At 71.1% G+C, this 57,671-nt stretch carries 47 protein-coding genes and 1 pseudogene (1 of these 48 only partly in view); 17 read left to right on the forward strand and 31 right to left on the reverse strand.

Annotated elements, in window-relative coordinates:
• From ACFWM2_RS35850 to ACFWM2_RS35865, 4 genes are all read right to left on the reverse strand, one after another.
• Window positions 1-1,204: the 5' portion of an ATP-dependent DNA helicase gene (locus ACFWM2_RS35850; RefSeq protein ID WP_383288942.1), read on the reverse strand. It extends 773 nt beyond the left edge of the window; the window shows 1,204 of its 1,977 coding nt (coding positions 1-1,204); the start codon lies at window positions 1,202-1,204; the stop codon falls past the left edge of the window.
• A 324-nt stretch (window positions 1,205-1,528) separates the two neighbouring features.
• Window positions 1,529-2,332 (reverse strand): GNAT family N-acetyltransferase, encoded by an 804-nt coding sequence (locus tag ACFWM2_RS35855; RefSeq protein WP_383288945.1) that lies wholly within the window; start codon window positions 2,330-2,332, stop codon window positions 1,529-1,531.
• 39 nt (window positions 2,333-2,371) lie between these two features.
• The gene (locus ACFWM2_RS35860) at window positions 2,372-4,357 is read right to left on the reverse strand and encodes an IucA/IucC family protein (protein ID WP_383289092.1); all 1,986 of its coding nucleotides are present in this window, start codon (window positions 4,355-4,357) and stop codon (window positions 2,372-2,374) included.
• A 648-nt stretch (window positions 4,358-5,005) separates the two neighbouring features.
• Window positions 5,006-6,580, reverse strand: a complete 1,575-nt coding sequence (locus ACFWM2_RS35865) for a diaminobutyrate--2-oxoglutarate transaminase family protein (protein WP_383288948.1) — start codon at window positions 6,578-6,580, stop codon at window positions 5,006-5,008.
• A 451-nt stretch (window positions 6,581-7,031) separates the two neighbouring features.
• On the opposite strand from ACFWM2_RS35865, the gene ACFWM2_RS35870 reads away from it, so the two are divergent.
• Together ACFWM2_RS35870 and ACFWM2_RS35875 are read left to right on the forward strand one after the other, a co-directional pair.
• On the forward strand, window positions 7,032-8,261 hold the full coding sequence (locus ACFWM2_RS35870; RefSeq protein ID WP_383288951.1) for a trypsin-like serine peptidase: 1,230 nt from the start codon (window positions 7,032-7,034) through the stop codon (window positions 8,259-8,261).
• 202 nt (window positions 8,262-8,463) lie between these two features.
• On the forward strand, window positions 8,464-9,663 hold the full coding sequence (locus tag ACFWM2_RS35875; RefSeq protein ID WP_383288954.1) for a trypsin-like serine peptidase: 1,200 nt from the start codon (window positions 8,464-8,466) through the stop codon (window positions 9,661-9,663).
• Between the two features lie 92 nt (window positions 9,664-9,755).
• On the opposite strand, the gene hflX is transcribed toward ACFWM2_RS35875, so the two are convergent.
• The 6 genes from hflX to miaA all read right to left on the reverse strand — a co-directional run bounded on the left by hflX (window position 9,756) and on the right by miaA (window position 18,036).
• Window positions 9,756-11,249, reverse strand: a complete 1,494-nt coding sequence (hflX, locus tag ACFWM2_RS35880; protein ID WP_383288957.1) for a GTPase HflX — start codon at window positions 11,247-11,249, stop codon at window positions 9,756-9,758.
• 166 nt (window positions 11,250-11,415) lie between these two features.
• A complete protein-coding gene (locus ACFWM2_RS35885; protein WP_383288960.1) occupies window positions 11,416-12,900 on the reverse strand; it encodes a M1 family metallopeptidase in 1,485 nt (494 codons plus the stop codon).
• A 91-nt stretch (window positions 12,901-12,991) separates the two neighbouring features.
• A complete protein-coding gene (locus tag ACFWM2_RS35890) occupies window positions 12,992-15,154 on the reverse strand; it encodes a RelA/SpoT family protein (RefSeq protein ID WP_383288964.1) in 2,163 nt (720 codons plus the stop codon).
• Between the two features lie 281 nt (window positions 15,155-15,435).
• Window positions 15,436-16,326: a diaminopimelate epimerase gene (gene dapF, locus ACFWM2_RS35895; protein ID WP_383288967.1), complete on the reverse strand. Its 891-nt coding sequence runs from the start codon at window positions 16,324-16,326 to the stop codon at window positions 15,436-15,438.
• Between the two features lie 72 nt (window positions 16,327-16,398).
• Entirely contained in the window at window positions 16,399-16,989 is a 591-nt protein-coding gene (locus ACFWM2_RS35900; protein ID WP_383289095.1) for a hypothetical protein, read from the reverse strand.
• A 108-nt stretch (window positions 16,990-17,097) separates the two neighbouring features.
• Entirely contained in the window at window positions 17,098-18,036 is a 939-nt protein-coding gene (gene miaA, locus ACFWM2_RS35905) for a tRNA (adenosine(37)-N6)-dimethylallyltransferase MiaA (RefSeq protein ID WP_383288970.1), read from the reverse strand.
• A gap of 182 nt (window positions 18,037-18,218) precedes the next feature.
• Here miaA and ACFWM2_RS35910 point away from each other — a divergent pair, with 182 nt between their 5' ends.
• Complete coding sequence (locus ACFWM2_RS35910; protein ID WP_383288973.1) at window positions 18,219-18,467, forward strand: hypothetical protein; 249 nt, start codon at window positions 18,219-18,221, stop codon at window positions 18,465-18,467.
• Window positions 18,468-18,491: 24 nt separating this feature from the next.
• Complete coding sequence (locus tag ACFWM2_RS35915; protein WP_383288976.1) at window positions 18,492-18,758, forward strand: antitoxin; 267 nt, start codon at window positions 18,492-18,494, stop codon at window positions 18,756-18,758.
• Window positions 18,759-19,117: 359 nt separating this feature from the next.
• Here ACFWM2_RS35915 and ACFWM2_RS35920 read toward each other — a convergent pair whose 3' ends face one another.
• Window positions 19,118-19,837 (reverse strand): class III extradiol dioxygenase subunit B-like domain-containing protein, encoded by a 720-nt coding sequence (locus ACFWM2_RS35920; protein WP_383288979.1) that lies wholly within the window; start codon window positions 19,835-19,837, stop codon window positions 19,118-19,120.
• Between the two features lie 179 nt (window positions 19,838-20,016).
• Window positions 20,017-21,540 (reverse strand): tRNA (N6-isopentenyl adenosine(37)-C2)-methylthiotransferase MiaB, encoded by a 1,524-nt coding sequence (gene miaB / locus ACFWM2_RS35925; RefSeq protein ID WP_383288982.1) that lies wholly within the window; start codon window positions 21,538-21,540, stop codon window positions 20,017-20,019.
• 138 nt (window positions 21,541-21,678) lie between these two features.
• Here miaB and ACFWM2_RS35930 point away from each other — a divergent pair, with 138 nt between their 5' ends.
• Entirely contained in the window at window positions 21,679-22,677 is a 999-nt protein-coding gene (locus tag ACFWM2_RS35930) for a TAXI family TRAP transporter solute-binding subunit (RefSeq protein ID WP_383288986.1), read from the forward strand.
• 28 nt (window positions 22,678-22,705) lie between these two features.
• Here the strand turns inward: ACFWM2_RS35930 and ACFWM2_RS35935 are convergent, their stop codons facing one another.
• Together ACFWM2_RS35935 and ACFWM2_RS35940 are read right to left on the reverse strand one after the other, a co-directional pair.
• Entirely contained in the window at window positions 22,706-24,118 is a 1,413-nt protein-coding gene (locus ACFWM2_RS35935; RefSeq protein ID WP_383288989.1) for a sensor histidine kinase, read from the reverse strand.
• A 9-nt stretch (window positions 24,119-24,127) separates the two neighbouring features.
• A complete protein-coding gene (locus ACFWM2_RS35940; protein WP_383288992.1) occupies window positions 24,128-24,814 on the reverse strand; it encodes a response regulator transcription factor in 687 nt (228 codons plus the stop codon).
• A 338-nt stretch (window positions 24,815-25,152) separates the two neighbouring features.
• On the opposite strand from ACFWM2_RS35940, the gene ACFWM2_RS35945 reads away from it, so the two are divergent.
• The 8 genes from ACFWM2_RS35945 (at window position 25,153) to ACFWM2_RS35980 (ending at window position 31,814) form a co-directional block, all read left to right on the forward strand.
• Window positions 25,153-25,929, forward strand: coding sequence for an amino acid ABC transporter ATP-binding protein (locus ACFWM2_RS35945; protein ID WP_383288995.1), 777 nt, complete (start codon window positions 25,153-25,155; stop codon window positions 25,927-25,929).
• 73 nt (window positions 25,930-26,002) lie between these two features.
• Window positions 26,003-26,836, forward strand: coding sequence for a glutamate ABC transporter substrate-binding protein (locus ACFWM2_RS35950; RefSeq protein ID WP_383288998.1), 834 nt, complete (start codon window positions 26,003-26,005; stop codon window positions 26,834-26,836).
• A 75-nt stretch (window positions 26,837-26,911) separates the two neighbouring features.
• On the forward strand, window positions 26,912-27,577 hold the full coding sequence (locus tag ACFWM2_RS35955; protein ID WP_383289001.1) for an amino acid ABC transporter permease: 666 nt from the start codon (window positions 26,912-26,914) through the stop codon (window positions 27,575-27,577).
• Entirely contained in the window at window positions 27,574-28,467 is an 894-nt protein-coding gene (locus tag ACFWM2_RS35960) for an amino acid ABC transporter permease (protein WP_383289004.1), read from the forward strand. The genes ACFWM2_RS35955 and ACFWM2_RS35960 overlap by 4 nt, the downstream gene beginning before the upstream one ends.
• Before the next feature lie 175 nt (window positions 28,468-28,642).
• Window positions 28,643-30,349: an FAD-dependent monooxygenase gene (locus ACFWM2_RS35965; protein WP_383289006.1), complete on the forward strand. Its 1,707-nt coding sequence runs from the start codon at window positions 28,643-28,645 to the stop codon at window positions 30,347-30,349.
• A 130-nt stretch (window positions 30,350-30,479) separates the two neighbouring features.
• A complete protein-coding gene (locus tag ACFWM2_RS35970) occupies window positions 30,480-30,812 on the forward strand; it encodes a putative leader peptide (protein WP_383289009.1) in 333 nt (110 codons plus the stop codon).
• A 76-nt stretch (window positions 30,813-30,888) separates the two neighbouring features.
• Entirely contained in the window at window positions 30,889-31,416 is a 528-nt protein-coding gene (locus ACFWM2_RS35975) for a cysteine dioxygenase (RefSeq protein WP_383289011.1), read from the forward strand.
• Window positions 31,413-31,814, forward strand: a complete 402-nt coding sequence (locus ACFWM2_RS35980) for a rhodanese-like domain-containing protein (protein ID WP_383289014.1) — start codon at window positions 31,413-31,415, stop codon at window positions 31,812-31,814. The genes ACFWM2_RS35975 and ACFWM2_RS35980 overlap by 4 nt, the downstream gene beginning before the upstream one ends.
• Window positions 31,815-31,898: 84 nt before the next feature.
• Here the strand turns inward: ACFWM2_RS35980 and ACFWM2_RS35985 are convergent, their stop codons facing one another.
• The 8 genes from ACFWM2_RS35985 to ACFWM2_RS36020 all read right to left on the reverse strand — a co-directional run bounded on the left by ACFWM2_RS35985 (window position 31,899) and on the right by ACFWM2_RS36020 (window position 40,901).
• Entirely contained in the window at window positions 31,899-34,433 is a 2,535-nt protein-coding gene (locus ACFWM2_RS35985) for an ABC transporter permease (RefSeq protein WP_383289017.1), read from the reverse strand.
• Entirely contained in the window at window positions 34,430-35,227 is a 798-nt protein-coding gene (locus tag ACFWM2_RS35990) for an ArsR/SmtB family transcription factor (RefSeq protein ID WP_383289019.1), read from the reverse strand. Before ACFWM2_RS35990 ends, ACFWM2_RS35985 begins: the two co-directional genes overlap by 4 nt.
• Before the next feature lie 358 nt (window positions 35,228-35,585).
• Complete coding sequence (gene recX, locus ACFWM2_RS35995; protein ID WP_383289022.1) at window positions 35,586-36,479, reverse strand: recombination regulator RecX; 894 nt, start codon at window positions 36,477-36,479, stop codon at window positions 35,586-35,588.
• A 3-nt stretch (window positions 36,480-36,482) separates the two neighbouring features.
• The gene (recA, locus tag ACFWM2_RS36000) at window positions 36,483-37,607 is read right to left on the reverse strand and encodes a recombinase RecA (protein WP_383289024.1); all 1,125 of its coding nucleotides are present in this window, start codon (window positions 37,605-37,607) and stop codon (window positions 36,483-36,485) included.
• A gap of 314 nt (window positions 37,608-37,921) precedes the next feature.
• A complete protein-coding gene (locus ACFWM2_RS36005) occupies window positions 37,922-38,362 on the reverse strand; it encodes a VOC family protein (RefSeq protein ID WP_383289027.1) in 441 nt (146 codons plus the stop codon).
• A gap of 204 nt (window positions 38,363-38,566) precedes the next feature.
• Window positions 38,567-39,130 (reverse strand): GNAT family N-acetyltransferase, encoded by a 564-nt coding sequence (locus ACFWM2_RS36010; protein WP_383289029.1) that lies wholly within the window; start codon window positions 39,128-39,130, stop codon window positions 38,567-38,569.
• A gap of 52 nt (window positions 39,131-39,182) precedes the next feature.
• On the reverse strand, window positions 39,183-40,427 hold the full coding sequence (locus ACFWM2_RS36015) for an AI-2E family transporter (protein WP_383289032.1): 1,245 nt from the start codon (window positions 40,425-40,427) through the stop codon (window positions 39,183-39,185).
• A 279-nt stretch (window positions 40,428-40,706) separates the two neighbouring features.
• Window positions 40,707-40,901, reverse strand: coding sequence for a DUF3046 domain-containing protein (locus ACFWM2_RS36020; RefSeq protein WP_383289034.1), 195 nt, complete (start codon window positions 40,899-40,901; stop codon window positions 40,707-40,709).
• Window positions 40,902-40,981: 80 nt separating this feature from the next.
• Between ACFWM2_RS36020 and ACFWM2_RS36025 the strand changes: the two genes are divergently transcribed.
• Window positions 40,982-41,935 carry a hypothetical protein gene (locus tag ACFWM2_RS36025; RefSeq protein WP_383289037.1) on the forward strand — a complete coding sequence of 318 codons (954 nt, stop codon included), beginning with the start codon at window positions 40,982-40,984 and terminating at the stop codon, window positions 41,933-41,935.
• Window positions 41,936-42,013: 78 nt separating this feature from the next.
• Here ACFWM2_RS36025 and ACFWM2_RS36030 read toward each other — a convergent pair whose 3' ends face one another.
• From ACFWM2_RS36030 to ACFWM2_RS36040, 3 genes and pseudogenes are all read right to left on the reverse strand, one after another.
• Complete coding sequence (locus ACFWM2_RS36030) at window positions 42,014-42,322, reverse strand: AzlD domain-containing protein (protein WP_383289040.1); 309 nt, start codon at window positions 42,320-42,322, stop codon at window positions 42,014-42,016.
• Window positions 42,319-43,143 carry an AzlC family ABC transporter permease gene (locus ACFWM2_RS36035; protein WP_383289043.1) on the reverse strand — a complete coding sequence of 275 codons (825 nt, stop codon included), beginning with the start codon at window positions 43,141-43,143 and terminating at the stop codon, window positions 42,319-42,321. Before ACFWM2_RS36035 ends, ACFWM2_RS36030 begins: the two co-directional genes overlap by 4 nt.
• Before the next feature lie 170 nt (window positions 43,144-43,313).
• Window positions 43,314-44,072: pseudogene (locus ACFWM2_RS36040) on the reverse strand (AraC family transcriptional regulator); the annotation flags it as partial.
• Between the two features lie 126 nt (window positions 44,073-44,198).
• Between ACFWM2_RS36040 and ACFWM2_RS36045 the strand changes: the two are divergent.
• From ACFWM2_RS36045 to ACFWM2_RS36055, 3 genes are all read left to right on the forward strand, one after another.
• Window positions 44,199-49,295, forward strand: a complete 5,097-nt coding sequence (locus ACFWM2_RS36045) for an ATP-dependent helicase (RefSeq protein ID WP_383289046.1) — start codon at window positions 44,199-44,201, stop codon at window positions 49,293-49,295.
• Between the two features lie 292 nt (window positions 49,296-49,587).
• On the forward strand, window positions 49,588-50,436 hold the full coding sequence (locus ACFWM2_RS36050; RefSeq protein ID WP_383289049.1) for an Fpg/Nei family DNA glycosylase: 849 nt from the start codon (window positions 49,588-49,590) through the stop codon (window positions 50,434-50,436).
• Window positions 50,437-50,536: 100 nt separating this feature from the next.
• A complete protein-coding gene (locus tag ACFWM2_RS36055; protein WP_383289052.1) occupies window positions 50,537-51,298 on the forward strand; it encodes an SDR family NAD(P)-dependent oxidoreductase in 762 nt (253 codons plus the stop codon).
• A gap of 1,304 nt (window positions 51,299-52,602) precedes the next feature.
• Here ACFWM2_RS36055 and ACFWM2_RS36060 read toward each other — a convergent pair.
• The 6 genes from ACFWM2_RS36060 to ACFWM2_RS36085 all read right to left on the reverse strand — a co-directional run bounded on the left by ACFWM2_RS36060 (window position 52,603) and on the right by ACFWM2_RS36085 (window position 57,627).
• Window positions 52,603-53,073: a Dps family protein gene (locus ACFWM2_RS36060; protein WP_383289055.1), complete on the reverse strand. Its 471-nt coding sequence runs from the start codon at window positions 53,071-53,073 to the stop codon at window positions 52,603-52,605.
• Window positions 53,074-53,456: 383 nt separating this feature from the next.
• The gene (locus tag ACFWM2_RS36065; protein WP_383289058.1) at window positions 53,457-53,834 is read right to left on the reverse strand and encodes a helix-turn-helix domain-containing protein; all 378 of its coding nucleotides are present in this window, start codon (window positions 53,832-53,834) and stop codon (window positions 53,457-53,459) included.
• 109 nt (window positions 53,835-53,943) lie between these two features.
• Window positions 53,944-54,489, reverse strand: coding sequence for a CinA family protein (locus ACFWM2_RS36070; protein WP_383289061.1), 546 nt, complete (start codon window positions 54,487-54,489; stop codon window positions 53,944-53,946).
• Entirely contained in the window at window positions 54,486-55,202 is a 717-nt protein-coding gene (gene pgsA / locus ACFWM2_RS36075) for a CDP-diacylglycerol--glycerol-3-phosphate 3-phosphatidyltransferase (protein WP_383289062.1), read from the reverse strand. Before pgsA ends, ACFWM2_RS36070 begins: the two co-directional genes overlap by 4 nt.
• Window positions 55,199-56,680: a 30S ribosomal protein S12 methylthiotransferase RimO gene (rimO, locus tag ACFWM2_RS36080; RefSeq protein ID WP_383289065.1), complete on the reverse strand. Its 1,482-nt coding sequence runs from the start codon at window positions 56,678-56,680 to the stop codon at window positions 55,199-55,201. Before rimO ends, pgsA begins: the two co-directional genes overlap by 4 nt.
• A 92-nt stretch (window positions 56,681-56,772) precedes the next feature.
• A complete protein-coding gene (locus tag ACFWM2_RS36085; protein WP_383289068.1) occupies window positions 56,773-57,627 on the reverse strand; it encodes a helix-turn-helix domain-containing protein in 855 nt (284 codons plus the stop codon).
• Window positions 57,628-57,671 lie beyond the last annotated feature (44 nt).

The raw sequence follows: 57,671 nt of genomic DNA on the forward strand, positions 1-57,671 counted from the left end.
TCGCGGAGGTCAGTACCACGGAGCGGTCCGCGAAGAGCTTCTCCCTCAGCAGGCCCGACACCGACATGGGGGCGACCCGCAGGGAAGCGCCGAAGCGGTCGTGGCGCTCGTACCAGACGACGTCCCACTCGGAGCCGTTCGCGATGCGCTCCGCCACGTCGTGCACGGACTCCACCGAGGCCAGGGCCTGTTTGCGGACGGCGTCCTCGTCCTGGACGGACTTGTCGCGGGTGGAGCCGATGGCGGAGATGACCGTACGAGCGGCATCTCGCAGCGCCATCAGCGCGTACCCGAGATCCTCCGGGACCTCCTCCAGGCGGCCGGGCAGCGCCAGCTCCATGACCCGCTCGAAGCCCTCGGCGGCGGTCTGCAGCTGGTCGGCGGCCTTCTCGTTGGCCAACCTGGCGGCGCGGCGGACCGCACGGTTGACCTGGCCCGGGGTGAGCTCACCGGTCGCCACACCGGTGACGCGGGACACCAGCTCATGCGCCTCGTCCACGATCAGCACCTCGTGCGGCGGCAGGACCGGCGCACCCTCGATGGCGTCGATCGCGAGCAGCGCGTGGTTGGTGACGACGACCTCGGCGAGCTTGGCACGCTCGCGGGCCATCTCCGCGAAGCACTCGGCGCCGTACGCGCACTTCTGGGCGCCCAGGCACTCCCTGGACGACACGGAGATCTGGGCCCAGGCGCGGTCGGACACACCGGGCGTCAGGTTGTCGCGGTCGCCGGTCTCCGTCTCGTCCGACCAGTCCCGCAGCCGCACCAGGTCCTGGCCCAGCTTGCTGGTGGGCGCGGCAGCCTCGAACTGGTCGAAGAGGCCCTCCTCCTCGTCCTGCGGCATGCCCTCGTGCAGGCGGTGCAGACACAGATAGTTCGACCGGCCCTTGAGCATGGCGAACTCGGGGCGGCGGCGCAGCAGCGGATGCAGCGCGTCGACCGTCCGCGGCAGGTCCCGCTCGACGAGCTGCCGCTGCAGCGCCAGGGTGGCCGTCGCCACGATGACGCGCTCCCCGTGCGCGAGCGCGGGCACCAGATATCCGAGCGATTTACCGGTGCCTGTGCCGGCCTGGACCAGCAGATGGGAGCTGTCGTCGATCGCGTCCGCAACGGCTTCGGCCATGGTCACCTGGCCGGGGCGCTCCGTACCGCCGACGGCAGTGACGGCAGCATGCAGGAGTTCGGGGAGTGAGGGCTTCGTCATAGCCCGACCACCCTACGGGGCGGGACTGACAACCGTGCGATCACGACGGGTGCGACGGCAGCGACTGGCGTGATCAAGGCAGGCGCGTGGTGCCTTGTCGCGGTGGAAACGACGTCGCGGATCGCCATGGCCGGCACAGGCGCGGGTCGCCTGTCGGACTCCCGGCGGTCTTTCCCCAGCTCAGAAGGGTCGTGGTGTCGCCAGGGCGACGGCCGTCGTCGAGGTCGCGGGCCGCCGGCAACCGGGGCGGCTGACGGGATCTGCAAGAAGTGCTCCTCGCATGGGAACCGGATCGCGGCGAGCGGTGTACCAAAAGTGATGGCGCTACAACACATCGCGCAGGGCCCGGTCTCTGACCATGAGGGCGGCTCGCTTGGCGGGCAGGCCGACCTCGGCGGAGAACCGGAAGCCGGCGCTCAGGAATGCGGAGACGGAAGGGGTGTTGCGCAGGTCGGGTTCCGCGACGCAGCGCGCGCACGAGGGGCGCTTGTCGAACACGAGGTCGGCGACGCTTCTGAGCAGGGCGGAGCCGAAGCCTCGCCCGCGGTTGGCGACATCGCCGATGAGGAGGTGGATTCCGGTGTCGTGAGGGCGGGCGGGATAGTGGCGGGCCAGTGGGTCGAGGTCCGCGCGGTAGATCTCCCAGTAGCTCATCGGGGTGCCGTCCAGCACGCCGAGGCAGGGCACGCTGCGCCCGTCCCCGCCGAGCTGGGCGCTGAGGTGATCTTCGGTCGCGGACTTGGGACCCGCCAGTTCCCAGAACGCGGCGACGGCGGGGTCGTTCATCCAGCGGGCGATGAGCGGGAGATCGCGCTGGAGGCGTACGGGGACGAGGTGAAAGCCGCCGACGGGGGTGGTCGTGGGCCCCCAGTCACCGACGCGGTCGAGCAGGTCGTCGGCCGCCGGGGTGCCGGAAACCGTCGCGCGCGTGTTCCCTTCCTCGGCGGTGCCCTCGACGTGGGCCCTGGCCTCGTCGGCGAAGAGCGCGATGAATTCGTCGGGCAGGCGAAGTTCGAGGGTTTCCTCGCTGTCCGCGTCCGCGTCCGGGCCGGGACCCGGGTCGGCGCCGTCGTCGGTGACGGGGGCAGGGGCGGTTCCGGCGTCGGTGCTCGCATCGGTGGGAGGCACGGCGACGCTCCTCTCAGGAGACGGGGTGGGTCATGTTCCTCAGGGATGAAGGGGGTTGGCGATGGTGACGTAGACGGACTGGGTGTCGACGGGACCGATGAGTTCGTCGAGGCCGTGCAGTCGGGTCAGCAGGTTGGCCTTGCAGCGCAGGTGCGGCGAGTCCAGCAGGTGGGCGGCCAGGGAGGTGCGCAGCCGGTCCGGACCGGTGGCCACGCCGGTGAGGAAGAGGCGGAAGGCGGCGAGCAACAGCCGCTCGTCGGCGAGGCGTTGGGAGCCGAACGCACCGATGAGGCCGAGCACGTTGTTGATGGCGAGGTAGTAGGCGAAGCGTTCGTCGGTGACCTCGTCGGAGACGAAGGTGTCGCTGTGCTCTCCGATGCCGGGCAGCCGGACGTCGAGTTCCGCGCGGCGCGACGCGCGGAAGTAGTAGCCCTGGTTGTCGCGGTAGCGGCCGCCCGCGGGCCACCCCTCGGGGTCCAGCAGGAGCAGCGTGTTCTGCTGGTGTGCCTCCAGGGCGATCCCGGCCTCACTGTCCAGCCAGAGCACGGGGCGCACGACCTGCTGCAGATAGCGCAGGAACCACTCGGTGGCCACGGCTCCGCGCGCACGGCCGGTGCGGCCGGCGAGCCGGGTGATGACCTCGGCAAGCCGGGACCTCATGCGGAGCGGGTCTCGTCCGACGACTGCGGGCCGGGGCCGGGGCGAGACGAAGCCGGCGATGCAGGAGACGTCGTCCGTCGGGCCGAACGGGTTGTGGCGGATCATCACGTCGAGACCTGGCACAGGGTTGCCGTCGGTGCCGGTGACGGCGAGCCACGCGGGGTCGCGCACGATGTCGAAACCGGGGTGAGCGGCACGCCACTGCCCGGACAGGCCGGTGCGCAGGAGGCGGTGGACCTCGACGCCGCGGTGGAGTTCCTTACGGAGGTTCTCGCGACGGGAGTTGGTGATGCGCAGGCCCAGTGACAGCTTCAGCATCGCGGGAGCGCCGGAGCGGTAGAGGGTGCGTACGGAGGAGGTGGGGTGCCACGCGCCGCCATGGAGGCCGAGGTCCTGGAGCAGGCCGGCGTCGAGCAGGGCCGTGATGTCGGGGCGGTGGTGGAGCTCGCGGGCCTGCCAGGGGTGCAGGGGCAGGGCTGCATGTCCTTCGGGCAGTAGCAGCCCGGTGCCGGTGCCGTCGCCGGCGAGCCGCGCGGTCAACTGCGCGGCGGCCACGGGGCGACCTCGCTCCGTCCATGCGGAGTCCGACGCGAGCAGCTCGGGCGCGACCGACATCCAGTGCACGGGGAAGGAGCCGCGCGTTTCGGGCGAGTATCGGTGCAGTTCGGCCTCGGAGAGCCCCTCGCGACTCTTCGGCGTCGGGTGCAGCGGGTGCCCGAGGAGCAGCGCCTGCTCTGCGGCGAGAAACAGGTCGGGCTCGTCATCGGGGCGCTCGCGGCGCTCGGTGACGAAGACGACGGTGCGACGTACTGAGTCGGCGACGCGTTCGGTCAGGTCACTGCCGTCGCTGTTCCCGCCGTGGGGTGCGCGGCGGGGTGCCGGCCCGGAGCCGGAGCCGCCGTCGGCTCGACCGTCGGCCGTTGGCCCTGCCGTCTCCCGGGCCAGCAAGGTCGCCACCGTGACGGCATCGGCAGGGGGCGCCCACTCGGGAGCGTCGGCGACAGAGGGCAGACCGAAGCGGTGCCATCCGGTGGCGGACCAGTACTGGACGGGGATGAGGAGGGCCGTGGCGGTGGCGGGGAGGGGGATGCGCAGGGTGCCGTCCTCGGGGGCGACGAGGTTGTTCTCACGTACCCAGCAGCGCAGGAGATTCTCCACGGCCGCCGCCTGTGCAGCCGTGTACGGATCGGGGTGCTCCAGCAGGTCCGCCGCGATGCCCGTCTGCCGCGGTCGCGACAGCGCCGTCTCCGAGGCGTGGCCCCGTTGCCGGGGGACCGACTCGGCACCGGGCTGGGGCGGGGGTTGCGGTTCGCGGACTTGCGGCTCGGGCGGCGGCTGGGCTCCTCCGGCTACCGGCGCGGGCAGGACCTGGGCGCCGAGGGCTACCGGCTCGGGTGGGACCAGGTTGCCGTGGGCTTCCCGCTCCGGCAGGGTCTGAGTTCCGCCGGCTACCGGCTCGGGGGGAGCGTGCGTGCCGCCGACTTGCCGCTCGGGCGGGACCTGCGTGCCGCGGGCTCCCGGCGCGGACAGGGCCTGGGTGCCGTGGGCTTCCCGCTCGGGCGGGGTCTGAGTTCCGCCGGCTACCGGCGCGGACAGGGCCTGGGTGCCGTGGGCTTCCCGCTCGGGCGGGACCTGCGTGCCGCGGACTTCCCACTCGGAGGCGTGCAGGCGACCGTCGGATGCGGTGTTGGCGTTCACGAGAGTTCCTTGCGAGGTCTGAGACGGTTCACGCTTCTTCTGGTCCTGGCCAGTCACGCTTCTTCTGGTCCTGGCGAGTCCGGCTTCTTCCGGTACCGGCGGTTCACGCTTCTCCTGGTCCGGCAAAGTCAGGGCGGGTCAGGCTTCTTCCGGTACCGGCGAGGTGTGTGTGGGGGGGCCGGGCCGGTTCCGGGCGGTTGCGGGTGAGGGCGACCGCTGCGCGACCCGCAAGACGGGCCAGGTACGGGGCCCTCGGGCGGTGCCCCGAGCAGCGGGCCCCTCTCGAGGTGCCGTGCGCTCAGCACCGGGCCCGAGCTAGCACGAGCCGGGCCGGACAGGCCGGACGTCCCCGACGCACCCACCGTCGACGTCCCCACCGCCTACGCACCCACCGTCGACGTCCCTACCCTCCACGCACCCACCGTCGAAGTCCCCACCCCCGACGCGCACACCCCCGACGCGCGCCCGCCCAGGGGATCCGTGCCCACCGGGGCTCCGCCCAGCGGGTCCCCGGGCCACCGCTTCGACCGCGTCGGTCAGCCGGTCCAGCACGGCGGTCGTCTGCTCGTCGGTGATCGTCAGGGGTGGGAGGAGCCGGACGACGCTCGCGTGGCGGCCGCCGAGTTCCACGATCAGACCCCGTCGCAGGCACTCCTGCTGGATGGCGGAGGCCAGTTCGGGTGCGGCGGGACGGGGCCCGGAGTCGGTGGACTCCGGGTCGACCAGCTCGACGCCGATCATCAGCCCGCGGCCGCGCACGTCACCGACGCAGGCGAACTCCTCGGTCAGGGAGCGGAGCTGTCGCAGTATGCGGGTGCCCAGGACGGCGGCACGCTCGGCGAGGTGGTTCTCGCGGACGTACGCGAGAGTCGCCGTGCCCGCGGCCATGGCCAGCTGGTTGCCACGGAAGGCCCCCGCGTGGGTGCCGGGTTGCCACACGTCGAGGTCCTCGCGGTAGACCACGACGGCCAGTGGGAGGCTGCCGCCGATGGCCTTGGACAGGACCATGACGTCGGGTGTGATGCCGCTGTGCTCGACGGCCCAGAAGGTGCCCGTGCGGCCGACCCCGGTCTCGACCTCGTCGGCGATCAGCGGGATGGAGCGGGCCCGGGTGATCTCCCGCATCCGGCGCATCCAGGTGTCCGGGGCGGGGATCACTCCGCCCTCGCCCTGGACGGGTTCCACGATCATCCCGGCGGGGTGCGCTACGCCCGACCTGGGGTCGTCGAGGACCGATTCGGTCCAGTGGGCGGCGAGTTCGGCCCCGCGGTCGCCGCCGACGCCGAAGGGGCAGCGGTAGTCCTGGGGATACGGCAGACGCGCCGCCCGTACGGCGGACGCGCTCCCGGACGCTTCGAGCGCTCCCGCGGTCATGTCGTGACAGGCACCGGTGAAGGCGAGCACCCCGGTGCGTCCGGTCGCGGCACGCACGAGTGTGAACGCGGCCTCGACGGCCTCCGTGCCCGTCGGACCGCAGAACCGCACGCGCGCCCGGTCGGCGAACGCGGGCGGCAGCGTACGGAACAGCTCGGTCGTGAAGGCGTCCTTGACGGGCGTGGCGAGGTCCAGGACCTGCAGCGGCGCCCCTGAGTCGAGGACCTTTCTGATCGCCTCCAGGACCACCGGGTGGTTGTGTCCGAGGGCCAGGGCCCCGGCACCGGAGAGACAGTCGAGATAGCGGCGCCCGTCGGCACCCTCGATCGTCAGCCCCCGTGCCCGCACGGGCACGATCGGCAGGGCGCGCGCATAGGTGCGGGCCGTCGATTCGCGCGCCGACTGGCGGCGCAGGAGCCCCTCATGCGCCGCGCGCACATCCTCGGCTCCGCCACCCTCCCGCGTCCTGTCGGGCTCCCGCCCCGTCGGCACCACCGCAGACTCGGTCACGTCCACGACTCCAGGTCCTCCCGCTGTTCAGAGGCGAGTTGGCGGGGAAACTGAGCGCAGGCTGCAGGTCCCCCGTACGTACCAACGACGGGGCCCTCACGGGGAAGCGGGTGAGCCGAAGATCCTTGCCGTGACGGAACCGTTGCCGTTCCGTGGAAAGTCCCCCACAGCGACCGCATAGTCTTTGGTGCCGTTCGGGGATGCGGAACGATCACCGGTTCCGGCCGGTTGATCGGCAATCCCGGTCCGTACCCGAAGGGGTCCGGACCGGCCGATCCATACGAGGCTGCACACGTACGAAGCCGCCTTCGTACGGAGGCTGCACACGTACGCGCCAGCCTCCGTACGCGGTGGTTCCCGTTCCAGGTGGCACCCGGGCGAGTGCGTACAACGCTGCATCCGTACGTACTCGCTGAGGCACTGCACAGTTCACTCACGTCCAGGGGGAGTTCAGCCCATGCGATCCATACGCCCGCCCTTCGCCGCCCGCCGAGGGAGGAGAGCGCGCCGCGGCACGTCCCCCGCGCTGGCCGCCGTCGGCCTCGCCGCGGCGCTCGCGCTCACCGCCACCGCCTGCGACTCGGGCGACAGCAAGGCGAACGCCGGCGCGACGGTGTCCGCGTCGCCGAGCAGCGACGACAAGATCAAGATTCCGGACGACATCAGGGACCGGCTCAAAGAGCACGGGATCGACGTCGACAAGTGGAAGAACGGCGCCTGGAAGAACTGGGACCGGGACGACTGGCTCCGCGAGGCCGACGATTTCATCAACCCCATCATCAAGGGGCTGTGGGACCCGGACCGGATGCGTGACGCCGACGACCCGGACAAGGACAAGGGCGTCGACGACAACGACCTCTCCGGTGACCAGGGTGTCACCGACCCGACGCCCGCTCCCGTGGTCGCCCAGGCCGTGAAGGCCGCGTATCACGACAGCGCGCCCGAAGCGGGCAAGGTGTTCTTCGACTCCCCCGAGGGCACGATGGTCTGCTCGGCGACCGTGGTCGAGGACCCGGCCCACCCGGGCAAGTCCAACATGGTCTGGACGGCAGGCCACTGCGTGCACGCCGGCAAGAAGGGCGGCTGGTACCGCAACATCGCGTTCGTGCCCGCGTACAACAACGCCGGGAAGACCGCCGACCAGTTGCAGGACGCCACCAAGGCGGAGATCGCGCCGTACGGCGTCTGGTGGAGCGACTGGGCGCAGACCTCGGACCAGTGGATCGAGCAGGGCGGTGCGACGGGCGGCCAGGGCGCGCCGTACGACTTCGCGGTGCTGCATGTGACGCCGGAGAAGGGCAGCAACGGCAAGTCCCTTGAGGAGACGGTCGGTTCGGCGCTGCCGGTGAACTTCAACGCGCCGGCCGTGCCGAAGGTGGCGAGCATCACGGCGACCGGCTACCCGGCGGCGCCGCCGTTCGACGGGCAGAAGCTCTTCCAGTGCACGGACAGGCCGGGGCGGCTGTCGGTCGTGAAGTCCGACCCGACGATGTACCGCATCGGCTGCACCATGACCGGCGGTTCGTCCGGTGGCGGCTGGGTGGCGAAGGGGGCGGACGGCAAGCCCGCGCTGGTGTCCAACACCTCGATCGGCCCGGTGAGTTCGGGCTGGCTGGCCGGACCGCACCTGGGCAGTGAAGCCAAGGGCGTCTACGACTCGGTGAGCAAGAAGTTCGCCGGTCAGTGACCCGAGGGAGATAACCGGGTCCGGACGGACGGCGGTCGGGTGGTGCACGGAAATCGGTGCACGCAAACCTTCACCACCCCACCGTCGTTCGTCCTCAATCGCACGGGCATAGTGGGGTGTCGCGTCCGAGCGGGCTCCGCGGAGAGCCGCCTCACGCCTGACAAGCACATGACATAACCGTTCCAACGGGGGTTATCACAGCATGCGTTCCCTACGTACGTCTGTCGCGCGCCGGCGCGGCCGACGCGACGTTCTCGTCGCCACCGCGCTCGTCGCGGCCCTGGCAGCCACCGCCACCGCCTGCAACTCGGGCGACGACAAGGCGGAGGACAAGCCCGCCGCCACGGCATCCCAGGGAAGCGGCCAGGACGGCGTCCAGGTTCCCGGCAACATCGCCGACAAGCTCAAGGACCACGGCATAGATCCCGACCAGTGGAAGGCCGGCGGCTGGAAGAACTGGGACAAGGACAAGTGGCTCAGTGACGCCAAGGACTTCGTCAACCCGGTGATCAAGGGGCTGTGGAAGCCCGACCGGATGAAGTCCGCCAAGGACCCGGACAAGACGATCTCTGCGAAGGACGCGGCGGCCGACCAGGGCGTCACCGACCCGACGCCGGAACCGGTGCAGGCCAAGGCGGAGAAGTCGCCGTACCACGAGAACGCGGCCCCGGTCGGCAAGGTGTTCTTCGACTCCCCCGAGGGCTCGATGGTCTGCTCCGGGACCGTCGTCAAGGACGTCAACCACCCGGGCAAGTCCAACCTCGTGTGGACCGCGGGTCACTGCGTCCACGCGGGCGGCAGCGGCGGCTGGTACCGCAACATCGCCTTCGTCCCGTCCTACAACGACCTGAACAAGTCCGAGGCGCAGCTGAGCAGCGCCACCACCTCGGAGGTCGCCCCGTACGGCCAGTGGTGGGCGGACTGGGCCTCCACCTCCAACGAGTGGATCTCCGGCGGTGACGAGACGGGCGGCGCGGGTGCGCCGTACGACTACTCCGTGCTGCACGTGAAGCCGGAGCAGGGCAGCAAGTCCCTCGAGGAGACGGTCGGCAACGCGCTGGCCGTGGACTTCTCCGCGCCCTCCGCCCAGAGCATCAGCACGATGGGCGCCTGGGGCTACCCGGCCGCGCCGCCGTACAACGGTCTGAGCATGTTCAAGTGCCTCGACCGGCCGGGTCGCCTCTCGCTCAGCCCCAGCCTGCCGGCGATGTACCGCATCGGCTGCACCATGACCGGCGGTTCGTCCGGCGGCGGCTGGTTCCGCGTCGTCGACGGCAAGACGAAGCTGGTCTCGAACACGTCGATCGGCCCGTCCGACAACACCTGGCTCGCGGGACCGCAGCTGGGCCGCGGCGCCGAGGCACTGTACGAGAACATGAGCAAGAAGTACGGCGGCCGCTAGGCACCGAACGCCCGCCGTCACACGCCGAAGGCCCGCCCCCCGCGAAAGGGGGCGGGCCTTCGGCCGTTACTGCTGTCCCGTGCGGCAGGCGCTCAGGCGAGGGGGGCCGGAACGTACGGCGCGAGATCCGCCGCCAGCTCCTCGTGCACCCGCGCCTTGAGCAGTGTGCCCTCCGGGGTGTGCTCCTCGGAGAGGACCTCGCCCTCGTTGTGCGCACGGGCGACCAGCTGGCCGTGCGTGTACGGCACGAGGGCCTCGATCTCGACCTTGGGACGCGGCAGTTCGTTGTCGATGAGCGCGAGCAGCTCGGTGATGCCCTGGCCCGTACGGGCCGAGACCGCGATGGAGCGCTTCTCGATCCGCAGCAGCCGCTGGAGCACCAGCGGGTCGGCCGCGTCCGCCTTGTTGATCACCACGATCTCGGGCACGTTCGTCGCGCCCACGTCACGGACGACCTCGCGCACGGCGGCCAGCTGCTCCTCCGGGGCGGGGTGCGAACCGTCCACCACGTGCAGGATCAGGTCGGAGTCGCCGACCTCCTCCATCGTGGAACGGAACGCCTCGACCAGGTGGTGCGGCAGGTGCCGTACGAAGCCGACCGTGTCGGCCAGCGTGTACAGCCGTCCGCTCGGGGTCTCGGCCCGGCGCACGGTCGGGTCGAGGGTCGCGAACAGGGAGTTCTCGACCAGCACGCCCGCGCCCGTGAGGCGGTTGAGCAGGGACGACTTGCCGGCGTTGGTGTAACCGGCGATCGCGACCGAGGGCACCTTGTGGCGACGGCGCTCCTGGCGCTTGATGTCGCGGCCCGTCTTCATGGCCGCGATCTCCCGGCGCATCTTCGCCATCTTCTCGCGGATCCGGCGCCGGTCCGTCTCGATCTTGGTCTCACCGGGACCACGGGTGGCGAGGCCGCCGCCCGAGCCGCCGCCCATCTGACGGGACAGCGACTGACCCCAGCCGCGGAGCCGCGGCAGCATGTACTGCATCTGCGCGAGCGCCACCTGCGCCTTGCCCTCTCGGGACTTGGCGTGCTGGGCGAAGATGTCGAGGATCAGGGCCGTACGGTCGATGACCTTGACCTTGACGACGTCTTCGAGGTGGATCAGCTGGCCCGGACTCAGCTCACCGTCGCAGATCACGGTGTCGGCGCCGGTCTCCAGGACGATGTCCCGCAGCTCGTTCGCCTTGCCGGAGCCGATGTAGGTGGCCGCGTCGGGCTTGTCGCGTCGCTGCACGACGCCGTCGAGCACGAGTGCTCCCGCGGTCTCCGCGAGGGCGGCCAGCTCGGCCAGCGAATTGTCGGCGTCGGCCGCGGTCCCCGTGGTCCACACACCGACGAGCACGACGCGCTCCAGACGGAGCTGTCGGTACTCGACCTCGGTGACGTCCTCGAGCTCGGTGGAGAGGCCGGCCACGCGGCGCAGGGCCGCGCGCTCGGACCGGTCGAACTGGTCGCCGTCCCGCTCTCCGTCGATCTCGTGGCTCCAGGCGACGTCCTCTTCCATCAGGGCATCGGCCCGAAGACCTTCGGGGTGGTTCTGCGCGAGGCTCTGCGCGTCCTGGGAAGGGGAAGAAGAGGAGGTCATTGGATCCTTACGTCGATAGGGGTACCGCTTCGGCGACGGACGCCGACACCTACAAGAACGTCCGAGGCCGCCGGGAGATTCCCGGATTCCGTCGGGTCCGGCCCCTGCGGGCCGTGCCGCCGACCTGAAAGATGGTCGCACGGCACGCCCCGTCTCGTCACGCGAGTTAACGGGCTCCCTTACGCGCGCGTGGAGCATCGCTTTTCCACTCCGGGTGCCCGGGCATCGGCGGGGTCTTCTCGCCGTAGAGCCAGCCCTTGAAGAAGCCGCTCAGGTCCCGCCCCGACATGCTCGACGCGAGGTCCTCGAAGTCCGCCGTCGTCGCCGTGCCGTCCTGGTGGAGGGCCACCCAGGTCCGCTCCAGGCGCTCGAAGGCCGGGCGCCCGATCTCTTCGCGGAGCGCGTACAGGGCCAGCGCGGCACCGTCGTAGACGTTCGGCCGGAAGATGCTGATCTTCTGACCCGGCTGGGGCTTCTTGGGGGCGGCCGGTGGGCCGCCGGCGGCCCGCCAGGTGTCGGACGCGCGGTAGGCCGCCTTCATCCGTGCCTCCATGGGCTTGTGCGCGTTCTCCTCCGCGTACAGGGCCTCGTACCAGGTGGCGTGTCCCTCGTTGAGCCACAGGTCGGACCAGGCGCGAGGGCTCACGCTGTCACCGAACCACTGGTGCGACAGCTCGTGCACCATGATCGACTCGACGTACCACTTCGGGTAGGCGGGTTGGGTGAAGAGATCCTTCTCGAACAGGGAGAGGGTCTGGGTCTCCAGCTCGAAGCCGGTCTGCGCCTCAGCCATCAGCAGGCCGTACGTCTCGAAGGGGTACAGCCCGACCTTCCCCTCCATCCAGGCGATCTGGTCGGGGGTCTTCGCGAGCCACGGCTCCAGCTTCGCGCGGTCCTTGGTGGGCACCACATCGCGTACGGGCAGTCCGTGCGGTCCGGTCCGATGCAGCACGGTGGAGCGGCCGATCGACACCTGGGTCAGCTCGGTGGCCATGGGGTGCTCGGTCCGGTAGGTCCAGGTGGTCGTGCGGGCGCCCCGGTCCACGCCCACGGGCAGACCGTTCGCGACGGCCGTGTACCCCTCGGGCGCGGTGACGTGGATGGTGAAAAGCGCCTTGTCTGAGGGGTGGTCGTTGGACGGGAAGACCAGGTGGGCCGCGTCCGCCTGGTTGGCCATGGCCAGGCCGTCCTTCGTCCGCACCCAGCCGCCGTCCTGACCCTCGACGGACACGGGGTCACTGGTGTGCCGCACGGTGATGCGCACGACGCTGCCTTCGGAAAGCGGCTCCCCGGGGGTGACGACCAGATCGTCACCGGCGCTCGTGAAGGTCGCCGGCACGCCGTTGACCTCGACGGATCCGACGGTTCCGTGCGAGAAGTCGAGATTGATCCGCTCCAGCGCGGCCGTCGTCACCGCGTCGATCGTGGTGACGGCCGTGAGCGGCTTGCTGTTGCTGCCGGAATAGGTGAAGGCGAGGTCGTACGACTCGACGTCGTACCCGGGGTTGCCCAGATGCGGGAAGAGGCGGTCGCCGACACCGAGCGGCGCGGCCGGTGAGGGAGCGCTCGCGGCGAGGAGGCAGACGGAGACGGCGGAGGCGAGCAGCGCCGTCGTGACGTGGCGGGTCCTGGGACGGGGGGTGAGGGCCATGGAACACCGCTACCAGCGCGCGCGTGCCCCACGGTGACGGCGCGCGCCGGGCCCACCCGAACGGGTTCGCGCCTGGTTCCGCCTCAGCGCCTCACTGAGCGGCGGCCGCCGGATGCTGCGCGCGGCTCACGTCGTACACACCGGGTACGTTGCGCATCGCGCGCATGAGGGCGGGCAGGCGGGCGGCGTCCGGGAGTTGCAGCGTGTACGTGTGCCGTACGCGCTGCTGGCTGGGTGGCTCGACGGTCGCCGAGACGATGGCGACGCCCTCCAGGGCGATGGCCTCGGTGAGGTCGGCGAGCAGATGCGGCCGTCCGAAGGACTCGGCGACGAGCGTCACCCGGCACTCGGTGGTGTCACCCCAGCGCACGCCCACCTCCGCGCGCCCCACGCCTTTCATGCGCTCCACCGCGGCGCACTCCAGGCGGTGAACGGTCACCACTCCCCCGCGCACGGCGAAGCCGGTCACCTCGTCGGGCGGTACGGGCGTACAACAGCCGGCGAGGCGTACGGAGGCGCCGGGCTGGTCGACGACCGCGTTGGCGGCCCCCGGCCGTGCGGAGGGCGTGTCGGGGGCCGGCCGGCGGGCCGCGGCGGGCGCCTCGGGAGTCTCCGTGTCACGCGGCGAGGGGTGGGCGGCGATCCAGCGCTGGATGGCGATCCGCGCGGCCGCCGTGTGCGCGTGTTCCAGCCACTCCCTGGAGGGCTCGGAGGCCGGGTCCTGCCCCATCAGCAGCTGCACCGTGTCGCCGTCCCGCAGGACCGTACTCAGTGTCGCCAGACGGCCGTTGACGCGCGCGCCGATACAGGCGTGCGCGTCCTCCCCGTACTGCGCGTACGCGGCGTCCACGCAACTGGCGCCCTCGGGCAGGCCCAGCGAGCCGCCGTCGGCCCGGAAGACGGTGATCTCGCGGTCCTGGGCGAGGTCTTCGCGCAGGGTGGACCAGAACGTGTCGGTGTCGGGCGCGGCCTCCTGCCAGTCGAGGAGCCGGGAGAGCCAGCCCGGGCGCGTCGGGTCGGCGCGCTCGCCGTCGCCGTCCGTCTGCTCCTCCGAAGGAGGAGCGTAGGGATTGCCGAGCGCGATGACCCCGGCCTCGGCGACCTTGTGCATCTGGTGGGTGCGGATGAGGACTTCGGCGACTTCGCCGTCCGCGCGCGCGACGGCCGTGTGCAGCGACTGGTACAGGTTGAACTTGGGTACCGCGATGAAGTCCTTGAACTCCGAGACCATCGGCGTGAGACAGGTGTGCAGTTCGCCGAGCACGCCGTAACAGTCGGCGTCCTCGTTCACCAGCACCAGGAGCCGTCCGAAATCGGCGCCGCGCATCCGGCCGCGCTTGCGTGAGACCCGGTGCACGGAGACGAAGTGCCGTGGCCGGATGACGACTTCGGCCTGGATCCCTGCCTCGCGCAGGACTCCGCGTACGTCCTCGGCGATCTCCGCGAGCGGGTCGCCGCCGTGGGCCGCGTTGTCGACGATCAGTTCCCTGGTGTGCTCGTACTCCTCGGGGTGCAGGATCGCGAAGACCAGGTCCTCCAGCTCGGTCTTCAGCGCCTGGACGCCCAGCCGTTCGGCGAGCGGGATCAGGACGTCCCGCGTGACCTTGGCGATCCGCTCCTGTTTTTCGGGGCGCATGACACCCAGGGTGCGCATGTTGTGCAGCCGGTCGGCGAGTTTGATCGACATCACCCGGACGTCGTTGCCGGTGGCGACGAGCATCTTGCGGAACGTCTCGGGCTCGGCGGCGACGCCGTAGTCCACCTTCTCCAACTTCGTGACGCCGTCGACGAGGTAGCAGACCTCCGCGCCGAACTCCGCGCGCACCTGATCGAGGGTCACTTCCGTGTCCTCGACCGTGTCGTGGAGCAGGGACGCGGTCAACGTCGTGGTCTCCGCGCCGAGTTCGGCGAGGATGAGCGTCACGGCGAGCGGGTGTGTGATGTACGGCTCGCCGCTCTTGCGCATCTGGCCGCGGTGCGAGGACTCGGCCAGGACATACGCCCGGCGCAGCGGTTCCAGGTCGGCGTCGGGGTGGTGGGCGCGGTGCGCCTCGGCCACATGGCCGATCGCGTCGGGCAGCCGGTCACGGGCCGTGGGGCCGAGCAGGGCGGCGCGTCCCAGGCGGCGCAGATCGATCCGCGGACGGCCCTTCCTGCGGTGCGACGGGGATGTCCCCTGCTCCAGCGAGGCCGCGAGCTTGGGGGACGGCATCCCTGGGCCTGGCGTCGCGGGATTCGTCGCCTCCGCACTCATGGGCACCTCCGGCTGCGTAGACCGGCGGACGGGTGCCCCAGGGCGAACACGGCTCAGGGGATGGCTTCGTTCCCCCGTCCGGGCCGGTGCTTGATGCTACCGAGCCCACCACGCCCGGCTGACCGCCTCTCGCCGAGCGTGAAACGGATCACCCATTCGAGCGAAGGTTCCGGCGTTTACGGTTTCGAACCACCCGAACGGTTCGCGAGTACGACGTCGCTCGGTACGGCGGGTCGGTCCGTGCCGGACGCACGTGTTCGGGCATTCAGGCGTTCTGGCGTTCAGCCGCTGACGGAGGCGAGCCACTCCGCGTCGATCTCGCCCTCGGCCACGATCACCGCGGGCCCCGTCATCTCGATCTCGCCGTCCGCGCGCTCGGTGATCACCAGCGTGCCCCCGAGAACATCGACGGTGTACGTCACCGGGGCTCCGGTCAGGGACGGGTCGGCGCCGTCCCGGCGGGCCGCGGCGACGACCACCGCGCACGCGCCCGTGCCGCACGACCGGGTCTCGCCCGCGCCGCGCTCGTGCACACGCAGGGCGACGTGCCGCGGGCCGCGGTCGACGACGAACTCCACGTTCACCCCGTCCGGGTACGCCGAGGTCGGACTGAAGGGCGGCGGGGTGTACAGGTCCCCGGCATCCGCGAGGTCGTCCACGAAGGCGACGGCGTGCGGGTTGCCCATGTTCACGTTGCGCGCGGGCCAACTGCGCTCGCCCACGCTCACGATGACGTCTCCCTCGGGGAGCACCGCCTTGCCCATGCCGACGGTGATGTCACCCGCCGCGGAACCCTGGGACCCGGTCTTGGCGATGTGCACGCTCTTCACGCCCCCGCGCGTGGCGACCGCGATGTCCCCCTCGGTCACCAGGCCGGCACGCTGGAGGTAACGGGCGAACACCCGCACGCCGTTGCCGCACATCTCGACGGTCGAGCCGTCCCCGTTGCGATAGTCCATGAACCACTCCGCCTCGGCCGCCATCTCCTTGGCCTCCGGGTGCGCCGCGGACCGCACGACGTGCAGCAGGCCGTCGCCGCCGATGCCCGCGCGACGGTCGCACAGGGCGGCGACGGTGGCCGCGGGCAGGTCGATGACGTTCTCCGGGTCGGGGACGATCACGAAGTCGTTCTCGGTCCCGTGGCCCTTGAGGAAGGCGATCCGCGTGCTCATTCCTCGATCGTACGACGTGCCTGCGACAGCCGACCGCTCACGTCCGGCAGGCGGAACAGGGCAGGTCCGGGATCAGCGGAGGCGTGCGACCCGCCATACGGCGAGCACCGCCACCGCGGCGACCAGCACGGTGTACGCGATCACGACACGCCAGTCCGGCCGACGGGCGGAGCCGCGCTGCGGCAGACCCGGCCAGGTGTAACCGACCCGGCGGGCGGCCATCATGCCCCAGCCCGCGGAGCAGGCGCAGATCAGCAGCCCGAGCATCGCGACCACGGCGCCGCCGTCCCCGAACTCGAAGGCGAGCGGGAAGGCGAACATCAGCGAGCCGATCGCCGCCAGCGTCACGATGGGGGCGAGCTGCCAGATCCGCAGACGGCGCTGCGGACGGAGCTCGACCTCGACCTCGGCCTGGGCGGACATCTCGTCCGGGCCGGGACCGTCCGCGGTCACACCGCCCGGGGTGTCCTCGGGTCCGTCGGAACTCAGACGCGCCACGCCGGGTTCTACACCCAGCCCGTCCTCGTCCGCGTCGATGCCCAAACGCTCTCCGTCCGGGTCGACGCCGAAGCGATCGCCGTCTGGATCGGTACCCGGACGGTCTTCGTCCGGATCGGTGTCGTGCTCAGTGTCACGTGCAGTGTCGCGAGGGCCGGCCTCCATCGCCACGCGCCCTCCCAACTCGGACTTTCACTGGTCGATCGAAGCTCGATGATGGCACGACGCCAGAGGCCGGGATGACGGCCGGAGCGTCCCGATGCCATGACGTGATCAGGCTGTGACCGGTCGTTCGATCAACGCCAGTGCGAGCTCGGGGAGTTCTGTGAGATCCGCCGCAGCCCCACTGAGCCAGTGCACCCGGGGATCGCGCCTGAACCAGGAATCCTGACGGCGCGCGAAGCGCTTGGTGGCGCGTACGGTCTCCGCGCGCGCCGCGTCCTCGGTGCACTCCCCCGCGAGCGCCGCGAGCACCTGCTGGTAGCCGAGCGCGCGCGACGCCGTGCGCCCCTCGCGCAAGCCGAGCGCCTCCAGTGCGCGCACCTCGTCGACGAGCCCCGCGTCCCACATCCGGTCCACCCGGCGGCTGATGCGCTCGTCGAGCTCGGGCCGGGCCACGTCGACGCCGATCTGGACGGTGTCGTACACGGAGTCGTGGCCGGGGAGATTGGCGGTGAACGGCCGGCCGGTGATCTCGATGACCTCGAGGGCACGGACGATACGGCGGCCGTTGCTCGGCAGGATCGCGTGGCCGGCCTCGGGGTCGGCGGCGGCCAGGCGGGCGTGCAGCGCGCCGGAACCGCGCAGCGTGAGCTCGTCCTCCAGCCGGGCCCGCACCGCGGGGTCCGTACCGGGGAACTCCAGATTGTCGACCGCCCCCCGGACGTACAGGCCGGAGCCGCCGACGAGGACCGGCCAGCGCCCCTCGGCGAGCAGGGCGTCAATGCGGGCGCGCGCGAGCCTCTGGTACTCGGCGACGCTGGCGGTGACGGTCACGTCCCAGATGTCCAGGAGGTGATGGGGGACGCCCCCGCGTTCCTCTGGCGTCAGTTTGGCGGTGCCGATGTCCATCCCTCGGTAGAGCTGCATGGAGTCGGCGTTGACGACCTCGCCGCCGAGGCGCTGGGCGAGGAAAACGCCCAGATCGGACTTTCCTGCCGCGGTCGGTCCGACGACGGCGATGACCCGCGGGGCGGGGGGTGCACTGCTCACCGCACCAGTCTCGCAAACATCACGGCCTCTCCTCGAACGAGCTACGTGACGCCACACGCCCGGGGTCGTTGCCTGTTGCGAGGTTTCAGCCGCCGGTTTCGAGAACCGGTGACCCGGGCGGCGCAAACGGACGTACCGGTCAACGCGGGATTTCGCCCGCACGAGTAACGTATGGAGTGGATATGGGCGTTTTTGCACGACTTCTCCGGAGGTCGAAGGCTACGGAGGAGGCGTCAACCGCCGAGGCGGAGGCCGGCACGCTGACGGCTGAAACCGAGGCGGAAGAGGCGAAGGGTTCGTCCGGGACCGAGGGCGAGGCCACGACGGAGGAGACCTCCGAGGCCACCGCGTCCGACGGTGTCGAGATCCCCAAGCAGCAGTCCGCCGAAGAGGCCGCCGACAGTGAGGCCGGCGAGGGCGCCCGCAAGTAACTGCCCCGCGAGGGAAGGTCGACGATGGGTCTCCTGGACAATTTGAAAGCCAAGCTCGCCCCGGCCAAGGACAAGGTCTCGGACCTCGCGCAGCAGCACGGGGACAAGATTCAGCACGGTCTCGACAAGGCCGCACGGGTGGCCGACGAGAAGACCAAGGGCAAGTACAGCGACAAGATCCAGACGGGCACGGGCAAGGCCAAGGGCGCCATGGACCGACTCGCGCACAAGGACAGTGGCGGCACCGCGACACCTCCGCCGGATGCGCCGTCACCGCCTTCGGCTACCTGAACAGCAGATCGATCGGCGGACGGCCGCGGAGCGCTTTCGGCTCCCGGCCGTCCGCCGCGCTCACGGCCCCGCTGGGCCTTCCGCTCCCGGCCATCCGCCGCGCCCACGGCCTCGGAGCGCTTTCGGCCCGGACGTCCGCCGGGTTCACGCCGGGTGCGAGCCGGGTGCGACGCCCGGACGGTATGGGGCAGCCACGTGGGAGCTTCGAGCCCTCGGACAGGCGTCGACGGCGGCTCCCCGCAACGCGCACGCCTGCCGGGCGCCAGGCCCCGGCGCCCCGCAAGGGCCCTGGCTCCCCGGCAACGCGCACGCCCGCCAGGCACCAGCCCCGGCGCCCCGCGAGTACCAGCTAGGGCCCGCTAGGACCAGGCCGCCACGAGATACCCCACTCCGTAGGGCGCATCGTCGTACAGCAGGGTGCCGGCCAGGCCGGCACCCTGCGCCGCGCCCGCGAGCACCTGCCAGGGCGCCCGGCCCGCCGCCTTCAGCTCGTACGCCAGCTCGGCGTCCAGCGCCCTGAGGGCCGCCACGTCCGCCGCCCCCAGCGCACGCGCGACCGCCGCGTCGAAGTCCGCCGCTCGTTCGTCCAGATACCCCGGCGCCTTGAGCGTCCGGCACGCGCTGGCGTCGCCCATCACCAGCAGTGCCACCCGCCCGGCCTGGGCGGCGATGGTCTGTCCTACTTCAATACACCGCTCGGCCGCGAGAGGTTCCCCCACGCCGAGGCCTTCCACCGGGGCGTCGGCCCAGTCCGTGCGTTCCAGTAGCCAGGCGGCGACGGCAAGCGACGGCGGGAGCTCCCGCTCGACCGCCCCCGAGTCCGGCCCGGCAGTGCCGAGCGTCACGTCCAGGTCGACGCCGAACCCACGGAAGGAACCCGGCGTGCCCGCCGGATGCGGCCCGCGCCCGCTCCGGTCGGCCGGCCCGACGACGACCAGCCGGTCGGGGCGTGCGGCCGCGAGCACGCCCAGCGCGTCCGTGCAGGCGGCACGCGCGGCGTCCAGCTCATGGGCGGCACCGGCGGCGACCTCGGGCACGAGCAGCGGCGGACTGGGACAGACTGCGGCGGCTACAAGCATGATCGGCAGCGTAGCCCCGCCCGGCGCGCGAGCGTCACTCCCCGATCGACCCCCGCGCGGGTCGGCGTCGCGTCCGCGGGCGACGACGTGCGGACGCGGCGGCGCGGCGGCGCTCGGTGCTCACGCCCCCGGCCCGCCCGCCGCTCGGCCGGGGCCGCCCGCTACGGCGTACCGGACGTTCAGTCGCGTGCGCATCCGCCGGCAGCGACCGGCAGCGGCTCCGGGGCGCCGATAGTCGGCAGGCCCAGCATCACGCCGGCCGGCTTCGCGGCCTCCGCGGCGTTGCGCTTCTCCCAGGCGTCCCCCGCGCGCGTGCGGCGCACGTCCAGGACGGCACCCTCGGCTAGCAGGTGGTGCGGAGCGGCGTAGGTGATCTCTACGGTGACCACGTCGCCGGGGCGCACCTCCTCGTCCGGCTTGGTGAAGTGGACCAGGCGGTTGTCGGGGGCGCGGCCGGAGAGGCGGTGGGTGGCGCCGTCCTTGCGGCCCTCGCCCTCGGCGACCATCAGCTCCAGGACGCGGCCGACCTGCTTCTTGTTCTCCTCCCAGGAGATCTCCTCCTGGAGGGCGGCGAGACGCAGGTAGCGCGCCTGGACGACCTCCTTGGGGACCTGCCCCTCCATCGTGGCCGCCGGGGTCCCGGGGCGCTTGGAGTACTGGAAGGTGAAGGCCTGCGTGAAGCGGGCCTCGCGGACCGCGTGCAGGGTCTGCTCGAAGTCCTCCTCGGTCTCGCCGGGGAAGCCCACGATGATGTCGGTGGTGATCGCCGCGTGCGGAATGGCGGCCCGGACCTTCTCGATGATCCCGAGATACCGGTCCTGGCGGTACGAACGGCGCATCGCCTTCAGGACGGTGTCCGAGCCGGACTGCATCGGCATGTGCAGCTGCGGCATCACGTTCGGCGTCTCGGCCATGGCGGCGATGACGTCGTCGGTGAAGTCGCGCGGGTGCGGCGAGGTGAAGCGCACGCGCTCCAGCCCCTCGATCCGGCCGCAGGCCCGCAGCAGCTTGCTGAAGGCCTCGCGGTCGCCGATGTCGCTCCCGTAGGCGTTGACGTTCTGCCCGAGCAGCGTGATCTCGGAGACACCCTCGCCGACCAGGGCCTCGATCTCCGCCAGGATGTCGCCGGTCCTGCGGTCCTTCTCCTTGCCGCGCAGCGCCGGGACGATGCAGAAGGTGCAGGTGTTGTTGCAGCCGACGGAGATGGAGACCCAGGCCGCGTACGCGCTCTCGCGGCGGGTCGGCAGCGTCGACGGGAACGCTTCGAGCGACTCGGCGATCTCGACCTGCGCCTCTTCCTGGACGCGGGCGCGCTCCAGGAGGACGGGGAGCTTGCCGATGTTGTGCGTGCCGAAGACGACGTCCACCCAGGGCGCCCTCTTCACGATGGTGTCGCGGTCCTTCTGCGCCAGACAGCCGCCGACGGCGATCTGCATCCCCGGGCGCTTGGTCTTCATGGGAGCGAGGCGGCCGAGGTTGCCGTACAGCCGGTTGTCGGCGTTCTCCCGCACGGCGCAGGTGTTGAAGACGACGACGTCGGCGTCGCCGTCCGAGCCCTCGGGCGCGCGCACGTATCCGGCGTTCTCGAGGAGCCCGGAGAGCCTTTCGGAGTCGTGGACGTTCATCTGGCACCCGTAGGTGCGCACTTCGTAAGTCTTGGATTCCTGAACGTCCACTGCCTGGCTCCGGTCGCTGCTGCTCATGTGACAAGGGTAGGCGGTGCCCGGAGTACCTCCCGTCCCGTACCGGAGTACCGCCCGTGCCCGGGCAGCCGTCTCCCCCGGCGCCCCCGTGGGACCCGGCCTGGTCAGCACGGTGCCCGGGCTGGCAGGATCGCGCGCATGCTCCAGGCACTCACCCGTATCGGCAGGCGGCGCGCGCTGCTCGGCTCGGCGGCCACGCTGGTGGTCCTCGGGCTGCTGCTGTGGTGGCTGCTGCCGCTGGGCGAGGAGTCGCCGGGCGGGGAGATCACCTTCAGCACCGGGACGCCCACCGGGGTCTACCAGACGTACGGAGACCTCCTGCAGAAGGCCGCCGCGAAGGACATGCCCCAGCTGGACATGCGCCTGCTGATCAGCGACGGGTCGCAGGAGAACGTCCAGCGGGTGGCCACCGGGAAGGCCGACTTCACCATCGCGGCGGCCGACGCGGTGGAGACGTACATCCTGCAGAACAAGCCGGGCGCGGGCAGCCTGCGCGGCTGTGCCCGGCTCTACGACGACTACGTGCACCTCGTGGTCCCCCGCTCCTCGTCCGTGCACTCGGTGGCGGATCTGAAGGGCAAGAAGGTGGCCGTGGGGCCGGGTGGCTCCGGGGTGCGGCTCATCGCGAACCATCTGCTGCAGGCCGCCGGCCTCGATCCGCAGAAGGACATCGAGCCGCTGGCCGACGGCATCGCGACGATGCCCGGACTGCTCGAACAGCACAAGATCGACGCGTTCTTCTGGTCCGGCGGCCTGCCGACCAGCGCCGTGAAGAAGCTGTCGAAGGAGTCGGACATCCGGCTGGTCCCGATCGGCAGCGATGTCGTGAAGAAGCTGCAGGACCAGGGCGGCGCGTCCCGCTACTACCGCGCGGCGGTCATGCCGGCCACCGCCTATCCCGAGGCCCAGCATGGCTCCACCGTGCAGACGGTGGCGGTGGCGAACCTGCTCATCACCCGGGACGAGATGGGCATGGAGCTCACCAAGGAGCTGACCCGCACGGTGATCGACAGCCGCGACTCCATCGGTGCCAAGGTGCACGCGGCGCAACTGGTGGATCTCCGTACGGCCATCTACACCGACCCGCTGGAACTGCACTCGGGCGCTCAGCGCTACTACAGCTCGGTCAAGCCGTAGGCGCCCCCGCGAGGCCGCTCAGGGGCCCTCAGGAGGACGGTCCCGTCCTCGGTACCGTCACCGTCACCTCGAGCCCGTGCGGCTCGTGGCGGGCGTACGTGATCGAGCCGCCGCCCGCGGCCAGCAGCGCCCGAGAGATGGACAGGCCGAGGCCCGAGCCCTTGATGTTCTGATGTCCGGCGCTGCGCCAGAAACGGTCGCCGACGCGGGCGAGCTCGTCGTCGGTGAGGCCGGGTCCGGCGTCGGTGACGACGACGGTCGAGACCTCGCCGTTCGAGGACACGGCCACCTGGACGCGCTGCCCGTCGGGCGTGAACTTGAGCGCGTTGTCGATCACGGCGTCCAGGGCGCTGGAGAGGGTGACCGGGTCGGCCCAGGCGGTGGTGGCCGGGCAGCTGCCGGCCAGCAGGACGCCCTTGCTGTCGGCGACCGGCCCCCAGGACGCCACGCGCTCGGCCGTGAGCTCGCCGATGTCGGTCAGCCTCAGGTCCGCCTCCGCGTGCTCGGCCAGGGCCAGGTCGAGCAGGTCGTCGAGGACCTGGGCCAGGCGCTTGCCCTCGGTGCGGACCGATGCGATCTCCTCGTTGCCCTCGGGCAGTTCGAGGGCGAGCAGCTCGATGCGCAGCAGCAGCGCCGACAGCGGGTTGCGCAGCTGGTGCGAGGCGTCGGCGACGAAGGCGCGCTGCTGCTCCAGGACGTCCTCGACGTTGTCCGCCATCTCGTTGAACGACCGGGCCAGGCGTCTGAGTTCCGGCGGACCGCCGGCGGCCGCGACCCGGGACTTGAGGCGTCCGGTCGCGATGTCGTGGGTGGTGGCGTCCAGCACGCGTACGGGCCTCAGGACCCAGCCGGTCAGGCGCAGCGCGGCGCCGAGGGCGAGCAGCATCGCGGCGATCTCGCCGGCGCCGATGAGGAGCCAGCCGTGCAGGGTCTTCGACCGCATCTGTCCGGTGGGTGAGTCGGTGACGACGACCGCGACGACGTCACCGTCGCGGATGACCGGGGAGGCGACGACGAGCCGGTGGCGCTGCCACGGCCAGACCTGCTCCGGGTCGTGGCTGCGCCGCCCCAGGAACGCCTCGTTGAACGCGTCCCGGCCCTCGCCCGCCTCGGGGACGTACCAGTTCTCCGGCGCGTTGGCCATCGGCGCCTCGTCGTCGCGGTAGAAGACGCCGGCCCTGATGCCGTAGACGCGGAAGTACGCGGCGAGTTCCTTGCGGAGGGTCTCGCGGCGCTCGTCGGGGGTCGTGCCCACCCGGGAGCCGATGGGGCGGTCGGTGACGAACTGCGCGAGAGCGGCGAAGCGTGCGGTGTCGTCGATGCGGTCGACGACCACCTTCTGCTGCTGCGCGGCCGCCACACTCGCGGCCAGCGGGATGCCGAGTGCGAGCAGCACGGCGGCCATCAGGACGATGAGCAGCGGAAGCAGACGAGTGCGCACCGGAGCACGCTATGCCGCGGGGGCGACGAGCCGGTAACCGACGCCGCGCACGGTCTCGATCAGCGCCGGCATGCGCAACTTCGAGCGCAGGGAGGCGACATGTACCTCCAGGGTGCGCCCCGTCCCCTCCCAGCTGGTGCGCCACACCTCGCTGATGATCTGCTCCCGGCGGAAGACCACTCCGGGCCGCTGGGCCAGCAGGGCGAGCAGATCGAACTCCTTGCGGGTCAGTTGGACAACCGAACCGTCCACGCTGACCTGGCGCGTGGGGAGTTCGATGCGAACGGAACCCAGCCGCAGGGCGGTCTCCCCCGGCCCCGAGGCGTCGTCGGAGACGCTGCGCCGGCTGACGGCGTGGATACGGGCGAGCAGCTCCCCGGTGTCGTACGGCTTGACCACGTAGTCGTCGGCCCCGAGGTTGAGGCCGTGGATCCGGGAGCGTACGTCCGCGCGCGCGGTGACCATGATCACCGGAGTGCTCGTCCGCTTGCGGATCTTGCCGCAGACCTCGTAGCCGTCCTGGTCGGGCAGCCCCAGGTCGAGCAGGACCACACCGAAGCCGTCGCTCTCCGGGACAAGCGCCTGCAGGGCCTCCTCGCCGCTCCGGGCGTGCGTGACGTCGAAGCCGTGCCGCGCCAGGACGGCCGACAGCGCGGCGGCGACATGGTTGTCGTCCTCGACGAGCAGCAGTCTCATCCCGGCCCCCTCCGGTTCATCGGTCGTACGGTCTCGGTTCGGTCGCCGTCCGTACGGTCCCTGTCGGGTGATCGCCGTACGACGGCCCCCGGTGTGCGAAGTATGCGCACACGGGCGTGCACCATGGCAGTCACCCCGATGGACAAGGACGGCGTCAAGGGCCTTCGGGTTGCGCCCGGCTTCCGTTATCCAGCCGGTACGCGCGCGTCCGCACCTGTTACGGGGCGTATCCGGGCGCTATCGGATCGTTATGCTCAATTTCCCCTCAGATGTAATGACGCTGGTCGTGCCGCATCACTACTGTCCTCCGCAACCGAGGAGGACGGAGCAAGAGGCACATGACCGATGTATCGGTGACCAAGGACGCCGTGCCGACGGCCGACGATCTGGTCGTGCTGAAGGACGTCAACAAGCACTTCGGCGCGCTGCACGTGCTCCAGGACATCGACCTGACCATCGCCCGGGGCGAGGTCGTCGTGGTCATCGGGCCCTCCGGGTCCGGGAAGTCCACCCTGTGCCGCGCCATCAACCGCCTGGAGACGATCGAGTCCGGGTCCATCTCGATCGACGGAAAGCCACTGCCCGAGGAGGGCAAGGAACTCGCCCGGCTGCGCGCCGACGTGGGCATGGTCTTCCAGTCCTTCAACCTCTTCGCGCACAAGACGGTGCTCGAGAACGTGATGCTGGGCCAGATCAAGGTCCGCAAGGCGGACAAGAAGGTCGCGGAGGAGAAGGCCCGCGGGCTGCTCGACCGGGTGGGCGTCACCGCCCAGGCGGACAAGTACCCCGCGCAGCTCTCCGGCGGCCAGCAGCAGCGTGTCGCGATCGCGCGGGCGCTGGCGATGGACCCCAAGGTCATGCTCTTCGACGAGCCCACTTCGGCGCTCGACCCCGAGATGATCAACGAGGTCCTGGAAGTCATGCAACAGCTGGCCCGGGACGGCATGACCATGGTCGTCGTCACCCACGAGATGGGCTTCGCTCGTTCGGCTGCCAACCGAGTGGTGTTCATGGCCGATGGCCGCATCGTCGAAGAGGCTGTGCCGGACCAGTTCTTCAGCAATCCCCGCAGCGACCGGGCCAAGGACTTCCTGTCGAAGATCCTTCACCACTGACAGCCTGCGTCTCTTCGCTTCTGAAGGCGTTACTGAAGGCCTGCACCTCTTCACCACGCAAAGGATGTTCACCATGAAGCTCCGCAAGGTCACCGCCGCTTCGGCCGCAGTGCTCGCGCTCGCCGTCACCGCCACGGCGTGCGGCTCGGACAACAAGGACGACAGCGGCTCCTCGGGCGACAAGAAGATCACGGTCGGCATCAAGTTCGACCAGCCCGGCATCGGCCAGAAGACGCCGGACGGCTACTCGGGCTTCGACGTCGACGTCGCGACCTACATCGCCAAGCAGCTCGGTTACAACAAGGACCAGATCCAGTGGAAGGAAGCGAAGAGCGCCGACCGCGAGACCATGCTCCAGCGTGGTGACGTCGACTTCATCGCCGCCTCCTACTCGATCACGCCCGAGCGTGAGCAGAAGGTCGACTTCGCGGGCCCGTACCTGCTCGCGCACCAGGACGTGCTCCTGCGGTCCGACGACAACTCGATCAAGTCGGAGAAGGACCTCAACAGCAAGAAGCTGTGTTCCGTGACGGGCTCCACCTCGGCCCAGAACGTCAAGGACAAGCTCGCGCCCAAGGCGCAGCTGCTGAAGTACCCGACGTACTCGGCATGTCTGACCGGTCTGCAGAACAAGGCCATCGACGCGCTGACCACCGATGACTCGATCCTCGCCGGTTACGCCGCACAGGCGAACTTCAAGGGCAAGTTCAAGCTCGGCGGCTTGAAGATGACCAACGAGAACTACGGCATCGGCGTCAAGAAGGGCAGCGACCTCAAGGCGAAGATCAACACGGCCCTGGAGAAGATGGTCTCCGACAAGACGTGGGACAAGGCCGTGAAGGACAACTTCGGTCCGGCGAACTACCAGAACGAGCCCGCCCCGAAGATCGGCAACGTCGTCAGCTGATGAAGCGGCCGTTGGTGCGCCGTCCTCGGGGGGCGGCGCACCCGGCCCTCGACACACGCGGAAGCGCGGGAGATCGTGTTCGACTTTCTTGAAGGTTACGACCTGCTGGGAGCGTTCTGGGTCACGGTGAAACTCACCGTCCTCTCAGCCGTCGGCTCTCTGATCTGGGGAACCATGCTGGCCGCGATGCGGGTCGGCCCGGTGCCGCTCATGCGCGGTTTCGGCACCGCCTACGTGAACATCGTGCGGAACATCCCCCTGACCGTGATCATTCTGTTCACCTCGCTGGGCCTCAACCAGACCCTGGGAGTGGAGCTCGGCGCGCACACGGTCGACACCATCAACTTCCGGCTCGCCGTGCTCGGACTGATCGCCTACACCTCGGCCTTCGTCTGCGAGTCGCTGCGGTCCGGCATCAACACGGTGCCCGTCGGCCAGGCGGAGGCGGCCCGCGCCATCGGCCTCAGCTTCACCCAGGTCCTCACGCTGATCGTGCTTCCCCAGGCGTTCCGTTCGGTCGTCGGCCCGCTGACGAACGTACTGATCGCGCTGACGAAGAACACCACGGTGGCGGCCGCGATCGGTGTCGCGGAAGCGGCGACCCTGATGAAGGAGATGGTCGAGAACGAGGCGCAACTCATCCTGATCTCCGCGGTCTTCGCGTTCGGCTTCGTGTGCCTGACGATGCCGACCGGTCTGGTCCTCGGCTGGGTGAGCAAGAAGGTGGCGGTTAAGCGATGAGCTCGGTCCTCTACGACGCCCAGGGCCCGCGGGCCAAGCGGCGGAACGTGCTGTTCACTGTGGTGTTCTTCGCTGTCCTCGCCGCCCTGCTGTGGTGGGTGTACACCATGCTGGACGAGAAGGGCCAGCTCGCGTGGGTGCTGTGGAAGCCCTTCGTCGGAACCGAAGCCTGGAGCACGTACCTCTGGCCGGGTCTGCAGAACACCCTCAAGGCCGCGGCACTCTCCATGGTCATCGCGATGCCGCTCGGCGCGGTCCTCGGCATCGCCCGGCTCTCGGACCACAGGTGGGTACGCGTTCCGGTCTCGGTCGTGGTGGAGTTCTTCCGCGCCATCCCGGTGCTGATCCTCATGATCTTCGGTGTCGCCCTCTTCTCGGAGTACACCAACGTCAGCTCCGACGACCGCCCGCTGTACGCGGTCGTCACCGGACTCGTGCTCTACAACTCCGCGGTGCTCGCGGAGATCGTCCGGGCCGGCATCCTGTCGCTGCCCAAGGGCCAGTCCGAAGCGGCGATGGCGGTGGGGCTGCGCAAGAACCAGGTCATGCGGTTCATCCTGCTGCCGCAGGCCGTCACAGCCATGCTGCCGGCGATCGTCAGCCAGCTCGTCGTGATCATGAAGGACACTGCGCTCGGCGGCGCGGTCCTCACCTTCCCCGAGCTGCTCGCCTCGGTCGGACCGATGACCGGCTACTACGGCGCGAACACCATCGCCAGCTTCACGATCGTGGCCCTGATCTACATCGCGCTCAACTTCTCCCTCACCACCTTCGCGAGCTGGCTGGAAGGCAGGCTGCGGCGCGGGAAGAAGTCGACGGGCGCGGTGATTCCGCCGGCGGCGGTCGCGGGTACTGAGTCCACCGGCGCCGGCACGGGCGGCTTCATCTGACGGAACCTCACCATGCTTGGCCCGTACGGAGGCAGTGGCGTGATCGCCACTGCCTCCGTCACTTGACGCAAGCACCGGCAATGGGTTGCATACGTTCTGTGATCGTGCACCCCGCTCCACCTGCTTGTTCCCGTACGTCTCCGAGGACACCGCCCCGGGCAGGGGGCACCGCGTCATGGACCCGGTGATCATCGTCGGAGCGGGGCCCGTAGGACTCACGCTCGCCCTGGCGCTGGCACGCCAGGAGGTCCCTTCGGTGGTCCTCGACGAGGGGCCGGGCAAGGACGAGCAGCGGCTCGCACGGACCGTCGTCCTGGGTGAGGACACCACCGCACTCATCGAGCGGCTGACCGGATTCCCGCTCTCCGCGGCCGGCCTCCGTTGGGCCGGATGGCGGTCGATGCGGCGCAAGCAGGTGATGCGCGAGGTCACGTTCGGCACGGAGGGCGCCGGAGACACCGCCGGTGCGGGCGCCCAGGGCCTCGGAGGAGCGGGCGGAACCGGGCACGGTTTCGGGGACACGGGAGGCGCGGCACCGGACCCGGACGGCGCCGAGCTGCCCGCCCCGCTGCACATCGCCCAGCACGTCCTGACCGCCGCCCTGCGTACGGCCATCGCGGGCGAGCGGCTCGTCAAGATCGCCGTGAACAGCCGGCTCGACGCCGTCGAACAGGAGACGTCGGGGATCACGGCCCACACCCGCGGCCCCAACGGCACGTGGTGGCGCGGCAGTTACCTGATCGGCTGCGACGGACCACGCTCGACCGTGCGCAAGCTCCTGGACATCCGCTTCCCCGGCCGTACAGCTGTGGAACGGCACGCCGTGGCGGCGCTGCGCACGGAACTGCCGTGGCCCGGCGAAGCGTTGCTGCACCGCATGCCGCCGTGGCGGACGTCGGGCCCCTCGGCCGGCGAGGTGTCCGGACGCCCGCTCGCGGACGGCGTGTGGCGCCTGGACTGGCTGCTGCCGCCGGGAAAGGACCTGGTCACCCCGGACCTCCTGGTGGCGCGCGTCCGGGAGACCCTCGCGGGGTGGAGCGGCGGCTCGACACCGCCGTACGAACTGCTCGACACCGGGGTCCACACCGTCCACCACCGGCTCGCCCGGCGCTGGCGGGTCGGCCGGGTCTTCCTCGCCGGGGACGCAGCGCATCTGCTCGGCGCGCTCGGCACCCACGGGCTGGACGAGGGCCTGCGGGACGCCGACAACCTCGCCTGGAAACTGGCCCTGGCCTGGCACCACGGACCGCACGAGGCACTGCTCAACAGCTATCAGGCGGAGCGCCGCGCGATCATCGCGGCCCGGCTGCGCGCCGCCGACCAGGCACTTCCCGTACTGCGCGGCGGCGGGGGGCTGCGTTCGTACGTGCCCGGATCGGCCCGTGGCCATGACGCGCTGCTCGCGGACGGCCACCTGGGGCGCGGCCCGCTCGGTGCGCCGGGGGCGTACGCCGATTCGCCGCTCGCGCCTCCGTACGCCGAGGCCGAGGCCGCCGTGGGGACGCCGCCCGGTGCGCCCGTGGTCGACGTGCGGGTGACCGCGGAGGACGGTTCCTTCGTACCGCTGCGCGAGCGGCTCGGGCGGGGAGTGCTGCTGGTGGTGCTGATCGCACCGGGGACCGGCGTGTGGGAGCGCAAGCACTGGGTGACGGCCGGGATCATGCCCCGGCTCGCGGCCGCCGTGACCGCGCTGCCGCACTCCGCCGAGCTCCTGGTCGCCGAGAGCTACCCGGCCGCTGCCGCGCACACCGTGCTGCTGATCCGGCCGGACGGTCACCTGGTCACCGCCTTGAGCGGGGTGCGCCCCGCCGACCTGTACGCGGCCGCGGAGGCGACGCTGGGCGGCCCGGCACGCACCGAGGCGGCGGCCGGCCGGAGTTGACGCGCGCGGTGGAGCCAGGCCTGCGCGGTGGTGGACTCGGGCCGGAGCGCGGACCGTGCTCCCGTGGAGGCCGGCTCGGGTGACGCCGGAGCCGCGGTGACCGTATGCCCTGGTCGGGTCCGAGCTCGCGATGGACTCGGGTTGGAGTGAAGCGTGGACTGGCTGTGATCGTCCGCCCGCGCGGGCCTGTGACCTCCTGGGGAGCCGGGCAGGAACCCGCCGGCGAAGCCCGGGCGTGGGTCAGCCGCCGCGGCGGAGGCGTCCCGGGGCGAGCGCCCTGTGGACGTCGGCAGCCGCCGCCCCCGGACAGCATTCCGGGGGTCCACATAGTGATGGTGAGTTGAACAGTCCGCACGCCCATGGTGTACTCCGGATCGTGACCGACACCTGCGTGCACCTGTGGCGGAGGGTCCATATGGACCTCCTCCGCTATGCGGGCTGCGTGTGTCGTCCGTCCAGCTGAATTCGCATCCCTCTCCTTCGCGCGCCCCCTGTGTGGTGCCGCGCGCTTCCACGCGAAAGAGCCCAGGACGGTACCCGTGTCCGTGTCACCCCTTGTCTCCGCACCCGCACAAGCCCCCACCCAGGCCGAGCTGCTCGACTTCGTACGCCGATCGGCAGCCGACCCCGAACTGATCGCCTCCCTCCCGCTCGACCCCGAAGGCCGTACCTGGGTACGTCTGGAAGGCCCCGGCGGCAGCGAGGCCTGGCTCATCGGCTGGCCCCCCGGCACCGGCACCGGCTGGCACGATCACGCCGAGTCCGTCGGCGCCTTCCTCACCGCCTCGGGTGAGCTCAAGGAGAACTCGCTCACCGCGCGGCTGCCCGCCGACGGCTGGCGGACCCTGGAACTCGCCGACGGCGTGGACCGCGATCGGCGGCTGCCGGCCGGCAAGGGCCGCGCCTTCGGCCGCCACCATGTGCACGAGGTGCTCAACGAGTCCACCGATGAGCACGCGATCTCCGTCCACGCGTACTACCCGCCCCTGCCGCAGATCCGCCGCTACAGCCGTACGGGTCAGGTGCTGCGCCTGGAGCACGTCGAGAGTCCGGAGGACTGGCAGTGAGCGCCCGACCCGAACGTCCCGTCGGAATAGACGAGTTGCTGGAGCAGGTCCGCGAAGGACTCGACCGGGTGGACGCCACGGAGGCGTACGACCTCTTCAAGGCGGGCGAAGCCCTGCTGGTCGACACCCGGTACGCGGCACTGCGCGAGCGCGACGGGCTGATCCCCGGCGCCCTGGTCGTCGAGCGCAACGAACTGGAGTGGCGGCTCGACCCCCAGGGCAGCCACCGCGCCGCGGAGGCCACCAGCCACGATCTGCGGGTCGTGGTCATCTGCAACGAGGGGTACGCGTCGAGCCTGGCGGCCGTCTCCCTCCGGCAGTTGGGCCTGCATCGGGCGACCGACCTGGTCGGCGGATTCCAGGCCTGGAAAGCGGCCGGATACCCGGTGACGCCCTAGGTCACCGTACGAGGAGTCACTGACGTCGTACGCAAGGACGGGCGCCCCTGAAGGTAAGGGGCGCCCGTCCTTGCGCAGCGCTCCTTACTCCCTGGCCGTCGCCACGGTGACGGGGCGCGGGCGCAGCGCCATCCGGCCGGGGAGTGAGGTGGCGACCAGGGCGAGCAGTGCGGCGGTCGCGACCACGGAGACGTACACGAGGGGCCGGACGGCCGGCGCCGCGCTGCCCGTCATGCCGGTGCTGAAGGCGGTCAGGACCGCGAGGGCGATACCGCTGCCGAGCGAGGTGGCGAGCAGCAGGACCGACAGCGTCTCGGTGCGCAGCATCCGCAGTACCTGGCGGCGGGTGGCTCCCGCGAGGCGGAGCATCGCGAACTCGCGGATGCGCTCGGAGACCGACATGGCGAGCGTGTTGACGACGGCGATGGCGGTGAAGGCCAGGACCAGCCCCATGGCGAGGTAGTTGACCTCCGCGTTCGCCTGCCGGCGCTCGGCCTGGATCGAATCGGCGGCGGCAGGCGCGAGAACCTGGACACCCGGGAACTTACGGAGCGTAGTCGCGAGTTGTGTCTGTGTGCGGGCGGTCCTGACGAGGACGGAGGTGGCGAGCGGGTTGTCCACATGGCGTGCGACCAGGTCGTGGGCAAAGGTGAGATCGCCGAAGCCGAGGCCGCGGGCGTAGACGGCGGCGACGGTGAGCCGGACGGGCGTGCCGTCACCGAGGGTGAGTTTCAGGCTGCTGCCGGGCTTCAAGTGAAGCTGGTCCGCGGCGAGTTCGCTGACCGCGACCGTGGTGTTGTTCAGGTCGTCGAGGGAGCCGGCGGTGACGTCGGGGTCCCAGGTGCGGGTGATGCCGGCGGAGGTGACGCCCTGGGCCGGGTACTTGTCGAGGCCCACCCGGACCGTCGTACGGACCACTTCGGTGACGACGTCGTGGTCCGCCCGCAGCTGCTGTGCCGCCTCGGCCGGGACACCGGGGCCCCGCGCGGCGACCACCCAGTCGGCACGGACGCCCGCACGCGCCTGGGCCCGGGCCGCGTCGCCGAGGGTCGGCTGGACGAACAGGACCGTGCAGGTCATGCCGATGAGGAGGGTGAGCGGAGTGACGACGGAGGCCAGGCGGGCGGCGTTGCCGCGCAGGTTGGCCGCGGCGAGTTTTCCGCCGGGACCGGACCGGCGCAGCGGGCCGCCCAGGACGGCCGCTGCCGCCCTGACCAGCAGTGGGCCGAGCAGGGCGACGGCACTGGCGAGGACGACCACGGCCAGGAAGGTGACAGGGGTGGAGGCGGGCTCGGTGCGCAGAGCGCTGAGTACGACGACGAGGACGGCACCACCGGCCAGCAGCCCGAGGCCGGCCAGGATCCGCACCCGGGCCGGACGGCTGCGCTCGACCGTGGCCTCGGCGAGCGCCTCGGCCGGCCGGATCCGGGAGATGCGGCGGGCCGAGATACGGGCGGCGGCCCAGGCACCGAGGAGGGTGGCGGCGATCGCGGCGAACATCGGGAAGACACTGACCGTGTGCTGAAGGGTGACGGGCACGGCACCCATGGCCACGAACCGTCCGTGCAGCCACGCGCCCAGCGGCAGGCCGACGAGCGCGCCCGTCGTTCCGGCGAGAGCGCCGACGATCAGCGCCTCACGGCCGAGGAGCGACCGGATCTGGCCCGGTGTGGCGGCGATGGCGCGCAGCAGGGCGAGTTCTCGGTGGCGCTGCTGCACGGAGAGCGCGAAGGTGCCGACGACCACCAGGATGGCCACGAGCAGGGACGTGCCGCCCATGGCACCCCCCATGCTGACCAGCCGGATACGGGCGGCGGCCGCGTCGAGGAACTCGACAGGGCCGCGGTCGTCACCCGTGCTGACCTGCGCGGTGGTGCCGTGCAGCGCCTTCGTGACGGCCTGTTCGAGGTTCGCCGTGTCGGTGCCCTTGGCGGGGATCACACCGAAGGCGGTGACCTTGCCGGGGTGGGCGGCCAGTCGCTGGGCCTCGGCCGTGGAGAAGAAGAGCGAGGTCTGGTGGCGTACGGCAGCGGCGGGCGCGGCGATTCCGCTGACGCGGTAGCTGCGCGGGGACTGCGTCGACTGGACGGTGAGGCGGTCGCCGGGCTTGAGGTGCGCGCGTTCGGCGAGGCCTCGGTCGACGACCAGATCACCGTCGGACGCCGGCGCCGTGCCGGCGGTGAGCCGGTACGGGGTGAGGGCGGCGGATTCCCAGGCGTGGCCGTAGGAGGGGCTCGCTTTCCCGTCGGTACCGGCGGGCATCAACGGCTGTGCGAGGAAGGTCAGTTCCGGGACGACACGGCCTACGCCGGGGGCCTCGCGAAGCCGTGCGGCGAGTTCGGACGGAAGCCAGGCCCGCTCGGCGATCGACTTGGCCTTGTGCTTGACCTTGGTCTTGCCCTTCTTGTGCTTGATGGTGGTCTGGTGGACGTTCTGGTCGGCGGAGACCACGACGGGGGTCGCGGCGTAGCGTTCCGTACTGATCGCGCCGCGCAGTCCCGTTTCGAGGAGGGTGCCGCAGGCGGTGATGAGGGCGGCCGCGCACATCAGGGCGAAGAAGGCGCCGAGGAAGCCGCCCTTGCGCGCCCGCACGGTCTGGAGGGCGTATCGCAGCATCATGAGGGGTCGGCCTTTCCTCTGTGGTGGGGCGCGGGGTGGCTGCGCGAACGCGTGACCTCAGGGGCCTCGGCGGGGATGGCCTCCGGAACCGGGACGGCCGAGGCCGTTTCGGCGTCGGTGGGGGTGTCGGCGTCGGTGGAAGCGTCGGCGTCGGTGGAGGCCGGAAAGGCGAGGAATCGCGTGAGCACGGTGCGGGCATCGGCCGGGGTCGCGGCTTCGGGGCGCTTGTAGCGGTTGAGGAGCGCGATGTACTCCTCGAAGAACGCCCGGAGTTCGGAGAGCGTCAGCCGGATCGAACCGCGCGAGTACGGGAAGGCGTCGACCCAGGGGTCGTCGGCCGCACCCTGCTGGAGCTGCATCCGCTCGAAGAGTTCGAGGTCGGCGGCGTACGCGTGATGGTTCAACTCGTCCATCACAAGCCGCATTTCGGGGCTCTGTCGACTGCGCTGCGGGAAGCGGCGGTCGCCGGGGACGGCCCGCCACCAGCGTTCGCGGCCGTGGCCGCTTCCCTCCGTCGCCTCCGTCGCCTCCGTCGTCCCTTTCGTCTCCTCCACGAAGCCGAACCGCGCGAGCGCACGCAGGTGGTAGCTCGTGGCCCCCGTGTTCAGTCCGAGTGCCCGGGCGAGCGTCGCCGAGGTGGCGGGCCCGTGCACGGTGAGGTGCTGGAGCATGCGCTGCCGACGGGGCTGAGCGAGCGCCTTCAGCGCGGCGAGATCGGAAAGCTCGACGGGGGCGTGCGGGCCCTCCGGGGGTTTCTTCGCACCGGGTTTCTTCGCACCGGGTTCCTGTTCCATGGGTACACAGTCGTCTGTGCACAGGGGTCTGTGCATTGCGGTGAACCGGTGTCTTGGGTGGGGGGTTAACCCCAGCTTGGGGTTGGGGAGTTGGGGGTGCGGCGGGGTGGCGGGGGTCGTGAGCCCGGCCCACGCCGACCCGGCTCGGCCTGGCCCCTGGGGGTCCGGGAGGGCCCGAGGCCGGGAGTACCCGAAGGTTGGGAGGACCCGAGGCCGGGAGGGGCCCGAGGCCGGATGGCCGAGAGGACCCGAGGGCAGGAAGGACCCGAAGGCCGGGAGTACCCGAGGCCGGGAAGGGCCTGAGGACAGGAAGGACCCGAGGACAGGAAGGACCTGGGGACAGGAAGGACCCGAAGGGTCAGAACCCCCCGTCCTCCAACCCCTCCGTGTCCTCGCCCTCTTCCTCCAGCGCCTGTCGGACCACCCGAAGGGCCATGCCCTCGGGGTAACCCTTGCGGGCGAGCATGCCCGCGAGACGTCGCAGCCGCTTGTCGCGGTCGAGACCTCGCGTGGAGCGCAGCTTGCGGGCCACGAGCTCGCGCGCGGTCGCCTCCTCCTGCTCGGAGTCGAGCTGCCCGACGGCCTCGTCGATCAGCGTCAAGTCCACGCCCTTGGTACGCAACTCCCGCGCGAGCGCCCGCCGGGCCAGCCCGCGGCCGTGGTGCCGGGACTCCACCCAGGCGTCCGCGAAGGCGCCGTCGTTGATCAGTCCGACCTCCTCGAACCGTGACAACACCTCGTCCGCCACGTCGTCCGGGATCTCACGCTTGCGCAGCGCGTCCGCGAGCTGTTTCCGCGTGCGCGGGGTCCCGGTGAGCAGGCGCAGACAGATCGCCCGCGCCCGCTCAGCCGGGTCCCCGGGGGACTCCCCCTTCTCGGCCCTCGACGAGGAAGGGAGGCGTCCGTCCTGTGGGTCGCCGGACAGGTCGCTCGCCCGATCGCCGGTCGGATCGCCGAAGCCACCGCGCCTGCGTCGGCCACGACTTCGTCCGCCCCCGCGCGGACCGCCGTCACCACCACGCCGACCGCCACGGCGTGAGCCGCCCACCGAGGGGCTCTCGCCGTCCACGCCCGGATCACCGCCGTACGGCCCCGCACCGCCGGCATCGCGGCCGTACAGCCCGTCGCTGTCGTACGCCTCCCCGCCGTACGACCTCCCGCCGTCTCCGGTCGAGGCGCCGTCCCCCCGAGGTACCTGCCCTCCGGGGGTGACGGGATAGGCGGACTCGGCCCAGTCGGTTCGCCGTGTCACGGACTAGCTCTTCGCCGCCGTGGCCTTGGACTTGGTGGCCTTGGCCGCCGGTGCGGGCACCGTCTTCGCGGCCTCGTCCGCAGGGGCGGTGACCGCCGCGTCCACGACCGGCTCGACGGCAGGCACCTCCGGCCGGACACCGACGCCCAGCTTCTCCAGGATCTTCTTCTCGATCTCGTCGGCGAGGTCGGGGTTGTCCTTCAGGAAGTTGCGCGCGTTCTCCTTGCCCTGGCCGAGCTGGTCGCCCTCGTACGTGTACCAGGCGCCGGCCTTGCGGACGAAGCCGTTGTCCACGCCCATGTCGATCAGGCCGCCCTCGCGGCTGATGCCGTGCCCGTAGAGGATGTCGAACTCGGCCTGCTTGAAGGGCGGCGCGACCTTGTTCTTGACGACCTTGACGCGGGTGCGGTTGCCGACCGCGTCGGTGCCGTCCTTCAGCGTCTCGATACGACGGATGTCGAGTCGCACCGAGGCATAGAACTTCAGGGCCCGGCCACCGGTCGTGGTCTCCGGGGAGCCGAACATCACGCCGATCTTCTCGCGGAGCTGGTTGATGAAGATCGCGGTGGTCTTCGACTGGTTGAGCGCACTGGTGATCTTGCGGAGTGCCTGGCTCATCAGACGCGCCTGCAGACCCACGTGCGAGTCGCCCATCTCGCCCTCGATCTCCGCACGCGGCACCAGGGCCGCGACCGAGTCGATGACGATGAGGTCGAGCGCGCCGGAGCGGACCAGCATGTCGACGATCTCCAGAGCCTGCTCGCCGTTGTCCGGCTGCGACAGGATCAGGTTGTCGATGTCGACGCCGAGCTTCTTCGCGTACTCGGGGTCGAGGGCGTGCTCGGCGTCGATGAAGGCCACCTGGCCGCCGGCCTTCTGCGCGTTCGCCACCGCGTGCAGCGTCAGTGTCGTCTTGCCGGAGGATTCCGGGCCGTACACCTCCACCACTCGGCCGCGCGGCAGACCGCCGACACCCAGGGCCACGTCGAGCGCGGTCGACCCGGTGTGGATGACCTCGATGGGCTCGTTCGGACGCTCACCGAGGCGCATCACCGCGCCCTTGCCGAATTGCCGTTCAATCTGTGCGAGCGCGGCGTCCAGCGCCTTCTCGCGGTCCGTACCTGCCATGGGTTCCACCCGATTTGCTTGAGTCGATCGCTTCACGTCAATGACGCTAGCGCCTGCCACTGACAATGCGTCTCGACGGCCGCCCGGCCTGTGGATAACTCGGACACTTCCGCCGGAAATCCCCGCCGAAAGCCCTGCCGGAGACTCCATAAGAATGGATGTTCGATTTTAGTGTCAAGCGCACCACGCGCTTCACGGCAAGCCGCGTTTCCTGTGCCACCGAGCCGTGGGCTCGCGTGCGACCGGCGGTCCGACGCACCTCTCGGGCTCGGGTACCCGGATGATCCTCCGGGCGCACGGTCCCTCGGGGGCCTTCAGCCGATCTGCTCGGCCAGTCCGACGACGATGCCCTCGGGGCCGCGGACGTAGCAGAGCCGATAGCTGTCCTCGTACTGCGACAGCTCGCCGACGAGTTCGGCGCCATGGGTGCGCAGGCGGGCGACGACGTCCTCGATGTCCTCGACGGCGAACATGATGCGACGAATGCCCAGCGTGTTCGTCGGCGCGTCCTTCGGCTCGGTGCTGATCGCCTTCGGCGTGTGGAACATCGCCAGCTCGATTCGGCCGTGGCCGTCCGGGGTCCGCAGCATTGCGATGTCCTGCCGGGCCCCGTCCAGCCCGATGACACGGTCCACCCAACGTCCCTCGACGGGCATCCTGCCCTCCAGCTCCATGCCGAGTTCGACGAAGAACGCAATAACAGCGTCAAGGTCGTCGACAACGATGAGGACGTTGTCCATCCGCTGGATCGTCATGCCGGGTCTCCTTGGTCCGGTACAGCCACGGTGGCCGCATCCACCCCTGGGGCGGAGCCGCCAGGCCGTTCTCGACATCGTCCGCCACATCTTCTACGAGAAGTGCGTGCCTGGAGCCGGCGAGCCACCATCCTGAGGCGGACGGAGCACGCGCTTATCAGCCCCGTCCACGGAACGCAGGCCTCCGGGCCGTCGAGCCTCCGCTCATCGTGCATCGCCCCGGGTGTGGAGGGCGCTGAGATCCACCCGCCAGTCGTTGGACGTGATCCAGTGGCCCTTCGGGTACTCGAACTCGACCGGGCCGAGCAGCTCGAACCCAGCCTTGCGGCACACCGAGTTCGACGCGGGGTGGTCCACGCCGGGAAACGCGTGGAGGTACTGGTTCCTCCCGGCAGCCCTCGCCGCCCCGACGACCGCACGGGCCGCCTCCGCGGCCAGACCCCGCCCCTGGAACTCGGGCCACATCGCCCACCCGGTCTCCCACACCGTCCCGTCCCGCCACGCGCGCTCCCAGAAGCCGATCGAACCGACGGTGTCGCCGGGCGCGCCGGTGCCGGTGCCGGTGGTGTCCGCCAGCGTGACCCGGTAGATCTGCCCCCGCCCCGGCACCTGATCGACGTACCGCCGGTGCCGCGCGACCAGTTGCTCCGCGGTCTCGGGGCCGCCCAAGTGTTCCGTCATCTCAGGGGTGTTGTTCCGTTGCAGAACCCAGAAATCGCCTTCGCCCCAGGGTTCCAGCCTCACCCGCCGCGTATCCGAATCGTCCATGTCCACCACCCTAGGACGGGGGTCCGACAGCCGACGCGAGAGCTGTTGACAGTCAAGAAGACCCGTCACCGGACTCCGCGTCCCGCGGCCCCCACAGCCGCCGCGCGCGCCGGAGCAGGCTGCCCGACCGCCGTATCCGGTGTCCGTGGACACGGGGGTCGTCCGTGACGTCGTACCGCTTCACGTACGCGCCGAGGAAGGCCTGGAGCGTGGCGACCGCCGGGATGGCGATGAGCGCGCCGACGGCACCGAGGAGCGCGGTGCCCGCGATGACCGATCCGAAGGCGACAGCGGGGTGGATGTCCACCGTCTTCGAGGTCAGCTTGGGTTGCAGCACGTAGTTCTCGAACTGCTGGTAGATCACGACGAAGATCAGCACCCACAGCGCGTACCAGGGATTGACCGTGAAGGCGATCAGCATCGGCAGGGCACCCGCCAGATACGTACCGATGGTGGGAAGGAACTGTGAGACCAGGCCGACCCAGACGGCGAGCACGGGCGCGTAGGGGATGCCCAGGGCCTGCAACAGGACGTAGTGCGCGACGCCGGAGACCAGCGCCATCAGTCCGCGCGAGTACAGATAGCCGCCCGTCTTGTCGACGGCGATCTCCCACGCGCGCAGCACCTCGGCCTGCCGGGCGGGCGGCAGGACGGAGCACAGCGCACGCCGCAGCCGCGGGCCGTCGGCGGCGAAGTAGAACGAGAACAGGGTGATCGTCAGCAGCTGGAAGAGGCCGCCGAGGACCTGCGCGGACACGTCCAGGACGCCCGTGGCGCTGTTCTGCACGTACTTCCGCAGCCAGGCGGAGTGGACCAGGCTGTCCTGGATGTCCACCCGTCTGAGCTCGGTGTGGAAGGTCGTGTTGATCCAGTTGATGACCGAGTCGAGATACCCCGGGAAGCCCTCGACCATCTTGATGATCTGGCCGGCGAGCATCGAGCCGAGCAGCGTGATGAAGCCCGCCGTCACGATCATCGCGCCCAGGAAGACGAAGAAGGTGGCCAGACCTCTGCGCATGCCGTGCGCGGCCATCCAGCTCACCGCCGGCTCGATCGCGAGCGCCAGGAAGAACGCGATGAGGATGTTGATCAGCAGGCCGGTGAGCTGGTGGAACGCCCAACTGCCCAACTGGAAGACGGCGACGAGCGCCAGGGCGAGCACCATGGCACGCGGCAGCCAACGGGGCATGCGGCCGCCCCGCCCGGCGGCGTCCTCGGCCGGGGGGCCGGCCGGCGGCGTCGTACCGAACGGCGATGAGTGCTGAGGGACCTGCGAGGTCTCGTCTGTCGGGGCCACGGTGCAAGTCTCGCCCACGCCACCGACAATCGGCCCCCGTCGCGGGATCATCGTGGCCCGCGACACGATCTTCGTGGCCGTTCATACGATCTTCGCGGCCGCTCAGGGGAGCGCGAGCCTTTTCAAGACCCTCCCCCGACGACCACCCTCGCGCTCAAGGCCCTCCCCGGCAGCGCAGCCGCCCGCGCGCTCAGGCTCGCGCTGTCAGCGGTTCTCCTGCAGAACGCCGTCAGCGGTTCTCCTGCAGAACGCCGTCAGCGGTTCTCCTGCGGGACGCCGTCAGCGGTTCTCCTGCGGAACATTCATGGTCGAGCACACCACGCGCCACACGTCCTTGGCTTCCCAGCCGGAGTCCAGCGCTTGATGCACGGTCCGCTCACCGAGCTCCGTCATCACATGATCGCGCGCGAACGTTTCGGAGTACCCCTCACCGAAGTGATCCGCCATCCGCTGCCAGAAGACCGTCAACCGCATGACTCCAGTATCCCGCCCCTGAGAGTGGGCCCGGGCCGGGACCACTTGTCGAGAACGCTTTCCGTCCTACGGTCTGACCCATGGCCGAAACAGGAGCATCCCCACTCCCCCCGACGCCCCCGGCGCACACCCCGCTCTCGCGCGCCGAGCACTTCGTCTGGCTCACCGCGCGCGTGCTGGAGCAGCGGCGATTCGAGTACCACTTCCTCGACGGCGGCGACAGCGGCGCCGACGCGGTCGAGACCGCGCTCGCCGCCTACCGCAACGAGGACGAGGGCTACGGTCACGCGCTCGAACCCGATCTGCGCGGCCCGGTCAGCCAGCCCCTGCACACCGCGTACGCGCTGCGCCTCCTGGACTCCATCGGGCGCTGCGGCGGACAGCGGGTGGAGCGCGTGTGCCGCTATCTGACCGCCGTGTCGAGCTCGGACGGCGCCCTGCCGGCCATCCTTCCCAGTCAGCGCGGCTATCCGACGGCCCCCTTCGTACCGATCGTCGACGATCCGCCGAGCGAGCTTCTCGCCACCGCTCCCGTCGTGGGCCTTCTGCACCGCAACGAGGTGTGGCACGCCTGGCTGTTCCGGGCCACCGACTTCTGCTGGCAGGCGGTGGACTCCCTGGAGAAGTCCCATCCGTACGAGATCGAGGCCGCGGTGACCTTCCTGGACTCCGCACCCGACCGCCCGCGCGCGGAGGCGGCCGCCGACCGGCTGGGCCGTCTGGTGCGTGAGCAGCGGCTGGCCGTACTGGAGCCTCGGCGCCTGGCGGCCTATCCGGTCGCGTCGGGATACGCGCCGGGCGAGTATCACTTCCCGTACGACTACGCGAGGACTCCGGGATCACTGGCGCGCGCGTGGTTCACGGACGAGGAGATGAGCCGCGCGCTGGACCACCTGGCGAGCGAGCAGCAGGAGGACGGCGGCTGGCCGGTCCGCTGGCGCCGATGGGCACCCGGCACGGCCCTGGAGTGCCGTCCCATGGTGACGATCGAGGCGCTGCGCACCCTGCGCGCGTACGGCCGGCCCATCGCCTGAACCGGTGATCGGCCGACCAGCCGACGGGCGAGACGGGCCGACGGGCCAACCGCACATGCCGAGCTCCAGCCCAGGACCTCAGCCCGTCATCGCCCGCACCCCCGCCGTCACGACCACGGCGGCGGCGACCACGAGCAGGAAGGGCGCGCGCAGGATCAGGGCCACCGCGGCCGCGGCGAGCCCGGCCGCCCTGGCGTCCAGCACCAGTACGCGCCCGTCCGCGAAGGTCTGCTGGGCGGTGAGGGCGGCCAGGAGGGCAACGGGCAGCAGCGCAGCGAGACGCTGGACGAGGGGCCGCTCCAGGACCCCCGCCGGGATCAGCAGCCCGATGAGCTTGACGGCGTAACAGCCGACGGCGGTCGCCACGATCGCGATCCAGATGTTCATCGGTCTTCCTCAGGGGCTTCGTTCCGCACGCTGTCCTGCGCAGCGTCGTGCGCTCCGTCTCGCGCTTCGTTCTGCGCCTCGTGGCCGGATGGCGTCCTGCGGCGCCCCTCCACGTAGAGAGCGGCCGGAGCCGCGAGGGCGGCCGCCAGGACCGGTACACCGGCAGGCAGGACGGGCAGCAGGGCGAGCCCGAGGACGACGGCGATGCCGGCTACGGCGCGCTCGGTCAGGGACTTCAGCATCGGCGCCAGAAGGGCCAGGAAGACGGCGGGCCCGGCCGCGTCCAGCCCCCACGCGTCGGTGTCGCCGATGGCCTCGGCTCCGATCGCGCCGAGCAGTGTGGTGAGGTTCCACAGCACGTAGAGGCTCAGCCCGGTGACGGTGAAGCCGAGGCGGACGCTGCGTCGCGTGGGCTGGGCGAGTGCCACGGCCGTGGTCTCGTCGATGACCCACTGGGCGGCGAACGGCCGCACCGCGCGCGGGAGGGCCAGCAGCTGCGACAGACGCAACCCGTAGAACGCGTTGCGCACCCCGAGGAAGAACGCTCCGGCGGCTGCCGTGAGCGGATTGCCCCCGGCCGCGAGCGCGCCCACGAGCGCGAACTGCGAGGCGCCTGTGAACACCAGGAGACTGAGCGCGCAGGTCTGCAGCAGCGTCAGGCCGCTGCCGGCCGAGGTCACCCCGAAGGCGAAACCGGACAGTCCGACGGCGAACCCGACTCCGAGGGCGTCTCGTACGACGGCGGAATCGGGCTTTCCGACGCCCTCACCGCCTCGGCGGCTCCCGTCGTCCGGGCCGCGTCGGCCGTCCCGGTCGCACATGTCTTCGACTGCTGTCTGTTCTCCCACGCCTCGGACGGTAGGACGAGGTCTCCCCGTGGGTCTTGTACGTTCTTGCGCTCGCCCGCCGCTTCGCCCGAGAACCTGCGTTCGCGCTGGTAGGCGCCCGGCGGCACGCCCACGATCCGGGTGAAGTGGCGGTTGAGGTGCGGCTGGTCGGTGAAGCCGACGGCGACGGCCGCCTCCGCGGGCGCGGTGCCGGCGTCCAGGAGACGGCGTGCCGTGCGGACGCGGGCGTCGGTCAGCCAGGTGTGCGGCGGCATTCCGTAGGTGTCCCGGAACGCGCGCAGGAGCGCGAACGGGCTGGTGCCGAGATCGGCGGCGAGCCGCTCCAGGGTCGGCGGGTCGGCCATCCGCTCCTGGAGCACAGCACGCGCGCGTACGGCGATGCGAGCGCCGGCGGTGCGTACGGCACGGCGTGGCATCGGGCCGCCGTTCAGCCGCAGGAGGCGGGTCACGGCGACGCGCAGCAGGGTGTCGGCGGCGAGGGCGTTGCCCTCGTCCGCGGCCCGCAGCACCTGGTGCACCAGGCCGGCCGCGTACGGATCGTCGAGCACGGGGTTCGTGAATCCGGGCGTTCCGCGAATCGCGGTGGTCTCGGCGGCTATCTCGGCCACCAGTTCCGGCGACGGGTAGACGGCCCCGTACCGCCAGCCCTCGGGTACACCGGCGCGGCCCGTGTGCGGGGTCTCCGGATTGACCAGGGCCAGGGCTCCCGGGCCCGCGTACTGGTCGGCGCCACCGTGGTGGAAGACCTCGACCCCGTCGGAGATGGCGGCGATCACGAAGTTCTCGTGGGTGTGCCGCACGAAGATCTTCTCGACGTAGCGGGCACGGAGCAGGTCGACCCCCGGCAGTTCCTCGTACTGCCAGTGCCGTGCCCGCTCCCCGGAAGCTGCCATGTCATCCATTCTGCGCCATCCGACCCGGGCGCCCGAGGGCCACGACTCGGCGGCGCCGGAACGGGGAGACCGCGAACCACGACGGCATCTTCGCAGGTCAGGCGCATTGTCGGTGGCTGGGTGCAGGATGGACGCATGGTCAGCTCCGCACACCGAGCCCTCGACGGCTTCTCCCCCGCGACCCGCGGCTGGTTCACGGGGGCCTTTTCCGCGCCCACCGCGGCCCAGGCCGGGGCGTGGCAGGCGATCCGTCAGGGCTCGGACGTGCTGGTGGTGGCCCCCACGGGCTCCGGAAAGACCCTGGCCGCCTTCCTGGCCGCGCTCGACCAGCTGGCCTCGGCCCCACCCCCGGCCGACCCCAAGAAGCGCTGCCGGGTGCTGTACGTGTCACCGCTCAAGGCCCTCGCAGTCGACGTGGAGCGGAATCTGCGCAGCCCGCTGACCGGCATCCGGCAGGAGGCGGTCCGGCTGGGCATGCCCGAGCCCGAGGTGAAGGTGGGCATCCGCTCCGGGGACACCCCGCCCGCCGAGCGCAGGGCCCTGTCCACCCGCCCTCCGGACATCCTGATCACCACCCCGGAGTCGCTGTTCCTGATGCTGACGTCGGCCACGCGCGACGCGCTGACCGGCATCGAGACAGTGATCCTCGACGAGGTGCACGCGGTCGCGGGCACCAAGCGCGGCGCCCACCTGGCGCTCTCCCTGGAGCGGCTGGACGAGCTGCTGCCCAAGCCCGCGCGCCGCATCGGCCTGTCGGCGACAGTGCGTCCGGTGGACGAGGTCGGGCGTTATCTCTCACCGCGCGGCAAGGTGGAGATCGTCCAGCCGCCGTCGGACAAGGAGTTCGACCTCTCCGTGGTCGTCCCGGTCGAGGATCTCGGCGAGTTGGGCGGCTCCCCCGTCGCGGACGGGAAGGAAGGCGCCGAGAAGCCCTCCATCTGGCCGCATGTCGAGGAGCGGATCACCGACCTCGTCCAGTCCCACCGCTCGACGATCGTCTTCGCCAACTCCCGCCGCCTGGCCGAGCGCCTGTGCAACCGGCTGAACGAGATCGCGTACGAGCGGGCCACCGGCGAGCCGCTGGACGAGCACCACTCCCCGGCCGAGCTGATGGGCGGCTCGGGTGCCGCCCAGGGTGCTCCCGCGGTCATCGCCCGCGCCCACCACGGATCGGTCTCCAAGGAGCAGCGCGCCCTGGTCGAGGAGGACCTGAAGGCGGGTCGTCTGCCCGCCGTGGTCGCCACCTCCAGCCTCGAACTGGGCATCGACATGGGCGCGGTGGACCTCGTCATCCAGGTCGAGTCGCCCCCGTCCGTGGCCTCCGGCCTCCAGCGAGTGGGCCGCGCGGGCCACCAGGTGGGCGCGGTCTCCACCGGAGTCGTCTTCCCGAAGTACCGGGGCGACCTCGTCCAGGCCGCCGTGGTCACCGAGCGGATGCGCACCGGCTCCATCGAGTCCCTCCGGGTTCCCGCCAATCCCCTCGACGTGCTGGCCCAGCAGCTCGTCGCCATGACCGCCCTGGACACCTGGCAGTTCGACGACCTGCTCGCCACGGTCCGCCGCGCCGCCTCCTTCGCCTCGCTCCCCGAGTCGGCGTTCACGGCCGTGCTCGACATGCTCGCCGGCCGCTATCCGTCGGACGCCTTCGCGGAGTTGCGCCCGCGCGTGGTGTGGGACCGCGTCGCCGGCACGATCACCGGCCGCCCCGGCGCCCAGCGCCTCGCCGTCACCTCCGGGGGCACGATTCCGGACCGCGGCCTCTTCGGGGTCTTCCTCGCCGGGTCCGACCCCAAGAAGGGCGGCGGCCGCGTCGGCGAGCTCGACGAGGAGATGGTCTACGAGTCGCGTGTCGGCGACGTCTTCACGCTCGGCACCAGCTCCTGGCGCATCGAGGACATCACCCGCGACCGCGTCCTGGTGTCCCCCGCCCCCGGTGTCCCCGGCCGGCTGCCCTTCTGGAAGGGCGACCAGCTGGGCCGTCCGCTCGAACTGGGGCGCGCGTTGGGCGCGTTCCTTCGCGAGGTCGGCTCACTTTCCCAGGAGGACGCCCGCCTCAGGCTGCTCGCCGCCGGCCTGGACACCTGGGCGGCCGACAACGTGCTCTCCTACCTCGCGGAACAGCGCGAGGCCTGCGGTCACATCCCGGACGACCGGACGATCGTCGTCGAGCGGTTCCGCGACGAGCTGGGCGACTGGCGCGTCGTCGTGCACTCCCCGTTCGGCGCCCAGGTGCACGCACCCTGGGCGCTCGCGCTCGGCGCCAAACTCTCCGAGCGGTACGGCATGGACGCCCAGGTCATGCATGCCGACGACGGCATCGTGCTGCGGCTGCCCGACGCCGACCTGATGGGCCTGGACCTGCTCGACCAGGAGCCCCGGAAACTGGGCACGGAGTACGACGCCGAACAGGCGCCCCTCGGTGCCGCGGACGTCACCTTCGACAAGGGCGAGGTCAACCAGATCGTCACCGACCAGGTCGGCGGCTCGGCCCTGTTCGCGTCCCGGTTCCGGGAGTGCGCCGCCCGCGCGCTGCTGCTGCCGCGCCGCAGCCCCGGCAAGCGCACCCCGCTCTGGCAGCAGCGCCAGCGCGCCGCCCAACTGCTGGAGGTCGCCAGCGAGTTCGGCTCGTTCCCCATCGTCCTGGAAGCCGTCCGCGAGTGCCTCCAGGACGTCTTCGACGTCCCGGGACTCACGGAGCTGATGGGCGACATCGAGTCCCGGAAGGTGCGCCTCGTCGAGGTCACCACGCCGGAGCCGTCGCCGTTCGCCCGCTCCCTGCTCTTCGGATACGTCGCCCAGTTCCTGTACGAGGGCGACTCACCGCTCGCCGAGCGGCGAGCCGCGGCCCTGTCCCTGGATTCACACCTGTTGGCCGAGTTGCTGGGCCAGGCCGAGCTGCGCGAGCTGCTCGACGCCGACGTGCTGACCGAGCTCGAGCGAGAGCTTCAGTGGCTCACCGAGGACCGTCGCGTCAAAGATGCCGAGGGTGTTGCGGACCTGCTGCGTCTCCTGGGTCCGCTGACCGGCACCGAGCTGACCGAGCGGGGTGCCGATCCGCAGTGGGCCCAGGAGCTCGCCGGAGCCCGCCGCGCCATCAAGGTCCGTATCGCCGGGGCCGACCACTGGGCGGCGATCGAGGATGCCGGCCGACTGCGCGACGCACTGGGCACAGCGCTGCCCGTCGGTGTCCCGGAGGCCTTCACCGAGCCGGTCAAGGACCCGCTCGGCGACCTCCTCGCCCGGTTCGCGCGCACCCACGGCCCGTTCACCTCGGCGGCGGCCGCGGCCCGCTTCGGGCTCGGCCCGGCCGTCACCGAGGGAGCACTGCAGCGGCTCGCGGCCAACAGCCGGGTCGTACAAGGGGAGTTCCATCCGGCGGGCATCGGCCAGGAGTGGTGCGACGCGACAGTCCTGCGCAGGCTGCGACGCCGCTCCCTTGCCGCGCTGCGCCACGAGTTGGAGCCCGTGCCGCCCGCCGCGCTCGCACAGTTCCTGCCGCAGTGGCAGCACATCGGCCGCGGGCACGGCCTGCGGGGTGTCGACGGACTGGTGCGCGCCGTCGAGCAGTTGCAGGGCGCCTCGGTGCCCGCCTCCGCCCTGGAAAAGCTCGTCCTGCCGTCCCGAGTGTCGAACTACACCCCGGCGATGCTCGACGAACTCACCGCGGCCGGAGAGGTGGTCTGGGCCGGCGCCGGCGCCCTGCCCGGAAAGGACGGCTGGGTCTCCCTCTATCTGGCGGACGCGGCTCCGCTGCTCCTGCCGCCCCCGCACCCACTGGAGCTGACAGCGCTCCAGCAGTCCGTCCTGGACACCCTCTCCGGCGGCTACGGCCTGTTCTTCCGCCAGATCGCCGACCAGGTCCGCGCCACCACCCATCCCGACGTCACCGACCCCCAACTGGCCGACGCCGTCTGGGTGTTGGGCTGGTCCGGCCGGCTCACGAACGACACGCTCGCTCCGATGCGCTCGGTCCTGGGCTCCGGGCGCACGGCCGGCTCCACGGCCCACCGTGCGAAGCGTTCGGTTCCGCGGGGGCGGTACGGCTCCCTGACCGGCGCCGCGCGTCCCCAGTCCCGTACGGGTCCGCCGACCGTCGCCGGCCGCTGGTCCCTGCTCCCGGGCCGCGAGCCCGACCTCACCATCCGCAGCCACGCGCTGGCCCGTACGCTGCTGGACCGCCACGGCGTGGTGACCCGGGGGGCCGTCGGAGCGGAGGGCGTCGAGGGCGGTTTCTCAGCGGTCTACCGCATCCTGTCCGCCTTCGAGGACAGCGGCCAGGCCCGCCGCGGATACGTGGTGGAGGGCCTCGGCGCCGCCCAGTTCGCGATGGACGGCGCGGTGGACCGGCTGCGCGCGGTGGCGAACGCCCGCGAACGGGGCGAGACGTTCCAGCCGGGCTACACAGCACAGCCGGCCTACACGTCCGGCTTCTCCACGCCGGACAAGGCCGGCAGCCGGCCCGGCTTCCCCACAGAGCCGACGAGCTGGTCGGGATCGGGATCGGGTCCGATCCCGAGCTGGGATTCGAGCTCGGGATCGGATTCGGATTCAGGCTCGGGTCCGCCCGGAGACTTCGGGACGCCCGCAGGCTCGGGCTTCCTGGACGATCTCGATGCCCCGGCAGGCTCCGGCTTCCTGGACGACCTCAACTCCCCGGGTGACTTCAAGTTCCCCGGCGATCTCGACGCACCGGACAGCAGCGACCCCTTCGCCACCCGTCCTCGTTCCGCAGGTCCGGCCTTCTCGCGCGGCGGCTCCACCGGTGACCGCGGCTTCCCGACCGGCTCCGCCCACCCGTACGCCGCCGGTCATCCCGCCAACCGGTCCCGCGCCGACGGGACCGGCCGAGCCGTCGTCCTCGCCGCCGCCGACCCTGCGAACGCGTACGGCGCCGCCCTGTCCTGGCCCGAGCCCCCGACAGGTGCGGGACACAAGCCGGGCCGCAAGGCGGGTTCCCTGGTCGTCCTGGTCGACGGCGAACTGACGCTCTACATGGAGCGTGGCGGCAAGACACTGCTTGCCTGGCCCACCGAGCCGGACGGCGACGCCATGGAGGATCCACGCCTGCGGGCGGCGGCCGAGGCCCTCTCCGCTGCCGCTCGCGCGGGCTCGCTCGGCACGGTCACCGTGGAGCGCGTCAACGGCACCTCCGCCCTGACCTCTCCCTTCGGCACGCTCCTGGAAGGAGTGGGCTTCATCGCGACGCCCCGCGGCCTGCGCATCCGCGCCTGACCCGCCGACTTCCGCGTCCACCAGCCGGAGGCCCCTCCATGAGCCGGACAACCTCCATGCACCGGCTTCCCGGCCCATGGGCCGGACACCCGTCCGTGCACCGGCCTCCCGCCCACGAGCCGGACGCCCCCGCATGCACCGGCCTCCCCGCCCACGAGCGGGACACCCGTCCACGAACCGAGCCCGCCAGACACCCGGCAAGGCGGCCACTCCCCACCCCCGTCGGCCGTCGGCTGCTCACCCACGCCGAGCGCCCCGGCAAAGCCCCCGGGCCCGTGCCACCCTTGACCTCATGCCCGAAGGAGACACCGTCTGGCAGGCCGCAAGACGGCTGCACACCGCCCTCGCGGGCAAGGTGCTGATCCGCTCCGACCTGCGCGTGCCGAAGTTCGCCACGGCCGACCTCACCGGTCGCGTCGTCCTGGACGTCACCCCGCGCGGCAAGCACCTCCTGACCCGCATCGAGGGCGGGCTGACCCTGCACTCGCACTTGCGCATGGACGGCTCCTGGCGGGTGTACGCGCACGGCCAGCGCTGGAGCGGCGGCCCGGGGCACCAGATCCGCGCGATCCTCGGCAACGCCGACCGCACAGCCGTCGGCTACCGGCTCCCCGTACTGGAGCTGCTGCGCACCGCCGACGAAGAGCGCGCCGTCGGCCACCTCGGCCCTGACCTCCTGGGCCCCGACTGGGACCCGGACCAGGCCCTGGCCAACCTCCTGCGCGACCCCGACCGCGCCCTCGGCGAGGCCCTGCTCGACCAGCGCAACCTCGCCGGGATCGGCAACATCTACAAGAGCGAGCTCTGCTTCCTGCTCGGCGCCACCCCCTGGCTCCCGGTCGGCGCACTCCCCGCCGCACGCGCCGCTCAGCTGCCCCCGCTCGCCAGGAAACTCCTCGAAGCCAACCGTGACCGCCCGTCCCGCAGCACCACGGGCCACCGCGAACAGCTCCTTTTCGTGTACGGGCGCGCACCCCGCCCCTGTCTGCGTTGCCGCACCCCCATCCGCGTCGCGAACCAGGGAGACGGTTCCCGCGAGCGGCCCACCTACTGGTGTCCGACCTGCCAGCTGGGCCCCGCCCCTACCCGTACGAGCGGACCGAACCGCACCGCACCCCGAGGCGCCACCGGACGCCACTGACCCAAGGACCGGCCTCGCTCGCCCACCCCTGCCCCGGCTTCACAACTCAACCCCGTACGACTAATTGACGACCCGTCAGAAATGCTCGTACCGTCCCTTCATGCCCCTCACGGCGTACGACCTCACCGGACGCACCGCATTCGTCACCGGCGCCGCCAGCGGCATCGGCCGCGCCTCTGCCGTCCTGCTCGCGGAGGCCGGGGCCACCGTCCACTGCGCGGACCGCGACGAGCAGGGTCTGCACGAGACGGCGACCCTGATCAAGGACCAGGGCGGCACCGCCCACACCCACCACCTGGACGTGACCGACCGGGCCCAGCTCAAGGGGGCCGTCGAGTCCTGTGGTCGCCTCGACGTCATGGCAGCGGTCGCGGGCATCATGCACAGCAGCGCGGTCCTGGACACGCGGGACGAGGATCTCGACCGGGTGCTGAGCGTCAACTTCAAGGGCGTGCTCTACGCGTGCCAGGAGGCAGCGCGCCGCATGATCGCGCAGCGCGTGCGGGGCAGCATCGTCACGATGGCCTCCGGAGCCATCGACACCGGTGGCCCCGGCCTGCTCTGCTACGGCGCGGCGAAGGCAGCCGTCGTCCAGCTCACGAAGACGCTCGCCAACGAGATCGGGGCGCACGGGATCCGCGTCAACGCCGTCGCGCCGGGCTGGGTCCGCACCCCCATGACCGACCACCACGGGGAGACGCAGGCGCACACCGAGGCGTTCATGGCCCGCATGTCACCGCTGGGCCGTGTCGGCGAGCCTGACGACATCGCCCACGCCGTACTCCACCTGGCCTCCGACGCGTCGTCCTTCACCACGGGCCAGATTCTCCGCCCGAACGGCGGCGTAGCGATGCCCTGGTAGCCGCCCCACCCACGCCATACGCGTCCTAGGGGGCCGTTCGGATCAGCCCGGTCCGCGACGCCGGGCACGGCACCTCGCCGCGCTGTCACCTCACTCGAGCACGCCCAGTTCACGGGCCATGCGCCGCCTTGCGATGCACCGCTCCCCCACTCTCGGCTCCGCTCCAGGGTGAGGTACCCCGACGCCACCGCGCCCTGATCCGGACTGATCGAACGACACCCCCTGGCGCGCCCGCGTACCCCCGGCCAACGCGCGCCCCCTCCGCGCCTCGCACGCCCTTGGATCACGCCGGCGCCCCTGCTCACCACCCTGCGCGGCCTGCACGCCCACCGCGCGCCCTACCCCAGCCCGCACGCTCGCCGGCGGCCTACCTTGACCCGCACGCTTGGCAGCGCTCTTCCCCAGCCCGCACGCCCACCGGCCGCCCTCCCTGTCCTGCACGCTCGCCGAGCGCCCTTCCCCGGCCCGCACGTCCGCCGGCGCCCTTCCCCAGCCCACAGGTCCTACGCCCCTCCAGCCCCGTTCACTCCCCCGGGGCCCCGCGCTTTCCCAGCCCCCATCTCTCCCACGGCCCGGGGATCCGCATCCCCCTATGGTCCGAGCCCGCAGCCCCCGCAGCCGTTGTCTTCGGCACGCAGTGCACGGGCAGCAGGCTCAGCCCCCATCCCCCAGCCGCCACGGCTCCCTCCAGCACCCCCGCGTCGGGTGCCAGTGCGAGCCGGAGGACCCCCCACCACCACAGCCCCCCAAGCGCCAGCGCCGCCCCCCAGCGCGCTATCCGCCCTGCCATGGTCGCCACCTCCAGCCAGACGCTAGACCCGCGTTCCTCCCGGCCGGGAGGGCGCACCACCGGCACAGAGGCGCACCCCACGCACACGGCGACCGGTCTCCACCAGGACTCGGGCACAAGGCCACGCCAGGCGCCGAGCGCCCTGCCGCACGCGCCCGCCACGCGCCCCACACCTCGACGAATACAGACGGCCTACGGCGCCCTGGGCACACCGCCCGCCACGGCACCGATCGCCACACGCGCGGTCGCCACGAACCCGCACCGCGCAGGTCCGGGCGCCTTGGCCCCAAGTCCCACCAACCCGAGCCCTTTCGACCCGAGCCCAGTCGACCCGGACTCCACCGACCCGAGCCCAATCGACCCGGACTCCACCAGCCCGAGCCCAGTCGACCCGGACCCCGGCGATCCGGACACAGCCGATCCAGACACCACCGATCCAGACCCCGCAGGCCCACGCCACCACCACTCACTGGCCGGCGCAGACACCTCGTCCCGCCCCGCTCCCGACCCAACCTCAGCCGTTCTCCGCCTGGAACATCCAGTGATGCTTCTCCAGATCCGCCGTGATCCCGATGAAGATGTCCTGGCTCACGGGATCCGGGTCGGCGGTCGCCACCACCCGCTCGCGCATCCTGACGATCACCGCGCCCAGGGCGTCCACCAGCGCCCCCACCGCGTCCGCGTCCTTGATCCAGCCATCGGGGATGGCGCCGATTCCGCTGCCGGAGGCGACCGTGGCGGCCCGCCCGTCCGGCGGAACACCCAGTGCCGAAGCGCGCTCCGCCACGGTGTCCGAGTGCAGCCGCGCGGTGTCCACGACCTCGTCCAGCTGGAGATGGACGGAGCGGAAGCGTGGTCCGACGACGTTCCAGTGGATCTGTTTGGCCACCAGGGAGAGGTCCACCAGGTCGACCAGTGCGCCCTGCAACGCCTCGGACACGGTCTTCAGGTCCGCGTCGGACAACGGGCTCTTCACGACGTACATCCGAATCCTCCGATTCAAGATCGCTTCGTACGGCCCCGAGCCCCCGCTCCTCCACCATGACCGCCCCACGGCACCCCGGCAAACGCGCTCCCGCAAGATCCGCACCCCGGCACCACCGAGCGGCACCCCGTCCCGGCCCCCTGCCCTCAGCCCTCAGCCCTCAGCCCCCGACCAACGAGCAAGCCGCCGGAAGATCCGACGCCCCACAGAACACACCCCCGAGTGCGACCCCACCCGGAAAACACGAAACCCCCGCCGACCTCCTCCAGGTTTCCCGGAGAAGCCCCGGCAGGGGCTGTCGTACAAGCTCAAGCTCTCAGCTCACGAGCGCGAACTCGGGCACCTCAGGCGTCGACACCTCGCACGCCTCAGGCGATGACACCTCAAGCGGCGACGACGTCGACCGCCTCGGCGGGTGCCTTGATCGTGACCCGTTCCGGTGGCACACCGGCCACCGATACGGAATTGAGCATCGGGCGACGCACCGGTGCGGGCACCGGTTCGGTGGCCGCAGCCGACCGTGCCAGCTCGGCGAGGGCGAGCTCGTCGCTCACTTCCCGCATGAGCTCGGACATCCGTACGTCAAGCGCGTCGCAGATCGCGGAGAGCAGCTCGGAAGATGCCTCCTTCTGCCCCCGCTCCACCTCGGAGAGATAGCCGAGTGAGACTCGGGCGGACGAGGAGACTTCGCGCAGAGTACGGCCCTGGCGCTGGCGCTGCCGACGCAGCACGTCACCCAGCAGGCGACGGAGCAGAATCATCGGTGGCTCCCTCCTCGGACCGCGTAGCCGCATCCTTCACGCCCCACCGTACCGCCTTGCGCCGCGGCCGTGCGGGGAGCGATGTCGTGTTCACTCAGGGCTGCAAACATCAAGTCCCCCCGTTCTGTTCCGTATCCTGTGCCCGCTCATTCCCGGTCTGTTCGCCCGCGAGCTCCTTCAGAAGCAGCGCGAGTACGCTCCGTACACTCTCCATACGGATTTCCGCCCGGCCGCCGTTCAACCGCAACGAGGCCACTTTCCCGCCATCGACGCCATCGGAATTCTTCGTCGCGGGACCGTCGACGGCCACGTACACCGTGCCGACGGGCTGCCCGTCCTGGGGCTCGGGGCCGGCGACGCCCGTGGTCGCGATCCCCCAGTCCGCGGCGAGCGCCTTGCGCACTCCGGCCGCCATCTGGGCCGCGACCTGCGGATCCACCGCCCCGCGCTCGGCCAGCAGAGTGGCATCGACGCCGAGCAGTTCATGCTTGAGCTCGGTGGCGTACGCGGTCACCGAGCCTCGGAAGCCCTTCGAGGCACCGGGCGCCGCGGTGATCTCCGCCGCCACCAGACCACCGGTCAGCGACTCGGCGACAGCGAGCGTCTCGCCCCTCACCGTGAGTAGTCGCAGCACCTCAGTGGCCAGGGAATTCACCGTTCCGCCTCCTCGGCAGCCGCTCGGCGTTCGGCGATTCCCTGCCCGCGCAGCACAATGGCCTGTCTTACATAGTCGAGGCCGGTCACCACGGTCAGGGCGACCGCAACGGCCATCATCCAGAACCTCAGCGTCGCCAGGGGTCCCGTCAGCGCCAGGACGTACATCCCGACCGCCGTGCCCTGGGCCAGTGTCTTGAGCTTGCCGCCGCGGCTCGCCGGGATGACCCCGTAACGGATCACCAGGAAACGCAGCAGAGTGATCCCGAGCTCGCGTCCGAGGATCACGCACGTGACCCACCACGGCAGATCGCCGAGCGAGGACAGGCAGATGAGCGCCGCACCCATGATCGCCTTGTCGGCGATGGGGTCGGCGATCTTCCCGAAGTCGGTGACGAGGTTGTACGTGCGGGCGAGATGGCCGTCGAAGATGTCGGTGATCATGGCGAAGGCGAAGGCCGCCCAGGCCCACGCGCGCCAGACGGGGTCGTAACCGCCGTCGGCCAGCATCAGTGCCACGAAGCCGGGCACGAGCACGAGCCGGAGCATGGTGAGGAGGTTCGCGACATTCCACAGGCTGGCCTGGTCGACGGCCACAGCGCCCAGCTTTCCGCCCCGGGCCGTCGGCTTCGCGCCCCCCGGAGCGCCGGAGGCGCCGGTCGCACCTTTCGCGCTGGGGGAACTGCCCGCCGCGGATGCCGGGACTCCGGTCATCTGCCCGCCTCCTCAGTACACCCGAGTGAGCCCAGGAGCGGCTCGGCCACCAGGTCGACACCCTCCGTACCGACCACCTTCGCCTCGACCATACGACCGACGGTCAGACCTTCGCCGCTCGTGAACAGCACCTGGCCGTCCGTCTCGGGCGCCTGGTGCTCGGCGCGGCCGGCGGCCGGCCACTCGTCGTCGGAGGAGTCCACGGACTCGACCAGGACGTGCACGGTCTCGCCGACGCGCTCCTCCGCGCGCTGCGCGACCAGCTCCTCGGCCAGCCGGGACACGCGTGCGAGGCGCTCGGCGACGACGTCCTCGTCGAGCTTGTTCTCGTACGTCGCCGCTTCGGTGCCGTCCTCGTCGGAGTAGCCGAAGACACCGATCGCGTCGAGGCGGGCGCCGGTGAGGAACCGCTCCAGCTCCGCCAGGTCGGCCTCCGTCTCACCGGGGAAGCCGACGATGAAGTTGGACCGGACGCCGGCCTGCGGGGCCTTGCCGCGGATCGTGTCGAGCAGCTCCAGGAAGCGGTCCGTGTCACCGAAGCGCCGCATCGAGCGCAGCACGTCCGGAGCGGAGTGCTGGAAGGAGAGGTCGAAGTAGGGCGCGATGTTCGGCGTGGAGGTGAGCACCTCGATGAGGCCGGGGCGCATCTCGGCCGGCTGCAGATAGCTGACCCGCACCCGCTCGATGCCCTCGATCTCGGCGAGCTCGGGCAGCAAGGTCTCCAGAAGGCGGATGTCGCCGAGGTCCTTGCCGTACGAGGTGTTGTTCTCGGAGACCAGCATGACCTCCTTGACGCCCTGCTCGGCGAGCCAGCGCGTCTCGCCGAGGACATCGCTCGGCCGCCGCGAGATGAAGGAGCCGCGGAAGGACGGGATGGCGCAGAAGGTGCAGCGCCGGTCGCAGCCGGAGGCGAGCTTGACCGAGGCGACGGGCGAGCCGTCGAGGCGCCGGCGCAGGGGCGCGCGCGGGCCGGACACGGGGGCGACGCCCTCCGGCAGATCCGACGGGGCGCCGTGACCGGGCAGGGCCACATCGGAGGCGGACTGCCGCTCCGCGGGGCTGATCGGCAGCAGCTTGCGGCGGTCGCGCGGGGTGTGCGAGGCGTGGATGCCGCCGTTCAGGATGGTCTGGAGGCGGTCGGAGATGTCGGCGTAGTCGTCGAAGCCGAGCACTCCGTCGGCCTCGGGCAGCGCCTCGGCGAGCTCCTTGCCGTACCGCTCGGCCATGCAGCCGACGGCCACTACGGCCTGGGTTCTGCCGTGCCCCTTGAGATCGTTGGCCTCCAGGAGGGCATCCACGGAGTCCTTCTTGGCGGCTTCGACGAAGCCACAGGTGTTGACGACGGCGACGTCCGCTTCCTCGGCGTCCTTCACGAGGTGCCAGCCGTCCGCCTCCAAGCGGCCTGCGAGCTCCTCCGAGTCCACCTCGTTACGGGCGCAGCCAAGAGTGACGAGTGCGACGGTACGGCGTTCAGGCATGGACTCAAGACTACTTCGTCCCGCTGACAGCCCACGTCGACGGGGTTGGCCGATCCCGGCCAACCCCGTACGCGCCTTGCCTCCTGGGCCGGTTATCCGACCTCGGGGTCGCCCTTCGTGTACGTCAGACGCTCGACCTGGCCGGGCTGGAAGTCGTCCTCGATCTTCTTGCCGTTGACGTACAGCTGGATCGCGCCGGCGTCGCCGAGGATGAGGTTGATCTTCGTACTGTCCTGGAAGGTCTTGGACTGGCCCTGCTTGAGCAGCCCGTCGAAGAGCATGCGGCCGTTGTGGTCCTTGGCGGAGATCCAGCTGCGGCCGTCGGTGGCGCTCACCTGGACGGTCACCTTGTCCTGGGGGGCGGCCGCGATGGCGCTGTCGGAGGGGTCCGGCTTCGGATCGGCCGGCTTGGTGGGCGTCGGCTTGGTCACGGGCTTGCCGGCGGTGGGCGTGGACCCCTCGGCGACCTGGGTCTTCGCCCCGTCACCGCTGTCACTGCCCTTGACCATGGTGAAACCGACGAAGCCGATCACCGCGACGATCGCGGCGACCATGGCCGCGGTCCAGTTCGGCCCGCGCCGTTCCGGACGGATCCGCTCCGCCTCGAAGAGGGGGGCCGCCGGCGTCGGCGCGGGGCGCCCGCCGTGGTCGGCGTCGTACTGCGCGAGCAGGGGGTCGGGGTCCAGGTGGACGGCGCGGGCCAGGGTCCGGATGTGGCCCCGGGCGTAGACGTCACCGCCGCAGGGCGTGAAGTCGTCCTGCTCGATCGCGTGCACGATGGCGATGCGGACCCGGGTGGCGTTGCTGACGTCGTCGACGGTCAGCCCGGCCTCGATGCGCGCCTGCTGCAGGGCACGACCGATCGAGGGGCGATCCGCAGCAGGATCGTCTTCGAACGGACGCTCGTCGTCGGAGGAGTTGCCGTCAGGGGAGTTGCCGATGGACACGGGGGCGCCTTTCGAGCGTGTAGCCACCTGTGCTGGAGGTTCAG

Origin of the sequence: Streptomyces sp. NPDC058371 (genome assembly GCF_042723265.1) — a bacterium.
Lineage (GTDB): Bacteria > Actinomycetota > Actinomycetes > Streptomycetales > Streptomycetaceae > Streptomyces.

Bases quoted from the DNA above. Each gene is read 5' to 3' on its own strand.
- ACFWM2_RS36060 (WP_383289055.1), bottom strand. From the start codon at position 53,073: ATGTACGTCGTGAAGAGCCCGTTGTCCGACGCGGACCTGAAGACCGTG.
- ACFWM2_RS36005 (WP_383289027.1), bottom strand. From the start codon at position 38,362: ATGACGATCCAGCGGATGGACAACGTCCTCATCGTTGTCGACGACCTT.
- ACFWM2_RS36045 (WP_383289046.1), top strand. From the start codon at position 44,199: ATGGTCAGCTCCGCACACCGAGCCCTCGACGGCTTCTCCCCCGCGACC.
- dapF (WP_383288967.1), bottom strand. From the start codon at position 16,326: ATGAGCACGCGGATCGCCTTCCTCAAGGGCCACGGGACCGAGAACGAC.
- ACFWM2_RS35900 (WP_383289095.1), bottom strand. From the start codon at position 16,989: ATGGAGGCCGGCCCTCGCGACACTGCACGTGACACTGAGCACGACACC.
- ACFWM2_RS36030 (WP_383289040.1), bottom strand. From the start codon at position 42,322: ATGAACATCTGGATCGCGATCGTGGCGACCGCCGTCGGCTGTTACGCC.
- ACFWM2_RS35885 (WP_383288960.1), bottom strand. From the start codon at position 12,900: ATGGCCCTCACCCCCCGTCCCAGGACCCGCCACGTCACGACGGCGCTG.
- ACFWM2_RS36010 (WP_383289029.1), bottom strand. From the start codon at position 39,130: ATGGACGATTCGGATACGCGGCGGGTGAGGCTGGAACCCTGGGGCGAA.
- ACFWM2_RS36065 (WP_383289058.1), bottom strand. From the start codon at position 53,834: ATGATTCTGCTCCGTCGCCTGCTGGGTGACGTGCTGCGTCGGCAGCGC.
- ACFWM2_RS35915 (WP_383288976.1), top strand. From the start codon at position 18,492: ATGGGTCTCCTGGACAATTTGAAAGCCAAGCTCGCCCCGGCCAAGGAC.
- miaB (WP_383288982.1), bottom strand. From the start codon at position 21,540: ATGAGCAGCAGCGACCGGAGCCAGGCAGTGGACGTTCAGGAATCCAAG.
- ACFWM2_RS35970 (WP_383289009.1), top strand. From the start codon at position 30,480: ATGGACTCGGGTTGGAGTGAAGCGTGGACTGGCTGTGATCGTCCGCCC.
- rimO (WP_383289065.1), bottom strand. From the start codon at position 56,680: ATGCCTGAACGCCGTACCGTCGCACTCGTCACTCTTGGCTGCGCCCGT.
- ACFWM2_RS36025 (WP_383289037.1), top strand. From the start codon at position 40,982: ATGGCCGAAACAGGAGCATCCCCACTCCCCCCGACGCCCCCGGCGCAC.
- ACFWM2_RS35945 (WP_383288995.1), top strand. From the start codon at position 25,153: ATGACCGATGTATCGGTGACCAAGGACGCCGTGCCGACGGCCGACGAT.
- ACFWM2_RS35990 (WP_383289019.1), bottom strand. From the start codon at position 35,227: ATGGAACAGGAACCCGGTGCGAAGAAACCCGGTGCGAAGAAACCCCCG.
- pgsA (WP_383289062.1), bottom strand. From the start codon at position 55,202: ATGACCGGAGTCCCGGCATCCGCGGCGGGCAGTTCCCCCAGCGCGAAA.
- ACFWM2_RS35960 (WP_383289004.1), top strand. From the start codon at position 27,574: ATGAGCTCGGTCCTCTACGACGCCCAGGGCCCGCGGGCCAAGCGGCGG.
- ACFWM2_RS36035 (WP_383289043.1), bottom strand. From the start codon at position 43,143: ATGTGCGACCGGGACGGCCGACGCGGCCCGGACGACGGGAGCCGCCGA.
- ACFWM2_RS36055 (WP_383289052.1), top strand. From the start codon at position 50,537: ATGCCCCTCACGGCGTACGACCTCACCGGACGCACCGCATTCGTCACC.
- ACFWM2_RS35920 (WP_383288979.1), bottom strand. From the start codon at position 19,837: ATGCTTGTAGCCGCCGCAGTCTGTCCCAGTCCGCCGCTGCTCGTGCCC.
- hflX (WP_383288957.1), bottom strand. From the start codon at position 11,249: ATGACCTCCTCTTCTTCCCCTTCCCAGGACGCGCAGAGCCTCGCGCAG.
- ACFWM2_RS35985 (WP_383289017.1), bottom strand. From the start codon at position 34,433: ATGATGCTGCGATACGCCCTCCAGACCGTGCGGGCGCGCAAGGGCGGC.
- ACFWM2_RS35965 (WP_383289006.1), top strand. From the start codon at position 28,643: ATGGACCCGGTGATCATCGTCGGAGCGGGGCCCGTAGGACTCACGCTC.
- ACFWM2_RS35950 (WP_383288998.1), top strand. From the start codon at position 26,003: ATGAAGCTCCGCAAGGTCACCGCCGCTTCGGCCGCAGTGCTCGCGCTC.
- ACFWM2_RS35870 (WP_383288951.1), top strand. From the start codon at position 7,032: ATGCGATCCATACGCCCGCCCTTCGCCGCCCGCCGAGGGAGGAGAGCG.
- ACFWM2_RS35910 (WP_383288973.1), top strand. From the start codon at position 18,219: ATGGGCGTTTTTGCACGACTTCTCCGGAGGTCGAAGGCTACGGAGGAG.
- ACFWM2_RS35875 (WP_383288954.1), top strand. From the start codon at position 8,464: ATGCGTTCCCTACGTACGTCTGTCGCGCGCCGGCGCGGCCGACGCGAC.
- ACFWM2_RS36050 (WP_383289049.1), top strand. From the start codon at position 49,588: ATGCCCGAAGGAGACACCGTCTGGCAGGCCGCAAGACGGCTGCACACC.
- recA (WP_383289024.1), bottom strand. From the start codon at position 37,607: ATGGCAGGTACGGACCGCGAGAAGGCGCTGGACGCCGCGCTCGCACAG.
- ACFWM2_RS35890 (WP_383288964.1), bottom strand. From the start codon at position 15,154: ATGAGTGCGGAGGCGACGAATCCCGCGACGCCAGGCCCAGGGATGCCG.
- ACFWM2_RS35940 (WP_383288992.1), bottom strand. From the start codon at position 24,814: ATGAGACTGCTGCTCGTCGAGGACGACAACCATGTCGCCGCCGCGCTG.
- ACFWM2_RS35930 (WP_383288986.1), top strand. From the start codon at position 21,679: ATGCTCCAGGCACTCACCCGTATCGGCAGGCGGCGCGCGCTGCTCGGC.
- ACFWM2_RS36020 (WP_383289034.1), bottom strand. From the start codon at position 40,901: ATGCGGTTGACGGTCTTCTGGCAGCGGATGGCGGATCACTTCGGTGAG.